The sequence below is a fragment of the Serratia sp. 14-2641 genome (genome assembly GCF_001692375.1).
Taxonomy (GTDB): domain Bacteria; phylum Pseudomonadota; class Gammaproteobacteria; order Enterobacterales; family Enterobacteriaceae; genus Chania; species Chania fonticola_C.
In genome coordinates this window covers 57,672-114,536 of the sequence record NZ_LXKR01000008.1, presented here as the reverse complement: position 1 = coordinate 114,536, position 56,865 = coordinate 57,672, and the positions used below count along the sequence as shown (strand labels likewise).

General features: G+C 53.3%; 58 protein-coding genes (2 of these 58 running past the window's edge). 35 read left to right on the top strand and 23 right to left on the bottom strand.

From position 1 onward, the window contains the following. The 5 genes from rhaB to rhaM all read left to right on the top strand — a co-directional run. Positions 1-1,284, top strand: partial view of a rhamnulokinase gene (gene rhaB / locus A6U95_RS05395; RefSeq protein WP_065683754.1) — the 3' portion only. The gene continues 186 nt to the left of window position 1, outside the view; 1,284 of the gene's 1,470 nt are visible here — the last part of the coding sequence; its start codon lies beyond the left edge, outside the window; its stop codon occupies positions 1,282-1,284. Next, entirely contained in the window at positions 1,281-2,537 is a 1,257-nt protein-coding gene (locus A6U95_RS05390; protein ID WP_065683753.1) for an L-rhamnose isomerase, read from the top strand. The genes rhaB and A6U95_RS05390 overlap by 4 nt, the downstream gene beginning before the upstream one ends. A gap of 10 nt (positions 2,538-2,547) precedes the next feature. After that, complete coding sequence (gene rhaD / locus A6U95_RS05385) at positions 2,548-3,372, top strand: rhamnulose-1-phosphate aldolase (protein ID WP_065683752.1); 825 nt, start codon at positions 2,548-2,550, stop codon at positions 3,370-3,372. Between the two features lie 67 nt (positions 3,373-3,439). Next, on the top strand, positions 3,440-4,588 hold the full coding sequence (gene fucO / locus A6U95_RS05380) for a lactaldehyde reductase (RefSeq protein WP_065683751.1): 1,149 nt from the start codon (positions 3,440-3,442) through the stop codon (positions 4,586-4,588). 16 nt (positions 4,589-4,604) lie between these two features. Then, positions 4,605-4,919: an L-rhamnose mutarotase gene (rhaM, locus tag A6U95_RS05375; RefSeq protein ID WP_024527890.1), complete on the top strand. Its 315-nt coding sequence runs from the start codon at positions 4,605-4,607 to the stop codon at positions 4,917-4,919. A 46-nt stretch (positions 4,920-4,965) separates the two neighbouring features. On the opposite strand, the gene A6U95_RS05370 is transcribed toward rhaM, so the two are convergent. The 7 genes from A6U95_RS05370 to A6U95_RS05340 form a co-directional block, all read right to left on the bottom strand. Next, a complete protein-coding gene (locus A6U95_RS05370; protein WP_024527889.1) occupies positions 4,966-5,421 on the bottom strand; it encodes a GNAT family N-acetyltransferase in 456 nt (151 codons plus the stop codon). A gap of 99 nt (positions 5,422-5,520) precedes the next feature. After that, positions 5,521-7,026, bottom strand: coding sequence for a PLP-dependent aminotransferase family protein (locus A6U95_RS05365; RefSeq protein WP_158006198.1), 1,506 nt, complete (start codon positions 7,024-7,026; stop codon positions 5,521-5,523). Between the two features lie 113 nt (positions 7,027-7,139). After that, complete coding sequence (cysE, locus tag A6U95_RS05360; protein WP_021181867.1) at positions 7,140-7,961, bottom strand: serine O-acetyltransferase; 822 nt, start codon at positions 7,959-7,961, stop codon at positions 7,140-7,142. A 98-nt stretch (positions 7,962-8,059) separates the two neighbouring features. Then, positions 8,060-9,079 carry an NAD(P)H-dependent glycerol-3-phosphate dehydrogenase gene (gene gpsA / locus A6U95_RS05355; RefSeq protein WP_024482901.1) on the bottom strand — a complete coding sequence of 340 codons (1,020 nt, stop codon included), beginning with the start codon at positions 9,077-9,079 and terminating at the stop codon, positions 8,060-8,062. Continuing rightward, entirely contained in the window at positions 9,079-9,549 is a 471-nt protein-coding gene (gene secB / locus A6U95_RS05350) for a protein-export chaperone SecB (protein ID WP_021181865.1), read from the bottom strand. The genes gpsA and secB overlap by 1 nt, the downstream gene beginning before the upstream one ends. 83 nt (positions 9,550-9,632) lie before the next feature. Continuing rightward, on the bottom strand, positions 9,633-9,881 hold the full coding sequence (grxC, locus tag A6U95_RS05345) for a glutaredoxin 3 (protein WP_024482902.1): 249 nt from the start codon (positions 9,879-9,881) through the stop codon (positions 9,633-9,635). A gap of 26 nt (positions 9,882-9,907) precedes the next feature. Continuing rightward, positions 9,908-10,342, bottom strand: coding sequence for a rhodanese-like domain-containing protein (locus A6U95_RS05340; RefSeq protein ID WP_021807259.1), 435 nt, complete (start codon positions 10,340-10,342; stop codon positions 9,908-9,910). Between the two features lie 303 nt (positions 10,343-10,645). Here A6U95_RS05340 and gpmM point away from each other — a divergent pair, with 303 nt between their 5' ends. From gpmM to A6U95_RS05325, 3 genes are read left to right on the top strand one after another with little or no spacing between them, the layout of a single operon-like run. Further along, entirely contained in the window at positions 10,646-12,190 is a 1,545-nt protein-coding gene (gene gpmM / locus A6U95_RS05335; RefSeq protein WP_065683750.1) for a 2,3-bisphosphoglycerate-independent phosphoglycerate mutase, read from the top strand. A 9-nt stretch (positions 12,191-12,199) separates the two neighbouring features. Then, positions 12,200-13,534, top strand: a complete 1,335-nt coding sequence (envC, locus tag A6U95_RS05330) for a murein hydrolase activator EnvC (RefSeq protein ID WP_024527886.1) — start codon at positions 12,200-12,202, stop codon at positions 13,532-13,534. Positions 13,535-13,536: 2 nt separating this feature from the next. After that, positions 13,537-14,487 carry a divergent polysaccharide deacetylase family protein gene (locus A6U95_RS05325; RefSeq protein WP_065683749.1) on the top strand — a complete coding sequence of 317 codons (951 nt, stop codon included), beginning with the start codon at positions 13,537-13,539 and terminating at the stop codon, positions 14,485-14,487. Positions 14,488-14,571: 84 nt separating this feature from the next. Here the strand turns inward: A6U95_RS05325 and tdh are convergent, their stop codons facing one another. Continuing rightward, the gene (tdh, locus tag A6U95_RS05320; protein ID WP_021181859.1) at positions 14,572-15,597 is read right to left on the bottom strand and encodes an L-threonine 3-dehydrogenase; all 1,026 of its coding nucleotides are present in this window, start codon (positions 15,595-15,597) and stop codon (positions 14,572-14,574) included. A 9-nt stretch (positions 15,598-15,606) separates the two neighbouring features. Beyond that, complete coding sequence (kbl, locus tag A6U95_RS05315; protein WP_024527884.1) at positions 15,607-16,803, bottom strand: glycine C-acetyltransferase; 1,197 nt, start codon at positions 16,801-16,803, stop codon at positions 15,607-15,609. A 240-nt stretch (positions 16,804-17,043) separates the two neighbouring features. Here kbl and rfaD point away from each other — a divergent pair, with 240 nt between their 5' ends. From rfaD to A6U95_RS05285, 6 genes are read left to right on the top strand one after another with little or no spacing between them, the layout of a single operon-like run. Further along, on the top strand, positions 17,044-17,976 hold the full coding sequence (gene rfaD, locus A6U95_RS05310; RefSeq protein ID WP_021807264.1) for an ADP-glyceromanno-heptose 6-epimerase: 933 nt from the start codon (positions 17,044-17,046) through the stop codon (positions 17,974-17,976). A gap of 24 nt (positions 17,977-18,000) precedes the next feature. Beyond that, on the top strand, positions 18,001-19,047 hold the full coding sequence (gene rfaF, locus A6U95_RS05305; RefSeq protein ID WP_024482909.1) for an ADP-heptose--LPS heptosyltransferase RfaF: 1,047 nt from the start codon (positions 18,001-18,003) through the stop codon (positions 19,045-19,047). Positions 19,048-19,049: 2 nt separating this feature from the next. Further along, positions 19,050-20,015, top strand: coding sequence for a lipopolysaccharide heptosyltransferase RfaC (rfaC, locus tag A6U95_RS05300; protein WP_065683748.1), 966 nt, complete (start codon positions 19,050-19,052; stop codon positions 20,013-20,015). Continuing rightward, complete coding sequence (locus tag A6U95_RS05295) at positions 20,012-21,175, top strand: glycosyltransferase (protein ID WP_065683747.1); 1,164 nt, start codon at positions 20,012-20,014, stop codon at positions 21,173-21,175. Before rfaC ends, A6U95_RS05295 begins: the two co-directional genes overlap by 4 nt. Positions 21,176-21,203: 28 nt before the next feature. Continuing rightward, entirely contained in the window at positions 21,204-22,436 is a 1,233-nt protein-coding gene (locus A6U95_RS05290) for an O-antigen ligase family protein (RefSeq protein WP_065683746.1), read from the top strand. Beyond that, complete coding sequence (locus tag A6U95_RS05285) at positions 22,433-23,422, top strand: glycosyltransferase (RefSeq protein ID WP_065683745.1); 990 nt, start codon at positions 22,433-22,435, stop codon at positions 23,420-23,422. Before A6U95_RS05290 ends, A6U95_RS05285 begins: the two co-directional genes overlap by 4 nt. A 16-nt stretch (positions 23,423-23,438) precedes the next feature. Here A6U95_RS05285 and A6U95_RS05280 read toward each other — a convergent pair whose 3' ends face one another. Then, positions 23,439-24,533: a glycosyltransferase family 9 protein gene (locus tag A6U95_RS05280; RefSeq protein ID WP_065683744.1), complete on the bottom strand. Its 1,095-nt coding sequence runs from the start codon at positions 24,531-24,533 to the stop codon at positions 23,439-23,441. Between the two features lies 1 nt (position 24,534). Further along, a complete protein-coding gene (locus A6U95_RS05275) occupies positions 24,535-25,491 on the bottom strand; it encodes a polysaccharide deacetylase family protein (protein ID WP_065683743.1) in 957 nt (318 codons plus the stop codon). Between the two features lie 215 nt (positions 25,492-25,706). On the opposite strand from A6U95_RS05275, the gene rfaQ reads away from it, so the two are divergent. From rfaQ to A6U95_RS05260, 3 genes are read left to right on the top strand one after another with little or no spacing between them, the layout of a single operon-like run. Further along, positions 25,707-26,786, top strand: a complete 1,080-nt coding sequence (rfaQ, locus tag A6U95_RS05270; protein ID WP_065683742.1) for a putative lipopolysaccharide heptosyltransferase III — start codon at positions 25,707-25,709, stop codon at positions 26,784-26,786. Then, complete coding sequence (locus A6U95_RS05265; protein WP_065683741.1) at positions 26,783-27,910, top strand: glycosyltransferase family 4 protein; 1,128 nt, start codon at positions 26,783-26,785, stop codon at positions 27,908-27,910. Before rfaQ ends, A6U95_RS05265 begins: the two co-directional genes overlap by 4 nt. A 3-nt stretch (positions 27,911-27,913) precedes the next feature. Then, positions 27,914-29,011 (top strand): glycosyltransferase, encoded by a 1,098-nt coding sequence (locus tag A6U95_RS05260; RefSeq protein WP_065683740.1) that lies wholly within the window; start codon positions 27,914-27,916, stop codon positions 29,009-29,011. Between the two features lie 32 nt (positions 29,012-29,043). Here the strand turns inward: A6U95_RS05260 and A6U95_RS05255 are convergent, their stop codons facing one another. After that, a complete protein-coding gene (locus tag A6U95_RS05255; protein WP_065683739.1) occupies positions 29,044-30,057 on the bottom strand; it encodes a glycosyltransferase family 9 protein in 1,014 nt (337 codons plus the stop codon). 123 nt (positions 30,058-30,180) lie between these two features. Here A6U95_RS05255 and waaA point away from each other — a divergent pair, with 123 nt between their 5' ends. The 3 genes from waaA to coaD are packed head-to-tail and all read left to right on the top strand — an operon-like array spanning position 30,181 to position 32,721. Beyond that, positions 30,181-31,458, top strand: a complete 1,278-nt coding sequence (gene waaA / locus A6U95_RS05250; RefSeq protein WP_024527873.1) for a lipid IV(A) 3-deoxy-D-manno-octulosonic acid transferase — start codon at positions 30,181-30,183, stop codon at positions 31,456-31,458. Beyond that, a complete protein-coding gene (locus tag A6U95_RS05245) occupies positions 31,459-32,232 on the top strand; it encodes a glycosyltransferase family 2 protein (RefSeq protein ID WP_065683738.1) in 774 nt (257 codons plus the stop codon). 3 nt (positions 32,233-32,235) lie between these two features. Beyond that, positions 32,236-32,721, top strand: a complete 486-nt coding sequence (coaD, locus tag A6U95_RS05240; RefSeq protein ID WP_065683737.1) for a pantetheine-phosphate adenylyltransferase — start codon at positions 32,236-32,238, stop codon at positions 32,719-32,721. Here the strand turns inward: coaD and mutM are convergent, their stop codons facing one another. From mutM to radC, 4 genes are all read right to left on the bottom strand, one after another. Beyond that, the gene (gene mutM / locus A6U95_RS05235; RefSeq protein WP_065683736.1) at positions 32,722-33,531 is read right to left on the bottom strand and encodes a bifunctional DNA-formamidopyrimidine glycosylase/DNA-(apurinic or apyrimidinic site) lyase; all 810 of its coding nucleotides are present in this window, start codon (positions 33,529-33,531) and stop codon (positions 32,722-32,724) included. A gap of 79 nt (positions 33,532-33,610) precedes the next feature. After that, positions 33,611-33,778, bottom strand: a complete 168-nt coding sequence (gene rpmG / locus A6U95_RS05230) for a 50S ribosomal protein L33 (protein ID WP_004392084.1) — start codon at positions 33,776-33,778, stop codon at positions 33,611-33,613. Between the two features lie 11 nt (positions 33,779-33,789). Next, positions 33,790-34,026 (bottom strand): 50S ribosomal protein L28, encoded by a 237-nt coding sequence (gene rpmB / locus A6U95_RS05225; protein ID WP_004931195.1) that lies wholly within the window; start codon positions 34,024-34,026, stop codon positions 33,790-33,792. Positions 34,027-34,291: 265 nt separating this feature from the next. Next, entirely contained in the window at positions 34,292-34,975 is a 684-nt protein-coding gene (radC, locus tag A6U95_RS05220) for a DNA repair protein RadC (protein WP_024527869.1), read from the bottom strand. A 183-nt stretch (positions 34,976-35,158) separates the two neighbouring features. On the opposite strand from radC, the gene coaBC reads away from it, so the two are divergent. From coaBC to slmA, 3 genes are all read left to right on the top strand, one after another. Continuing rightward, positions 35,159-36,376 (top strand): bifunctional phosphopantothenoylcysteine decarboxylase/phosphopantothenate--cysteine ligase CoaBC, encoded by a 1,218-nt coding sequence (gene coaBC, locus A6U95_RS05215; protein ID WP_065683735.1) that lies wholly within the window; start codon positions 35,159-35,161, stop codon positions 36,374-36,376. Then, a complete protein-coding gene (gene dut, locus A6U95_RS05210; RefSeq protein ID WP_039996197.1) occupies positions 36,354-36,812 on the top strand; it encodes a dUTP diphosphatase in 459 nt (152 codons plus the stop codon). Before coaBC ends, dut begins: the two co-directional genes overlap by 23 nt. 257 nt (positions 36,813-37,069) lie before the next feature. Next, positions 37,070-37,666: a nucleoid occlusion factor SlmA gene (gene slmA, locus A6U95_RS05205; protein WP_021181838.1), complete on the top strand. Its 597-nt coding sequence runs from the start codon at positions 37,070-37,072 to the stop codon at positions 37,664-37,666. 34 nt (positions 37,667-37,700) lie between these two features. Here slmA and pyrE read toward each other — a convergent pair whose 3' ends face one another. After that, positions 37,701-38,342, bottom strand: coding sequence for an orotate phosphoribosyltransferase (gene pyrE, locus A6U95_RS05200; RefSeq protein ID WP_024482926.1), 642 nt, complete (start codon positions 38,340-38,342; stop codon positions 37,701-37,703). Between the two features lie 92 nt (positions 38,343-38,434). Continuing rightward, positions 38,435-39,151 (bottom strand): ribonuclease PH, encoded by a 717-nt coding sequence (gene rph, locus A6U95_RS05195; protein WP_037376445.1) that lies wholly within the window; start codon positions 39,149-39,151, stop codon positions 38,435-38,437. Between the two features lie 126 nt (positions 39,152-39,277). On the opposite strand from rph, the gene A6U95_RS05190 reads away from it, so the two are divergent. Then, a complete protein-coding gene (locus A6U95_RS05190; RefSeq protein WP_021181835.1) occupies positions 39,278-40,141 on the top strand; it encodes a YicC/YloC family endoribonuclease in 864 nt (287 codons plus the stop codon). A 74-nt stretch (positions 40,142-40,215) separates the two neighbouring features. After that, the gene (locus tag A6U95_RS05185; RefSeq protein ID WP_065683734.1) at positions 40,216-40,599 is read left to right on the top strand and encodes a hypothetical protein; all 384 of its coding nucleotides are present in this window, start codon (positions 40,216-40,218) and stop codon (positions 40,597-40,599) included. A 54-nt stretch (positions 40,600-40,653) separates the two neighbouring features. Here A6U95_RS05185 and A6U95_RS05180 read toward each other — a convergent pair whose 3' ends face one another. Then, positions 40,654-41,115, bottom strand: coding sequence for a hypothetical protein (locus A6U95_RS05180; protein ID WP_139102328.1), 462 nt, complete (start codon positions 41,113-41,115; stop codon positions 40,654-40,656). A 137-nt stretch (positions 41,116-41,252) separates the two neighbouring features. Between A6U95_RS05180 and A6U95_RS05175 the strand changes: the two genes are divergently transcribed. Next, complete coding sequence (locus A6U95_RS05175) at positions 41,253-41,636, top strand: hypothetical protein (protein ID WP_065683732.1); 384 nt, start codon at positions 41,253-41,255, stop codon at positions 41,634-41,636. Positions 41,637-41,678: 42 nt separating this feature from the next. On the opposite strand, the gene A6U95_RS05170 is transcribed toward A6U95_RS05175, so the two are convergent. Continuing rightward, complete coding sequence (locus A6U95_RS05170; RefSeq protein ID WP_065683814.1) at positions 41,679-42,068, bottom strand: hypothetical protein; 390 nt, start codon at positions 42,066-42,068, stop codon at positions 41,679-41,681. Positions 42,069-42,535: 467 nt separating this feature from the next. Between A6U95_RS05170 and fdnG the strand changes: the two genes are divergently transcribed. From fdnG to fdnI, 3 genes are read left to right on the top strand one after another with little or no spacing between them, the layout of a single operon-like run. Next, positions 42,536-45,583 (top strand): formate dehydrogenase-N subunit alpha, encoded by a 3,048-nt coding sequence (fdnG, locus tag A6U95_RS05160; RefSeq protein WP_139102327.1) that lies wholly within the window; start codon positions 42,536-42,538, stop codon positions 45,581-45,583. 12 nt (positions 45,584-45,595) lie between these two features. Continuing rightward, on the top strand, positions 45,596-46,489 hold the full coding sequence (gene fdxH, locus A6U95_RS05155; protein WP_024527856.1) for a formate dehydrogenase subunit beta: 894 nt from the start codon (positions 45,596-45,598) through the stop codon (positions 46,487-46,489). Continuing rightward, positions 46,476-47,117 (top strand): formate dehydrogenase-N subunit gamma, encoded by a 642-nt coding sequence (gene fdnI / locus A6U95_RS05150; RefSeq protein ID WP_024527855.1) that lies wholly within the window; start codon positions 46,476-46,478, stop codon positions 47,115-47,117. Before fdxH ends, fdnI begins: the two co-directional genes overlap by 14 nt. Before the next feature lie 43 nt (positions 47,118-47,160). Here the strand turns inward: fdnI and A6U95_RS05145 are convergent, their stop codons facing one another. After that, positions 47,161-48,048, bottom strand: coding sequence for a LysR family transcriptional regulator (locus A6U95_RS05145; protein WP_065683730.1), 888 nt, complete (start codon positions 48,046-48,048; stop codon positions 47,161-47,163). 109 nt (positions 48,049-48,157) lie between these two features. Here A6U95_RS05145 and A6U95_RS05140 point away from each other — a divergent pair, with 109 nt between their 5' ends. Further along, a complete protein-coding gene (locus A6U95_RS05140; protein WP_065683729.1) occupies positions 48,158-49,237 on the top strand; it encodes a linear amide C-N hydrolase in 1,080 nt (359 codons plus the stop codon). Between the two features lie 261 nt (positions 49,238-49,498). On the opposite strand, the gene A6U95_RS05135 is transcribed toward A6U95_RS05140, so the two are convergent. Together A6U95_RS05135 and A6U95_RS05130 are read right to left on the bottom strand one after the other, a co-directional pair. After that, entirely contained in the window at positions 49,499-49,981 is a 483-nt protein-coding gene (locus A6U95_RS05135; RefSeq protein ID WP_065683728.1) for a hypothetical protein, read from the bottom strand. After that, positions 49,978-50,928: a hypothetical protein gene (locus tag A6U95_RS05130; RefSeq protein WP_065683727.1), complete on the bottom strand. Its 951-nt coding sequence runs from the start codon at positions 50,926-50,928 to the stop codon at positions 49,978-49,980. The genes A6U95_RS05135 and A6U95_RS05130 overlap by 4 nt, the downstream gene beginning before the upstream one ends. A 740-nt stretch (positions 50,929-51,668) precedes the next feature. Here A6U95_RS05130 and A6U95_RS29615 point away from each other — a divergent pair. The 5 genes from A6U95_RS29615 to A6U95_RS05110 all read left to right on the top strand — a co-directional run. After that, positions 51,669-52,346, top strand: a complete 678-nt coding sequence (locus A6U95_RS29615; RefSeq protein WP_081375779.1) for a LuxR C-terminal-related transcriptional regulator — start codon at positions 51,669-51,671, stop codon at positions 52,344-52,346. A gap of 734 nt (positions 52,347-53,080) precedes the next feature. Beyond that, on the top strand, positions 53,081-53,611 hold the full coding sequence (locus A6U95_RS05125; protein WP_065683726.1) for a fimbrial protein: 531 nt from the start codon (positions 53,081-53,083) through the stop codon (positions 53,609-53,611). A 75-nt stretch (positions 53,612-53,686) separates the two neighbouring features. Beyond that, entirely contained in the window at positions 53,687-54,217 is a 531-nt protein-coding gene (locus A6U95_RS05120; protein WP_139102326.1) for a fimbrial protein, read from the top strand. Between the two features lie 15 nt (positions 54,218-54,232). After that, complete coding sequence (locus A6U95_RS05115) at positions 54,233-56,755, top strand: outer membrane usher protein (RefSeq protein ID WP_241810622.1); 2,523 nt, start codon at positions 54,233-54,235, stop codon at positions 56,753-56,755. Between the two features lie 19 nt (positions 56,756-56,774). Then, positions 56,775-56,865, top strand: partial view of a fimbria/pilus periplasmic chaperone gene (locus A6U95_RS05110; protein ID WP_065683723.1) — the 5' portion only. 656 nt of this gene lie beyond the right edge of the window; 91 of the gene's 747 nt are visible here — the first part of the coding sequence; it begins with the start codon at positions 56,775-56,777; its stop codon lies beyond the right edge, outside the window.

The following is a 56,865-nucleotide window of genomic DNA, read 5'->3' as shown; positions in this document are numbered from 1 at the left end:
GCACTCGCACAGCTTGATGCCGAAGGCATTCACCTTGATAGCATCGGCATAGATACCTGGGGTGTCGATTTTGTACTGTTGGATGCGCAAGGTGAGCGGGTCGGCCAGGCCGTATCCTACCGTGATGCCCGCACTCAGGGGCTGATGGCAACAGCCCAGCAGGATCTGGGCCGCAGTAATATTTATCAACGCACCGGCATTCAATTCCTGCCTTTCAATACGCTGTACCAGCTGCGTGCCCTGCGCGAACAGCAGCCAGAACTGTTAGATCGCGTGGCTCACCTGCTGCTGATCCCGGATTATCTGCACTTTCGCCTGACAGGGGAACTGAACTGGGAATACACCAATGCCAGCACCACCCAGCTCCTGAATATTGAAAGCGATCAATGGGATGAGGAACTGTTGGCCTGGGCCGGGGTACCTGCCAGCTGGTTTGGCAAACCAACGCCACCAGGCAACCGCGTGGGCTATTGGACCAGCCCCAGCGGCCAGCAGATCCCGGTGATTGCCGTGGCAACGCACGACACCGCCAGCGCGGTACTTGCAACGCCATTGCAAGATGCCAATGCCGCCTATCTCAGCTCCGGCACCTGGTCGCTGATGGGCATCGAAAGCCCAATCCCGGTGGTTCACCCGGCATCATTGGCGGCCAATATCACCAATGAGGGCGGCGCAACGGGCTATCGCGTGCTGAAAAACATCATGGGCCTTTGGCTGCTGCAACGCGCCACGCAGGAATTGAACATCAGCGATCTGCCAGCCCTGATCGCTCAGGCGGCCCAACAGCCAGCCTGTCGTTCATTAGTTAACCCCAATGACGATCGTTTTATCAACCCGGCCAACATGTGCCAAACCATTCAGGACAGCTGCCGCGAGCGCGGGATGCCGGTGCCGGAAACCGCAGCCCAACTGGTGCGCTGCATCTTCGACAGCCTCGCCATGCTCTACCGCCAGGTCGCACAGGAGTTGGCGACGATGCACGGCCGCCCACTCAGCCATCTGCATATCGTCGGCGGCGGCAGCCAGAACCATTTTCTTAATCAGCTGTGTGCCGATGCCTGCGGGCTGGCCATCAGCGCCGGGCCAATCGAAGCCTCCACCCTGGGCAACGTCGGCTGCCAGTTGATGGCCTTGGACGCCGTCAGCGACATTGGGCAATTCCGCCGCATCGTGGCACAGAACTTCCCACTACAACACTTTACCCCTCGCGACAATCCAGACTTTGCCGCCCACTGGTCGCAATTTCAGTCGTTGAGTCAATTACCTAAGGAACTTTGCATATGAAAAGCTCGATCGATCAAGCTTGGGAACTGGCAAAACAGCGCTTTGCTGCCGTTGGCGTGGACGTTGAAGCCGCTATCAGCGCTATGGAGAGCCTGCCAGTGTCAATGCACTGCTGGCAAGGAGATGACGTGGCCGGGTTCGAAAATCCGGAAGGCTCCCTGACCGGCGGCATTCAGGCCACCGGCAACTACCCGGGCAAAGCGCGCAACGCCAAAGAGTTGCGGGCCGATCTGGAACAGGCGCTGGCGCTAATCCCTGGCCCAAAACGCTTGAACCTGCACGCGATCTATCTGGAGTCTGATACCCCGGTAGCCCGTAACAAAATTGAACCACGCCATTTTAAAAACTGGGTGGAGTGGGCCAAACAGCACCAGTTGGGGCTGGATTTCAACCCGTCATGCTTCTCGCACCCGCTGAGCGCCGACGGTTTTACGCTGTCACATGCCAACCCGGAAATTCGTCAGTTCTGGATTGAACATTGCCAGGCTAGCCGCCGCGTCTCGGCCTATTTTGGCGAACAGCTCGGTACGCCTTCGGTGATGAACATCTGGATCCCGGACGGTATGAAAGATACGCCGATCGATCGCCTGGCACCGCGCCAACGTCTGATGAGCGCGCTGGACGAAGTGATTAGCGAAAAACTCGACCCGGCACACCATATCGACGCGGTGGAAAGCAAGCTGTTCGGCATTGGCGCAGAGAGCTACACCGTGGGTTCCAACGAGTTTTATCTCGGCTATGCCACCAGCCGCCAGACCGCACTCTGTCTGGATGCGGGCCACTTCCATCCAACCGAAGTGATCTCCGACAAGATCTCCAGCGCCATGCTGTATGTACCACGCCTGCTGCTGCACGTGAGCCGCCCGGTACGCTGGGACAGTGACCACGTGGTGCTGCTGGACGACGAAACGCAGGCGATTGCCGGTGAGATCGTGCGCAACAACCTGTTCAACCGCGTCCACATCGGCCTGGACTTCTTCGACGCCTCCATCAACCGCATCGCCGCCTGGGTGATCGGTACCCGCAACATGAAGAAAGCCCTGCTGCGTGCGCTGCTGGAGCCGACCGAGATGCTGCGCAAGATCGAAGAGAGCGGCGATTACACCGCCCGCCTGGCCTTGCTGGAAGAGCAGAAATGCCTGCCATGGCAAGCCGTGTGGGAAACCTACTGCCAGCGTAACGATGTCCCGGCGGATGCCAGCTGGCTCAACAACGTACGCAACTACGAACAACAGATCCTCAGCCAACGTTAAGGGTAGCGCAATGCAACAGATAGTTTCTTCCTGGTTCGTCCAGGGCATGATCAAAGCCACCAGCGACATGTGGCTCAAAGGCTGGGATGAACGCAACGGCGGCAACGTCAGCCTGCGGCTTTTGGCGGAAGATGTTGAGCCTTTCCGTAGCGATTTTGTGGCCGATCCGCGTTGCGTAGAGCTAACGCAACCGGCAACCGAACTGGCCAACTGCTGGTTCCTGGTCACCGGTTCAGGCAAGTTCTTCCGCAACGTGCAGTTGGCGCCGCAAGAGAATCTGGTGCTGTTGCAACTGAACCACAACGGCACCGCATACCACATCCACTGGGGGCTTTCTCAGGGAGGTTTTCCTACCTCGGAACTGGCGGCGCATTTCCAGTCGCACATCGTGCGCATGAACGTCACCTCTGGCCGTGATCGCGTCATCATGCACTGCCATGCCACCAACCTGATCGCCCTAAGCTTTGTGCAGGAATTGGACAACGCCAGCTTCACCCGCCTGTTGTGGGAAGGCAGCACCGAGTGCCTGGTGGTGTTCCCAGACGGCATAGGCATCGTTCCCTGGATGGTGCCAGGAACCGACGGCATCGGCACCCAGACCGCCGAACAGATGCAGGAACACAGCCTGGTACTGTGGCCGTTCCATGGCATTTTCGGCTCTGGCCCAACGCTGGACGACGCTTTCGGCCTGATCGACACCGCAGAAAAATCGGCCGAGATCATGGTGAAAGTGCTGTCGATGGGTGGCAAGAAGCAAACCATTTCCGGCAGCCAACTGACGGCGCTGGCCAAGCGTTTCGGCGTAACGCCACTGGCCGCCGCGCTCAAGGATTGAGACATCGGTGCCCTGCGTCCGCTACGGCGGGCGCATCACAACGGTTTCTCATTTCAGGAGCACTATCATGAGTTTCATGCTGGCATTACCGAAAATCAGTTTGCACGGCTGCGGCGCCATTGAAGATATGGTCAAGCTGCTGGCACAGAAGCAATGGGGTAAGGCGCTGATCGTCACCGACGGTCAGTTGGTTGAGCTCGGCCTGCTGGAAGGGCTATTCAGCGCCATGCAGCAGCATGCTCTGCCTTATGCCATGTTCAATGAGGTATTTCCCAACCCTACCGAAGGACTGGTGCAGCAAGGCTGGCAAGCGTTCAAACAGCAGCAGTGCGACTATCTGATTGCCTTCGGCGGCGGCAGCCCAATCGATACCGCCAAGGCGATCAAAATCCTCACCGGCAACCCTGGCCCCTCTACCGCCTATTCCGGCGTTGGCAAAGTCAAACATCCGGGCGTAGCTTTGGTGGCGATCAATACCACTGCAGGCACCGCAGCCGAGATGACCAGCAACGCGGTGATCATCGACACCCTGCGCCACGTTAAAGAAGTGATCATCGACACCAACATCATCCCTGACATCGCCGTGGACGACCCGCAGGTGATGTTGGATATTCCCGCCAGCGTGACTGCCGCCACCGGTATGGATGCGCTGACCCACGCGGTGGAAGCCTATGTTTCCGTGGGCGCTCACCCGCTGACCGATCACTCGGCGCTGGAAGCCATCCGCCTGATTAGCACCTGGCTACCTGCCGCGGTAGATGACGGCAAAAACCTGCAAGCGCGGGAAATGATGGCCTATGGGCAATACCTGGCGGGGATGGCGTTCAACAGCGCCGGGCTTGGCCTGGTGCACGCATTGGCTCACCAGCCAGGCGCGACCCACAATCTGCCGCACGGCGTTTGCAATGCCATCCTGCTGCCGGTAATCGAAGAGTTTAACCGCCCGAATGCCGTGGCTCGCTTTGCCCGTATTGCGCAGGCAATGGGGGCAGACACGCAAGGCATGAACGAAGAACAGGCCAGCCATCTGGCGATAGCCGCCATTCGCGCGCTTTCGCTGCGCGTGGGCATCCCGACAGGCTTCTCGGCCCTGGGTATCAAGGAAGCCGATATCGAAGGCTGGTTGGATAAAGCGCTGGCTGACCCATGTGCCCCTTGCAACCCACGCACGGCAGATCGCGAACAGGTTCGTGCACTGTATTTAGCCGCGCTGTGATCCTTAAGGAAACCCTATGATCCGTAAAGCTTTTGTGATGCAGGTAAACCCAGATGCACACGCCGAATACCAGCGACGTCACAGTCCGATCTGGCCAGAGCTGGAACAGGTGCTGAAGGAGCACGGCGCACACCACTATTCCATCTTCCTGGACGAAGCACGCCACCTGCTGTTTGGCTATGTGGAGATTGAGTCAGAAGAACGTTGGGATGCAGTGGCCAACACCGCCGTCTGCCAGCGCTGGTGGCAGCATATGGGCGACGTGATGCCGAGCAATCCTGATCATAGCCCGGTCAGTTCACCGCTGCGTGAAGTGTTTTATCTGGAATAATCAACAGGCGACGGTTAAACCCCGTCGCCTTATTATTAACGCCGTACTATTTTTTACTATAAATAATAAACGAGGTTCTTTGGCCGATTTTATCGTACAGCGAACGGGCAGAGGAGTTGAACTCCTGGGTCATCCAGTAAACGCGGCTTGACTCTCTCACTTCCGCCTGTTGATAAGCTTCAGTAAATAAGCTCTCCGCCACGTTTTGTCCCCGCGCGCTTTTATCAACGAACAGATCCTCAATATAGCAATAGTTTTTATCGCTCCACGTCGAGGCGTGATAAACCAAATGCATAAAGCCGAGGATCTGCCCCTGATCGTTAACGGCGACCAGGCCGACCAAATCCTGTTTTTGGCACAGGCGGATAAAGGTTTTTTCGGTAATTTCGGCGCTGACATCGGCACGATAAAAGTGCAGATATTGCTGCCACAGATGTTCCCAACCCGCTCTATCTGAAGCGATTATGTCCCTAATGGTAACGCCATTTTTAGTCATCAACATAGTCCTACCCCTGCATGTTCAAAGTGGCGCAAGTATAGGCGATGCCATAGGGCGGGGTTAATGGACCAATCCGCTATAGACACCGGACCATTTCAGCGGCTAAGTATCCATCTCATTTAAACAGCGCGTTAGCAACTGGGAAAAATGCTCAACGTTATAGGCTATCTCAATAGGATCCAGAGCCGCGAAACCCAGCAGCCAACCAGATAAGGGAATATCTGCAGTACAAAACTCGGAAAGGCTTTTCAGGGTTAAATTATACTGGGCAGCGCGATGGGCAACCTCTTGCTCAAGTTGTTTACTTTCCGCCAGGCAGAGTATTTGCAAGCCGCAGTTAGGTACAATAACCTTCACCTTTAAGCCGCAGTGCTTGTTGATCTCATTAATAAACAGCGCCGCACGGGATGAATATATTTTCTTCATCGTCAGGACATGTTCTCGGTAATGTCCCTGCATAATAAATTTTGCCAGCGTTCGCTGAGCGATCCCCGAAACCTGGCTGTCCGTATTCGCCCGCGCGGTGGTCATGGGTTTTACCAGCGCTTCTGGCAGTACCATATAAGCCACATGCAGATCCGGGAACAGGGTTTTACTGAAGGTGCCCATATAAATGGTGCGCTGATGGGGGTCTAACCCCTGCAAACAGGCCGTCGCAATGCCTTGGTAGTGGAACTCGCTGTCGTAGTCATCTTCAATGATCCACATATCCCGAAATTTTGCCGCCTCAATCAATGCCAACCGCCTGGCCAGCGAAAGCGCTCGACCGGTCGGATATTGGTTGGAAGGGGTGACATAGACAAATCTGGCATTAGCCTGCGAGCGAATGATTTCATCGGTGCAAATCCCCTGTTCATCAACGGCAATCGGGATCGGCTTGAGCTGCGCTGCCTGGAAGGCTTTAATCGCACCGGTATACCCCGGATTTTCGATAAAGACGCTATCGCCAGCATCTGCCAGGACCTGCGCACATAAAGACAGCGACTGCTGCGTACTGCTCACAATCAGAATTCGATCGGCCTGCGCCTTCACGCCCCGCTCGGCCAGCAGGAAATCGCAAATGGCCTCCCGCAGGTGAATATTGCCCTGCAAGTTGCTGCCTGCCGAGATAGACAACCCCTCTTCTTTGACGGTTTGCTGATATAACCTGAGCCAGGTATGGATCGGAAAATTGCGGGTTTCAGGCATGCCGGGGCCAAATGCCCGCTGCTGGGGCAGGTTGCCTGATTCAGGCCTGCCATTCCGTGACGATCTCCGGCTCAATGTGACCTGGCCGCCAGAGGGTGCAGCTGAATGCTCGCTAATCAGGCCCAGCAAAGGTTGCTGCCTTTGCGCAACAAAGCTTCCCCGCCCCACCTCTCTGCAGACGTATCCCTCGGTTTCCAGCGCCGTATAACAGTTCTCAATGGTTCCTCGGGATAACTGCAGTGAGGTTGCCAACGCACGGCTGGCCGGTAAACGTTGCCCCGTGATGAACTCACCCTGCTGGATCATCGTCTTGAAAGCAGCGGCCAGCGCCGTAGTTAATGAAACTTCGGGGACTGTTTGCTTGGCGAGGTTTTTTTGCAGCAAGAGAGTCTGGAGCTGCTTTTCGGTCAGGCGGTTCAAGGCGCAGCTCCACTGAGAGAAAAACATAAGGTGCAAGCGACAAACCGCCGTGTGATATTGCCATCACACGGCGTTTTACATGGGATTTGGGGATATTACGACTGAGGAGTTACTCAGATACCGTCGCCATACTCAAACCCGTGATTGGCACCGTTGAAGTACTGGTCCATATCCATCGATGGCGTATCGCTTTCCGGGCGGCCAACAATACGTGCGGGCACGCCTGCGGCGGTAGTATGTGGTGGCACGGGCTGTAGCACCACGGAACCGGCACCAATCTTGGCCCCTTTCCCTACTTCGATATTGCCGAGGATCTTAGCCCCCGCGCCAATCATCACACCTTCGCGGATTTTAGGGTGGCGATCGCCGCTGGTTTTGCCCGTCCCGCCCAGGGTTACCGACTGCAGGATAGAGACGTTATTCTCCACCACGGCGGTTTCACCGATCACAATGCCGGTGGCGTGGTCGAGCATGATGCCGCAGCCGATGGTGGCCGCCGGGTGGATATCCACCCCAAAGGCGACCGAGATTTGATTTTGCAGATAGATCGCCAATGCCTGGCGGCCCTGCATCCACAACCAATGGCCGATGCGGTACGCCTGCAAGGCATGGAAACCTTTCAGGTATAGCAACGGCGTTGAATATTTATCTACTGCGGGGTCGCGCAACCGCACCGCCAGAATATCGCGGGCCGCTGAGACGATCATTTGTGCGTCGGAACGATAGGCATCTTCCACTACCTCACGCACGGCAATCGCCGGCATGATCGGATTGGCCAGTTTGTTCGCCAGAATGTAGCTGAGCGCGCTGCCCAGATTTTCATGCTTGAGCAAGGTCGCGTGGAAAAAGCTAGCCAGCATCGGTTCACAATCTGCCAGTGCTCTCGCCTCTGATTTAATGCTGCTCCAGACCTGTTCTAACTCTTCTGACGACATCGCTTCCTCTCTGCCAAAACAGACTACCCCGCCTGATCCCGGCAGGGTAACCTAATCAAATTGTCGCGGCGCGATACATTGCTGTACCGCAGCCAAGGTCAAGCACTGTGCTTTTCGTCTTTCTTGGTGCGCCCAAGCAGAGTCAACGCTGCCTCACGGGCATTTTTATCACAGTACAGCACCTGATAGATCTGTTCGGTGATCGGCATTTCTACGCCAAAGCGCTGCGCCAGTGCCAATACCTCTTTGGTATTGCGATAGCCTTCAACCACCTGGCCGATGCTATCCTGCGCTTCCTGTACACCCTTGCCTTGCCCCAGCATAATACCGAAACGACGGTTGCGCGATTGATTATCCGTGCAGGTCAACACCAGATCGCCCAACCCAGCCATGCCCATAAAGGTGGAAGGATCGGCTCCCAATGCCGAGCCGAGACGGCTCATTTCCGCCAGGCCACGAGTGATCAATGCGGTACGCGCGTTGGCACCAAAACCGATACCGTCAGACATACCGGCACCGATGGCAATCACGTTTTTCACCGCGCCGCCCAGCTGTACCCCAATGAAATCCGGGTTGCTGTAGACGCGGAAGCTTTTGCCACAGTGCAGCAGCTGCTGTAAATCTTCGGCAAACTGCTCGTCGGTGGCTGCCAAAGCGATCGCCGTTGGCAATCCGGCCGCCAGCTCTTTGGCAAACGTTGGCCCAGAAACGACCGCCAGTGGGATGGTATCCCCCAGCGCTTCGCGAGCCACGTCTTGCAATAGCCGCCCCGTTTCTGCTTCCAGACCTTTGGTCGCCCATACGATGCGGGCATCTGGGCGCAGATGAGGTTTCAACTGACGCAATACGTCACCAAACACGTGGCTAGGCACCACCACCAGCACATCACGGCTGGCCGCTAATGCACGAGCAAGATCGGTTTCAAGCAACAGGGTATCGGGGAAAGGGACGCCGGGAAGGAACGCCTGATTGCAACGATCGCGCTGCATAATCTGGATCTGCTCGGGGTTATGCCCCCACAGCACTACCGGGTGGCCATTACGCGCCAGCGTAATGGCTAAAGCGGTGCCGTACGAGCCGGCACCGATTACAGTCATTGAAGCATTGACGGTATTCATCAGGCATCCTGATGAGGTTCAGCGCTTTCGCCTTCCGCCTGCTGCTGCAAATAGCTCATGAACAGCGCGTCAAAGTTTACCGGTGCCAGGTTCAACTGCGGGAAGGTACCGCGAGAAACCAGGCTGGTGATGCACTCACGCGCGTACGGGAACAGGATGTTCGGGCAGTATGCACCCAGGCAATGTGCCAGTTGCGTGCCTTCGATACCGGAGATGGAGAAGATACCTGCCTGCTGAACTTCACACAGGAATGCGGTTTCTTCACCCAGAGAGGCGGTAACGGTGACGCGCAGTACCACTTCGTAGACGTCGTCTGCCAGGTGGCTGGAAGCCGTATCCAGATCGAGCTTAACTTCTGGCTGCCATTCTTGCTGGAATACCTGCGGAGCGTTTGGCGCTTCGAATGAGATATCCTTGGTGTAAATGCGTTGGATCTGGAAAGCCATCTCTGTGCTGTTTTGTTCTGACATGTGTGTAATACCCTTGGTTAACTATCCTTAGAGACACTCAGTGGTTGCAATACCCACATCTTGGCAGTGGGACCGCCGCTGGTTTACAGCAGCGGATCCAGCCCACCGCGAGCATCAAGTGCATGTAAATCATCACAGCCGCCAATATGTTGGCCATCGATGAAAATCTGAGGCACGGTGGTTCGCCCACTGCGCGCAATCATTGCTTCGCGCTTGACGTTATCACCATCGATGGCAATCTCGCTAAACGCAGCTCCCTTGCTGTTCAGCAGCGCCTTGGCGCGATGACAGAACGGGCAGGTTGCCTTGGTGTAGATCTCAATGTTAGCCATGGAAACCCCTTCAATCACACTAAAATTTACTTGCCACGTGCCAACGGCAGGTTTTCCCCACTCCAGCCGGCAATGCCGTCTTTCAGGGTATAGACCTGTTCAAACCCGGCTTTGCTCAGGTTTTCTGCAGGTTCGCGTGAGGTGGTGCCATTGGCACAGACCACGATGACCGGCTGGGCCTTGTGTTTATCCAGTTCGCCGAAGCTGCCGGTTTTGATCTCGCTCGCCGTCAGGTTGATCGCGTTGGCGATATGGCCTCTGCGGAAATCATCACGGGTACGGGTATCTACTACTACCGCATCTTCTTTATTGATCAAGCGAGTAGCTTCACCGCGGGCGATCTCTTTAACCTTGGAAAAACGGCTCTTGAAGGTCATGACGATCACGGCAGCCAGCAGACCGACCCAGGCCAGACTAAGTATGGGGTGCCGGCTAACAAATTGCATAATTTCTTGCAGCATGGGGTGTAACAACTCCCGTCAGTTAAGGGAAAAATAAGTCAAGGTTTCAGAGTATACCTGCCGAATGCGTCAAATACAGCCAATAAGCAAACGGGAATGCAGAAACTGCGGAGTACACTGGAAAATTACCGTCATGACGTTGAGAAAGTCGAGGCTGTTCACCGCATCTTTGATCTCTTTGGGCTCTTTTTAGTCGGCCACATTGTAGTATCATCAGGTTCCAGAGGGTGAATAGCCATCATTCCAGTGCCAATGGGCTGATGGCTATTCACAACTTAAAACGATCATAAAGAGGTTACTGCAATGTCGAGCAAGAAAAAGCCCATGGTACTGGTGATCCTGGACGGCTACGGCCACCGGGAAGAGCAACAGGACAACGCGATCCTGAACGCCAAAACGCCGGTCATGGACCGTCTGTGGCAACAACAGCCACATACCCTGATTGCCGCTTCCGGTCTAGATGTCGGCCTGCCTGATGGCCAGATGGGTAACTCGGAAGTCGGTCACGTGAACCTCGGCGCAGGCCGCATCGTGTATCAGGACCTGACCCGCCTGGATAAAGAGATCAAAGACGGTGACTTCTTCACCAACGCAACGCTGACCAGCGCCGTCGACAAGGCCGTGAAGGCAGGTAAAGCGGTACATATCATGGGCCTGATGTCTCCTGGTGGCGTCCACAGCCATGAAGAACATATCCTGGCGATGATCAAACTGGCCGCACAACGCGGAGCCAAAACCGTTTACCTGCATGCCTTCCTGGATGGACGCGACACTCCACCGCGCAGTGCTGAAAATTCACTGAAACGTTTCAGTGACGAATTTGCCACGCTGGGTGCCGGACGTATCGCCACGGTGATCGGCCGTTACTATGCGATGGATCGTGATAATCGTTGGGACCGCGTACAGCTGGCCTACGATCTGATGACCCAGGCCAAAGGCGAATTCACCGCCGACAACGCCGTGGCCGCGCTGCAGGCTGCCTATGCCCGTGGCGAAAACGACGAGTTCGTTAAACCGACCGTGATCCAGGCAGCGGGCGAAGCCAGCGCCGAAATGAACGACGGCGACGCGTTAATCTTCATGAACTTCCGTGCCGACCGTGCGCGCCAGATCACCCGCGCCTTCGTCAATGCCGATTTCGACGGCTTCCCACGTAGCAAAGTGGTCAAGTTTGGTGATTTTGTCATGCTGACCGAATACGCCGCCGACATCAAAACCGCCTGTGCCTATCCGCCAGCCTCACTGGCCAACACCTTCGGTGAGTGGCTGATGAAGCATGACAAAACCCAACTGCGCATTTCGGAAACCGAAAAATACGCTCACGTTACCTTCTTCTATAACGGCGGCGTCGAAGAACCGTTCAAAGGTGAAGACCGTATTCTGATCAACTCGCCAAAAGTGGCCACCTACGATTTACAGCCAGAGATGAGCTCCGCCGAGCTGACCGAAAAGCTGCTGGCAGCCATCCACAGCGGTAAATATGACGCCATCATCTGTAACTACCCGAACGGCGACATGGTTGGCCACACCGGTGTCTATGATGCAGCCGTCAAAGCGGTAGAAACCCTGGATAACTGTATTGAGCAGGTAGTAGAAGCGGTGAAAGCCGTTGACGGCCAACTGCTGGTCACCGCCGATCACGGTAACGCCGAGCAAATGCGCGATCCGGCTACCGGCCAGGCGCACACCGCCCATACCAGCTTGCCAGTGCCGTTGATCTACATCGGTAAACCCGCCAAAGCGGTAGAAGGTGGCAAACTGTCCGACATCGCTCCAACCATGCTGTCACTGATGGGAATGGAAATCCCGCAAGAGATGACTGGTAAGCCGCTGTTCATCGTGGAATAATCCTTTCCCATGAGGGAGAAGGCGAATTTTGCACTATCAAGGGTAACCCGAAGCGCAAACTCAGGCAGCCAACCGCTGCCTGAACGCTCCGCGCCACGGAAGTTAACCACTATCTGCGCCAGCGTGTTTTTCGCTGGCGCATTGCTGTTGCCATTCACCGGCAACGCCGCGGAAGATAACAAATCCCAGCTCAAAGACATTCAGCAGAGCATCGCTGAAAAAGAAAAAGCGGTTAAACAACAGCAACAACAGCGCAGTTCGCTGCAAAATCAGCTCAAACTCCAGGAAAAGACCATCGCGCAAGCCAGCCGTTCGCTGCGTGATACCCAAGGTACGCTCGACATACTGAGCAAAGACATTTCCGGGCTGAACACCTCCATCGCCAAGCTTCAAAAACAGCAGTCCACCCAGCAGGAAATCCTCGCCAAACAGCTCGATGCCGCCTTCCGTCAGGGGCAACACAGCGCCTTGCAACTGGTGCTCAGCGGTGAAGAAACCCAGCGCAGTGAACGCATGCTGGCCTATTTTGGTTATCTGAACGAAGCGCGCCAGCAGTCCATTGAACAGCTCAAGCAGACCCGCAAGCAATTGGCAGAGCAAAAGAGCTCGCTGGTGGCTAAACAGGGTCAGCAGAAATCCTTGCTTGGCGAGCAGCAAACCCAGCAGCAAAAACTGGAGCAGGCGCGCATCGCCCGCAAAAAAACCCTGACCGCGTTAGAAGCCTCGTTGGAAAAAGATCAGCAGCGGCTGGTGGAACTGCGCCAGAACGAAACCCGTCTGCGCGATCAGATCGCCCGTGCCGAACGTGAAGCCCGCGCCCGAGCCGAACGCGAAGCGCGTGAAGCGGCCAAGGTGCGTGAGCAGGTCAAAGTCAAAGAACAGCAGGCGAAGAAAACCGGCACCAGCTATAAACCAAGCGAAGGTGAGCGTTCACTGATGGCGCGAACCGGCGGTTTAGGCCAGCCTGCGGGGCAAGCCGTATGGCCGGTGCGTGGCCGCATAGAGCATCGCTTTGGCGAGCAACTGCAAGGTGAGTTACGCTGGAAAGGCATGGTGATTTCCGCGGCCGAAGGCAGCGAAGTGAAAGCCATTGCCGATGGCCGCGTGCTGCTGGCCGACTGGCTGCAAGGCTATGGCCTGGTGGTCGTGGTCGAACACGGTAAGGGCGATATGAGCCTGTATGGTTACAACCAGAGCGCTTTGGTTAGCGTCGGGGCGCAGGTGCGTGCCGGTCAGCCTATTGCCCTGGTCGGTACCAGCGGTGGTCAGGGAACGCCATCGCTCTATTTCGAAATCCGTCGCCAGGGTCAGGCCGTTAACCCACAGCCGTGGTTGGGAAGATAGATTTGTACTATAGCAAAACGCGTACTGCCCTGTTGTTGAGTGCGCTGCTGTGCGTTAGCGCAGCACAGGCAGGCAAGCTCTCTATCGTGATTGATGACGTGGGTTATCGCCCACATGAAGAAAATGCCGTACTGCAAATGCCGACGGCGATCTCCGTTGCCGTGCTGCCCAATGCGCCTCACGCCCATCTGATGGCCACCAAAGCCCATAGCCAGGGGCGCGAAGTGCTGATCCACATGCCCATGGCTCCGCTCAGCAAACAGCCGCTGGAGCGCGATACCTTACAACCCGCCATGAGCAGTGAAGAAGTGCAACGTATCATCCGTAATGCGGTGAATAACGTGCCTTTTGCGGTGGGTATGAATAACCATATGGGCAGCGCCATGACCTCCAGCCTACCGGGCATGCAAAAGGTCATGCAGGCGCTGGAAAGCTACCATCTCTATTTTCTCGACAGCATGACCATCGGCAACAGCCAGGCCACGCATGCGGCAGCGGGCACCGGCGTGAAGGTGATCAAACGCAAGGTGTTCCTCGACGATACGGCCAACCCGGACGATATCCGCCGCCAGTTTAATCGTGCCGTCGAATTGGCGCGCCGCAACGGATCGGCCATCGCCATCGGCCATCCGCGCCCGGCAACGGTAAAAGTGCTGCAACAGATGCTGGCTACGCTGCCCTCCGACATCGTACTGGTGAAACCCAGCTCGCTGCTCAATGAACCGCAGCAGAGCGCAAGCGGCTATGTGCCGCCATCCAAGCCACACAAACCGCAGCCGAAAAATCCGTTCATCGGAGGCATCAAGCAGTGCAAAGTTAAATTGCCGAAGGAAGGCATGAATGCCAGCCATGCGCTGGGCATCATTGCAGAAAGCGTGGCGCAGTCACCGGTCGTGGTGGTGATCAAACGCCATTGGCAGCACTGGATGGGGTCAGAGCCAACCAAGCCATAAGATAAAAGGCGGGGCTTACGCTCCGCCTTTCATTAATGATGTAGCCAAGGGGCACCGTATGCCGTGCCCGCTTAGCCAATCACATCAATCCCAGCTCAGCACCACTTTCCCCGACTGCCCGGAACGCATGGCGTCAAAGCCCTGCTGGAACTCGTCAATCGAGAAACGGTGGGTGATAATCGGCGTCAGATCCAGACCGGATTGGATTAGGGCCGCCATCTTGTACCAGGTTTCGAACATTTCGCGGCCGTAGATCCCTTTGATAAACAGCCCCTTGAAGATCACCTGGGTCCAGTCAATCGACATATCCGAAGGTGGGATCCCCAGCATCGCAATACGGCCGCCGTGGTTCATGGCATTGAGCAACGAACGGAACGCCGGTGGCGCGCCGGACATTTCCAGGCCCACGTCAAACCCTTCGGTCATGCCCAACTCGGCCATCACGTCCGTCAGGTTTTCTTTGCTGACGTTTACCGCACGGGTCACGCCCATCTTGCGCGCCAGCTCCAGGCGATATTCGTTCACGTCGGTGATCACCACGTGGCGTGCACCAACGTGTTTACATACCGCAGCGGCCATAATGCCGATCGGGCCTGCACCAGACACCAGCACGTCTTCCCCAACCAGATCGAAGGAAAGCGCGGTATGCACGGCGTTGCCAAACGGGTCAAAGATCGAGGCCAGTTCGTCCGAGATATTGTCCGGGATTTTGAAAGCGTTAAACGCCGGGATCACCAGATATTCGGCAAATGATCCTGGGCGGTTTACGCCCACGCCGGTGGTGTTGCGGCACAGATGCGTACGGCCACCGCGGCAGTTACGGCAGTGGCCACAGGTGATGTGCCCTTCGCCAGAAACGCGATCGCCGATGCTGAAACCTTTGACTTCCTGGCCGATGGCGACCACTTCGCCCACATATTCGTGGCCCACGACCATCGGTACCGGAATGGTTTTCTGCGACCATTCGTCCCAGTTATAGATATGCACATCAGTACCGCAGATAGCGGTTTTGCGGATCTTAATCATGACATCGTTGTGGCCCAGCTCAGGCTGAGGCACATCGGTCATCCAAATACCTTCTTCCGCTTTCAGTTTTGCTAATGCTTTCATCGAATTACCTTATGCAATAACGCCAAGCGTCTTACCGATGCGGATAAACGCCTCAACGGCACGTTCAATCTGCTCCGGTGAGTGATCGGCTGACATCTGGGTGCGGATACGTGCCTGACCTTTTGGCACCACCGGGTAGAAGAAACCAGTAACGTAGATGCCTTCCTTAAGCAGTGCGTTGGCGAAATCCTGCGCCAGTTTTGCTTCACCCAACATCACCGGGATGATGGCGTGATCGGCCCCGGCAAGCGTAAAGCCCGCTGCGGTCATTTTTTCGCGGAACAGGCTGGCATTGGCCCACAGGCGATCGCGCAGGGCGTCCCCATCTTCGAGCAGTTCCAACACTTTGATCGAGGCTGCCACAATGGCCGGAGCCAGCGAGTTGGAGAACAGATAAGGGCGTGAACGCTGACGCAACCACTCCACCACCTCTTTTTTGCCAGCGGTATAGCCGCCGGAAGCGCCGCCCAACGCCTTACCCAAAGTGCCGGTGATGATATCGACGCGGTCCATCACTTCGCAGTATTCGTGCGTCCCGCGCCCGTTAGCGCCGACAAACCCCACCGCGTGGGAATCATCGACCATCACCAGCGCATCGTATTGGTCCGCCAGATCGCACACGCCCTTCAGGTTGGCGATCACGCCGTCCATGGAGAACACCCCGTCGGTAGCGATCATGATGTGGCGGGCACCGTCTGCCTTGGCCTGCTGCAGTTGCTCGGCCAGTTGGCCCATATCGTTGTTGGCATAGCGGTAGCGCTTGGCCTTGCACAGGCGCACGCCGTCAATGATTGAGGCATGGTTCAGCGCGTCTGAAATAATGGCGTCTTCCGGGCCCAACAGGGTTTCAAACAGGCCACCGTTGGCGTCAAAACAAGAGGAGTAGAGGATCGCATCTTCCATTCCCAGGAAATCGGCCAACTTTTGTTCCAGTTGCTTATGGTTATCCTGTGTACCACAGATAAAACGCACCGACGCCATGCCGAAGCCGTGGCTGTCCATCCCGGCCTTTGCCGCCGCGATCAGCTCCGGGTGGTTAGCTAGCCCGAGATAGTTATTGGCGCAGAAGTTGATCACCTGGCGACCATCGGCCACCGAGATATCGGCCTGCTGGGCAGAAGTGATAATGCGCTCTTGTTTAAACAGCCCTTCGGCGCGAGTGGTAGCAAGCTGCTGTTCCAGCTGCTGGTAAAAAGACGCAGACATTCGGTCATCTCCAGGATAGGGGCATTTTCGGCATATTTTACTGCTTTGCCAGCAAACTGACGACATTCCACCGCAGAGAATCTGAAAATTGCAGCAGATATCACGGCAAACCGGCGCATCATGTAACGGCACGGGATATTAAGAGCCGTACCGATGTTCCCAATGGCATGAAATGCTATTATAGGCAGCATATAGGGTGGGGCATTGTGCACCACCGGGAAGAACACAGGGGTAAACCCAATGATTATCGTCACTGGCGGCGCTGGCATGATTGGCAGCAACATCATCAAGGCACTGAATGAAAACGGATATCGCGATATCCTGGTGGTGGATAACCTGAAAGATGGCACCAAATTCGTTAACCTGGTCGACCTTGATATCGCTGACTATGTCGATAAAGAAGACTTTATCGCCAGCATCATGGCCGGTGACGATCTGGGTGACATCGACGCCATTTTCCACGAGGGTGCCTGCTCCTCCACCACCGAGTGGGATGGCAAATACATGATGGATAACAACTATCAGTATTCCAAAGACATCCTGCATTACTGCCTGGATCGTCAGATCCCGTTCCTGTATGCCTCTTCTGCCGCCACCTACGGCGGCCGCACCGATAACTTTATCGAAGAGCGTCAGTTTGAGCAGCCGCTGAACGTTTACGGTTACTCCAAATTCCTGTTCGACCAATACGTGCGCGAGATCCTGCCAGAAGCAGATTCGCAGGTGTGTGGCTTCCGTTATTTCAACGTTTACGGCCCGCGTGAAGGCCATAAAGGCAGCATGGCCAGCGTTGCATTCCACCTGAACAACCAGATCAACCGCGGCGAAAATCCAAAACTGTTCGCCGGCAGCGAGAACTTCAAGCGCGATTTCATCTACGTCGGCGACGTGGCGGCGGTCAACCTGTGGTTCTGGAAGAACGGCGTATCCGGCATCTTCAACTGCGGTACCGGCCGTGCGGAAACCTTCCAAGCCGTGGCCGATGCGGTAGTGGAATACCATCAGTCCGGTGCCGTGGAATACATCGAGTTCCCGGAAAAGCTGAAAGGCCGCTACCAGGCTTACACTCAGGCCGATCAAACCAAGCTGCGCGCGGCCGGTTATGACGCACCGTTCAAAACCGTGGCCGAAGGCGTGAAAGAATACATGGCCTGGTTGAATCGTCCCGCTTAAGCGCTGAAGGAAGTTACTCACGGTATGAAAATACTGGTCATTGGCCCTTCGTGGGTTGGCGATATGATGATGTCGCAAAGTCTCTACCGCACCCTGAAGGCCGAGTACCCGTCGGCAGAAATCGATGTGATGGCACCTGCCTGGTGCCGTCCCCTGCTGGCGCGGATGCCCGAAGTCAACCAGGCGTTGGCAATGCCGCTGGGCCATGGTGCCCTGGCATTGGGCGAACGCCGCCGTCTTGGCCATGCGCTACGCGCCAATGGCTATGACCGTGCCTATGTGCTGCCCAACTCATTCAAGTCTGCCCTGGTGCCCTTCTTTGCCAACGTGCCACAGCGTACCGGCTGGCGCGGCGAGATGCGCTACGGCCTGCTCAACGATCTCCGCGTACTGGATAAAGCGGCATTCCCGTTGATGGTGCAGCGCTACGTCGCGCTGGCCTACGACAAGCAGCGGATACAGCGCGCTGAAGATCTGCCGCAGCCGATACTCTGGCCGCAGTTGCAGGTCAGTGACGAAGAGATTGCCGAAACCACTTCGGCGTTTAATCTCACCGACCACCGGCCCATTATCGGTTTTTGCCCAGGCGCCGAATTCGGCCCGGCCAAACGCTGGCCGCATTACCATTACGCCACGCTGGCACAGATGCTGATCGATGCAGGCTATCAAATCGCCCTGTTTGGTTCGGCCAAAGACCACGAGGCCGGTGAGCAGATCCGTGCCGCATTGGCAGAAAAATCTCGCGATTTCTGCTTCAACCTGGCCGGAGAAACCCAGCTCGAACAGGCAGTGATCCTGTTGGCCTCCTGCCGGGCCGTAGTCAGTAACGATTCCGGCTTGATGCACGTTGCAGCGGCGTTGAACAAACCGCTGATAGCCTTGTACGGCCCGAGCAGCCCGGATTTCACCCCACCGCTGTCTCATCAGGCCAAGGTGATCCGCCTGATCAGTGGCTATCACAAGGTACGCAAAGGCGATGCCGACCAGGGTTATCACCAGAGCCTGATCGACATCCAGCCACAGCAGGTGTTAGACGCGCTGACGCCGTTACTAGCCGCCAGCGAGGAATAATCATGCAGGTGCTGATCGTAAAGACCTCTTCGATGGGGGATGTGCTCCATACGCTGCCAGCCTTGACCGACGCGATGCAGGCCATCCCCGGTATCCGCTTCGATTGGGTGGTGGAAGAGGGGTTTAGCCAGATCCCTACCTGGCATCCGGCGGTGGATCGCGTGATCCCGGTGGCCATTCGCCGCTGGCGTAAAAACTGGTTCGGCAGTGAAGCGCGCCAGCAGCGCTGCGATTTCAAGCGCCAGGTCCAGGAGCGCAACTATGATCTTGTGATCGACGCCCAGGGCCTGATCAAGAGCGCGGCGTTGGTGACTCGTATCGCGCACGGCAGCAAACACGGCCTGGACTGCAAAAGCGTCCGTGAGCCTTTTGCCAGCTGGTTCTATAATCATCGCCATGAGGTCGACAAGCAGCAACATGCGGTGGAACGCATTCGCGAGCTGTTCGCCAAGAGCCTAGGGTATGCAAAGCCGCAGAGCACGGGTGATTACGCCATTGCCGCTCGGTTTCTCAGCTCCCCTCCTGCCGATGCCGGGCAATATCTGGTTTTCCTGCACGCCACTACGCGGGATGAAAAACACTGGCCGGAGGCAAACTGGCGCGAACTGATCGCGCTGATCGCTCCGAGCGGAATAAACATCAAGCTACCTTGGGGGGCTGAGCACGAACGCCAACGCGCTTTACGGCTGGCAGAAGGGTTTGAACACGTTGAAGTGTTGCCCAAGCTCAGTCTGCAACAGGTTGCCGAAGTGCTGGCTGGGGCCAAAGCCGTGGTGTCGGTAGATACCGGGCTCAGCCACCTGACCGCCGCGCTGGATCGCCCGAATATCACCCTGTTCGGCCCGACCGATCCGGGGCTGATTGGGGGTTACGGGCAGAATCAGCACTCACTGATTTCGCCGGAAAAAAGCATGGACACCCTCACCGCCGACGCCGTTTGGACAGAACTGCAAAAGGTTATTGAATGAAAAAGCTGCATATTATCAATTTAGGCAAGATGGGCGGGGTTGAGCGCCTGTTCCTGCAGTATATCAATGATACCCACGACGGTAGTAATCAGGTGATTTGTGTCAGCAGCGAAGTTGGCGAAGAGATCCGTCAACAAATGTCGAACCAGCAAGTCACCTTTGCCAACCGGCTGTTCAATGCGCTCCCTCTGCGTTGCCCACAGTTTCTGCGCAAATACCTGCTGCAAAGAAAAATCGAGCGCGCAAACGCCGACGTAATTATCGTGTGGGATCTGATCCCAGGGCTGGCGGCCAAGCCTAAACGTGGCAAGTTGGTTTACTACGATCATGGCTGCTCATGGCGCTACGCCAAAAACCACAAAACCTTGCGCTTCTTCGCCATGCTGGACGGCGTGATTTCTGCCTCCCATGCCTCAAAACGGGTGATGGAGCTGCGTTTTAATCTGCCTTGCCCGAACCCGGTGGTGATTAACCGTATCAAAACGCCCACCGGGATCAGTGAGACGCCAAAATCATTGGCACAGCCGATCAGGATTGGGACCGCCTCGCGCCTGGTGAGCCTGAAAGGCATCAGCGTTTCTTTGCTGATGATGCAGGAGCTGCTGCGCCGTGGGCACGACGTTTATCTGGAAATTGCGGGCAAAGGCCCGGATCGGGCAGCGTTTGAAGCCCTGGCAGCCAAGCTGCAGCTCGGTGAGCGGGTGGTCTTCAGCGGCTTTCAGGATAACGTGGCGGATTTTTTCAACCGTACACAAATCTATATGAGCACACCGATCACCGAACCTTTCGGCTTATCCTGCATGGAGTCGCTCTATTTTGGCGTACCGGTGATCTTCCCCATGGTCGACGGCCAGCCGGAAGCGGTGAAAGACGGCTACTGCGGCATCGGCCTGACACCGACGGTGTCCATTGAAGAACACCTGCGGTTAACCGGCATCAAGGTCGATTTCCCGCACGAGGTTTACGATCCCCTCTCCGACAGCCTGGTCACGCCGAAGCTGTTGTCGCATATCGATTGCGCGGATGCGGTAGAGAAACTGCTGGTGACGGAAACCTATCACCAGATGAGCCAGAATGCCCGGCACTACCCCGCTCAACATTTCAGCTATGCTCTGTTCAAAACAGAATTCGACGACACGCTGCAATCCTTTATTGCCTAACCGTAATGTGAGCCGGAAACCTTACTCCATGTTTAAAGAAACAGCCCCGCACCCCATTTTCAGCTACCTGATCTATCTGGGATGCGCCATTGCCTTTTGTACCATCCCTTTCGGCTTCGACACGGGGCGTAACCTGTTTTATGTCTCCAGCTATATCTCCTTTATTGCCGTTTGCCTGCACTTGAGGTACTTCCTGAAAAACAAAAGAAACCTGATCCTGCCGCTGCTGTTTTTCTGCGTGGGCATGGGGACGATTTTCTGGATGAACCATTTCAAGCAGCCCGGCGAATACATCAACATTTACCGCTCGTATATGTCGACCGGTAAGCTGCAGATTGCTACAGCGTTTATTTTGCTGATCGCGCTGAACGAGCGCCTTTGCATGCAGCGCGCCTTTATTGTCGTGGCGCTGGCTTGCGGCTTGGCCGTCAATGGTTATGCGCTTTATCAGGGCCTGCGGTTAGATATCGCGCGCGTGGAGCTTAACTTCGACCGGGCCACCGTCGTTGCCTACCTGATGACCGCCATCAGCCTGGTCATGATGAAGGCGATACTGATGCTGCGGACCAAGTATCGCATCCCGCTGTATGTTGTTGGCTTCTTGCTCACCTTCTCCACCCTGATCCTCACCGGAACGCGGGCGGCCATACTGGTGTACCCCGTTGCCATCTGCCTGTCCCTGTTGGCAACCAAAGATCTGGTGACCCGTAAGCATAAACTCCAGCTAGTTGCCTCAGTACCTGTATTGCTATTAGTCTGCGGCTTCGCCTTTAAGTCACAGATCGAACAGCGCGTTGCCGATTTCAAAACCAATCTGCAAATGATCGACCAGCCCGAAGTGGATAACTCGATTATTTCTCGCCTGACGATGCAGGTCATCGCCATACGCACTGGCTCGCTTGCACCATTGGGGCAATCTGCCGAACAGCGTGGGGAAGAGATCCGCGCCATCGTTGCGCAGGAGCCACGGCTGTACGGGGTAACGCCTTACATCAACGTGCATCTGCATAACGAACTGCTGGAAACCTATTCGCTCAAAGGCCTCTGGGGAAGCTTGTTTTTACTGGCGCTCTACATCGGCCTATTCATCTCCTCATTTAAGCCATATCGCAATGCGCTGTTGTTGGGGGTGACCTTCAGCCTGTTTGTCTACGGGCTTAGCGACGTGATTTTCTTCAGTACCGAAGGCACGGCAGTCTTCTGCCTGGCCATCATCGCCAGCGTGCTGTCGGTGAAAAAGCGTCAGGAACCGTCAGTATGAGTTCGTCACCGCTGCTGCTCAGCTTTATTGTACCGATTTACAACAATGAAGACTTTGTCATCGCCAGCCTGAGCTCGTTATACGATCAGATCGACGATGATATTGAAGTGGTGATTATCGATGACGGCTCAAGCGATGCGTCTGCGGCCCTGGTGAGCCAGTTCCTGGCTGCCAGACAACATCCGCATAGCAAATTCATTACTCAGGCAAACGGCGGCGTTGCCCACGCCCGTAACGTCGGTTTGCAACACGTCAGCGGACGCTATGTCGCGTTCCTGGACGGCGATGACCTGCTGAGCAGCGACTATCTGGCGCTCCTGCGCCCACTGTTACTCACGGGCAGAGATGACCTGATTGATTTCAACTATCAGAAATTCTCTGGCAGCCCGCCAGCAGTGCCCGCCAATAGCGAGGTACGCTACCGCATCTACGATTTCGAACAGCACGGCTTGGCCAGTCTGAAGCCGCTGTTTGCCCACTCAATGTGGCACGTCTGGAGCCGGATTTACCGGCGTACGCTGCTGGCTGGGGATACGTTCGAAAACGGCCGCCGTTATGAAGACGTTATCTTCACACCGTTCCAATATTTCAAAACTCGCCAAATCGCTCATCTCGACCACCCGCTCTACTTATATCGGGATAATGACCGGGGGATCACCCGCAATATTCGGGCGAAAGATAGTGAAGATATGCTGTTTGCCATGCAGAAAATGCTGCGCTTCGTGGACGCTCATCGCGGTGATGAACCACTGCGGCAGTTAGCCGCCCTGATGCTCGCCAACGCTTTCTCAGAGTTAAAGGCCATGTCGAAGGCGGTTTACGGCTATTATCGCTACCCGCCGGAAACCCTGGCGATCCTGCGCCAAACGGCGGTCCTGTGTAGCAACAGCGACGTTCCGCACAAGAAAGTCCGCCAGATGCGTTTCGCGCGCGTGGATAGCTGCCTGTCTAAAATCCGTCGATGGCTGAAGAAACGCACCGGGTGACCGATGCGTTTTTTTCTCAAGGGTTCAGCGGCACGTGGGCCACGATTTCATCAAAAACTCGCTGCGGTTGTATAACACCCACCGGGCCTTCCGCTTCCAATGGCATGGTGTAGCCCGTGCGTGACTGATGAATGATACGGTGCAACTGCTGATCCTGGATAGGCCCGGTTGAGCGCGGATCGGCGGTGACAAACAGGCTGATGGTTTTGGTTTTCAAGGCCACCGCCAGATGGAGCGGCCCGGTATCGCCGGTCACCAGCACATCGAGGCTGCTAATCAGCGTCAGCGCCCCTTGCAGCCCGGTTTTGCCGATCTGGTTATCAACGCAGGCCTGGGTATTGGCATTGATCAGCCGCTGGAACTGTTGGGCTTTTCCTTCCTCCATCGGCGCGCCGATCAGCACGAAGCGCATGTTGTCATAGCGAGCAACCAGCATATCCGCCAGCTTGGCAAAGTGCCCCACCGGCCAGCAACGTGATTCTGTTGATGCACCTAGCTGGAAACCAATGGTACAGAAATCAGGGTTTTTAATGCCTGGCGTATAAGGGGCCGGTATTTCCATGGTCGGATCGTCGCTGCGGCAGCCCAGAATAGAAACCAACTCCAGCTTACGGCGGATAAAGTGGCCGTAATAATGGAATACGTAGTTGGTCAACCAAGGCTCCAGCCCGCAGATCCCCGAACTGTAGTTATCCCGGATGACATATTTAGCCCCGGCCATAATGGCGCTGATAATGTCATAGGGCAGATGTGAATGCATGATCAGCGCCAAATCAGGCTGATGCTCACGCAACGATTTCAACAGCGGCCTCAGGGTCTTTATTTTGCTGTTCCAGTAAACTACGCGATCGTAATAGCGGCCGTTTTCTACCAGTTCCCTATTCTTTTCATGTACCACCAGCGTGATATGCGCCGCCGGATAGCGTTCGCGCATCGCTCTTAACACCGGGGTATTGAACATGAAATCCCCCAGCGCCGTCGTAGAATAAATCACGATATTCTCGAACTGGAGACGGCTGTCGAAAGTCGCTGGCGGCTGGAAACGGCCGTGCTTTGCCGTATAGCGCCGCAAGAACCAGTCAGCGGCCTTGATTTTCCATTTTTTTGACATGTTAATTCACTTTCAGTTGATAGTATTCAGCCAAGGTCATGCCAACCGTGCGCTGTTGCAACCAGGCAAACAGCTGCTCCAAATCGCGATATAACGCGTCAATATCCTGCTCGGTCTTGAACGTTGGGCTACCTCCCGGCATAAACTCGGAGGAGTGCAGCATAAATTCGACGTAATCGTGCCCCTGCGCCAGAGAGCGTTCGACCACCAGCTTCATCTTGTCCAGATTATTACCGGAAGGCCGTAGCCAATGTACCGACGGCGAACGCTTTTTACCCCGCAGGCGGTCATAGCCCTGCTTCACCGCATTCATCAACGCCGAATGTTTATACTGAATGCTCATTGGCACTTCCAACAGCGTGGAATTACCGGGTTTGGCGATATTGGCCGGATCGATAAAATAGGCCTGCGAGGGAAAATGGCGATAGTCGGTCCCGCCGTTGCCCTGCGGATTGCCGGGCGAATACTGCCAGTTCACTCGCGGGGTGACGGAACAATCGACCTGATAGCCATATTCCAGCAGCAATGAGGCATAAAACTCATTAAACGCCCAGCGCCCGGCACGGTGGCTGAGCATCTTGGTCTGGAAAGTATCTTCCAGCAGCTTGGTCATATGATCGACCTTAGCGCGAATTTGGTCGGCCGGGTATTCGATCAGATAGGGTTTATGCCGCCAGTCATCATCGGTGAGCGGCGTCAGCGGTGGGCTGTTCCAGGCGTGCAGGTGCATGCCCACTTCGCCGGTGCCGCGTGCTATCACGTCGCGGGCAAATTCAACGTACTGTGTATCCACCGCCATTTCATAGTTGGTCAGATAAACCGGCTTGCAGGCATATTTTTCACACAGCGCCTGAAAGCGCGGCAAAAAACGCGTGTTCTCGGTCGAAATGCGGTCGTGGTTTTGCCACAGATTATCGCCTTCGGTATCAATCGTGATAAGAAACGCCGGTTTAGTCATACATTGGGAACCTGATAGTCACAGATTGACATTATGTTACGCAGCCCGATCCCTCAGGGCAAACGACTTTATTGCCTCGTTTGGACAACATTGAGCCGTAATTGTCACCCTACGCCACTATTTTTTTCTGCGCAGGCAAGAAAACCTAGCAACAGTAGCCACATGCAATCGGGTCATTTAGAATCAAAGATTGGTTTCCCTGAAAGCGACTGACTATGAACGACGCGCCAGCCCCTGTTTCTGCCACGCCCATACAGCGTATTCTGATCGTCAAGCTGCGCCATCATGGCGATATGCTGCTGACCACTCCGGTCATCAATACGCTGCGGCAGAACTATCCCGATGCTCAGATCGACATCCTGCTGTACAAAGAAACGCAGGAGATATTGGCGAGCAACCCGGCGCTGTCGCAAATCTTTGTCATCGATCGCCAGTGGAAAAAACAGGGCACCAAGGCACACTTGGGCCACGAACTGCATCTGATCCGTCAGTTGCAGGCACAACGCTACGATCTGGTGGTCAACCTGGCCGACCAGTGGCGCAGCGCGGTGATTACTCGCCTCACCGGTGCGCGCATTCGTCTGGGGTTCGATTTCCCCAAGCGCCGTGGTTTTCTGTGGCGCTATTGCCACACTCAGTTGGTGCCGGTAGCCGGGCACGAGCATCTGCACACCGTTGAACAAAACCTCTCTCTGCTGCAACCTCTGGGTTTACCTGAGCAAAATCAGCAGGTCACCATGAGCTACAGCCCACAAGATTGGCAGGCTAGCCACCAGCTTTTGCAACAAAATGGCGTCACCGGAAGCTATATCGTGGTACAACCCACTTCGCGCTGGTTCTTTAAATGCTGGAGCGAAGAAAAAATGGCGGCCACCATCAGCGCATTGCAGGCCGAAGGGCACCAGTTGGTGATCACCTCGGGTCCAGATGCCAAAGAGCAGGACATGGTGGCGCAAATACTGAAACAGTGCCCACAGCAAGGGGTGGTTTCTCTGGCAGGGCAGTTGACCCTGCGTCAGCTGGCGGCGTTGATCGACCATGCCAAACTGTTTATCGGGGTGGACTCTGTCCCCATGCATATGGCGGCGGCATTACAGACGCCCTGCGTAGCGCTGTTCGGGCCATCCAAGCTGGTATTCTGGCGCCCCTGGCAAGTTATCGGTCAGGTCATTTGGGCCGGGGACTACGGCAGCCTGCCGGACCCGGATGCCATCAATACCGGCACCGATGAGCGCTACCTGGACCTTATTCCTACAGACGTGGTGATTGCAGCCGCGCGGAGCACGCTTGCATGAAAGCATTTCGCCTGGCGATTGTCCGCCAAAAATACCGCCCGGACGGCGGGGCAGAACGTTTCGTTTCCCGTGCCCTGGAGGCGCTGGAACAACAAGATCTGGATCTGAACGTCATCACCCGCGAGTGGCAGGGGGACATCAATCCGAACTGGCACATCCACCTGTGCAACCCGATGAAGTTCGGGCGCATCAGCCGCGAACGCGGCTTTGCCGAAGCAGCTCGGGCCCTGTGGCAGAAAGAGAGCTTCGATCTGGTGCAAAGCCATGAACGCATCCCTGGCTGTGATATCTATCGCGCCGGTGACGGCGTCCATCGCCGCTGGCTGCTGCAACGGGCACGCCTGTTGCCGGAGTGGCGGCGCAAATGGCTGTTCTCCAACCGCTATCACCGCTATGTGATGTGTGCCGAACGCGCCATGTATGCCGCGCCAGAGCTGAAAGCGGTGATTTGCAATGCCGAGATGATCAAACGGGAAATCATCGCCGATTTCGGCGTGCCTGCCGATAAAATCACGGTGATCTACAATGCCATCGACAATCAGAAGTTTTTACCGGCGAATGAGCAACAGCGGCAGCAGTTGCGGGCGCAATATCAGCTGCCACAGCAGGCACACTGCCTGATCTTTGTCGGTTCAGGCTTTGAACGTAAAGGATTGGCAGCCGCAATTCGCGCCGTAGCCGCCACCGACAGCTACCTACTGGTGGTAGGCAAGGATAAAGCTGAAAAGCGTTACCGTTCACTGGCACAAAAGCTGGGTTGTGATGACCGGGTGCGCTTCATGGGCGTGCAGAAACAGACGTTGCCGTTCTATCAGGCCGCCGACGCCCTGTTGCTACCAACGTTGTACGACCCGTTCCCTAACGTGATATTGGAAGCCATGTCATGCGGGCTGCCGGTGATCACCAGCACCACCTGCGGTGGCGCTGAGTTCATCACTCCAGGGCAAAACGGCTTCGTCTGCGATGCATTGGACGTCAGCGCCCTCACCGAGGCTATCGTTGCACTGCCACGGCAAGCCTTGGGTTCGAGCATGGGAGAGGCGGCGCGGCTGCGTATCATGTCTGCCACGCCCGCACACCTCTCAGAACAGCTCATCTCGTTGTATAACCGACTGCTGGACTAACTTATGCGTATTCTGATGATTATCGACGGCCTGCCGGGCGGCGGAGCAGAAAAGGTGGTACTGACCCTGTGCCAGGGCATGCAGCAGTTGGGGCATGATGTCAGCCTGATCTCATTACGGGACGTCTGCAACTACCCGATCCCCACCGGCATTGATTATCAGGTGCTCAGCGACAACTGTCGATCGCCTTGGCGTAAGCTGACCGAGCTGGCACGCCGCGCCGCGATGTTGGATCGCGCGGTTACCGCCAACGAGCAGCAGCACGGCCGTTACGACCTGGTGTTCTCCAACCTGCATAAGACCGATCGTATCGTCAGTCATAGCAAAGTGCTGGACAGCACTCGGCTGTGGTTCTGCATTCACGGCATTCTGTCCACCTCCTACCTCGGCCACCGTACCGGCCTCGATCGCTGGCTGAAACGCCGCAAGGTCGCGGGCGTCTACCAGCGGCAGAATATCGTTGCCGTCTCGCAGGCGGTAGGCAACGATCTCCAGCAAAATCTGGGGATTACTCCTAACCAGTTGGCGGTGATCAACAACCCGTTCGATATCGCCGCCATCGAACAGCAGGCGGCAGAGCCTTGTGAACTGGCAGGCAAAGACTATCTGGTGCACGTGGGCCGTTTTCATCCACATAAACGCCACGACCGCTTGCTGAAAGCCTACGCACTGTCTGGTATCCAGGCACCTTTGGCACTGGTGGGTGCTGGCAATGAAGCGCAAATCAACGAGACCAAACGCCTTGCCACAGAGTTAAACATTAGCGATCGCGTGCTGTTCCTCGGTTTTCAGGCCAATCCCTATCCCCTGATCAAACACGCCGCGATGCTGGTGCTCAGTTCAGACAGTGAAGGGTTCGGTAACGTGCTGGTTGAAGCCTTGCTGTGCGACACGCCGGTCGTCAGCACCCGCTGCCCTGGCGGGCCTGAGGAAATTCTGGAAAAGGCGGGGTTGACCCGTGCTCTGGCGGAATTAAATGAAGCCTCACTGGCGGAGAAAATGGCAGAGATTTATGCTCAGCCGCCGGTCATTAATCACCAGCAACTGCTGAGTTATGGCCTGGAGCCTATTTGCCGACAGTATCTGGCGTTAAAGAAATAAGTCCAGGCAGGTTTACCCTGCCTGGTTGTTAATTAATTCAAGGCCTGTATTTCTTGCCACACCTCGTCGACGGTAACATCGATGCAATCACCCGATTCGGTTTGCAGGATCCGATATTGCCCGCTCCACGGATGCCAAGACTCTTTATCCGTATCGCCAAAGAAGACCACCATGCTTTTATTCAATGCCGCGGCCAGATGCATCTGGCCACCGTCGCTGCACAGCACCCTGTCGCATAACTCGAAACCGGCCAACAGCTCGCGTACCGAGGCCGTTGGGTAAAGTGCTACCCTTTCATTCTGGCAACCAGCCAACAGTTGTTCCGCCCGCTTTTGATCGCCGATATCATCAGGCGTCAGCGTCCCCTGCGGGGACCAGAAGATCAGCACGCCGGTGGTAGGATCGGCAACCAGGCGGTTGATGATTTCTGCATAGCGCTCAATGGGCCACCGCCGTTTCGGGCTGCGGCTGCTGATATGCACGGCAAACACCCGCTCAACCGGGGGCAGCAGGCTGTGTAAACGTTGCTGCGCTTGCTGCTGTTCTTCCGCAGTGAGGAAGACCTTCACTGGAGGAATGGCAATGGAGCGGTCGGTGATGGCAGACAGGTAGCTGAACGTGTGTTCCACCTGATGCTTGCCGTGAAAATCCGCCGCGCGGAAAGGGTGATGAATTTCACTGGTACCAAGATCTGCGCCGATAATATTTTTGACCCCGGCCATTTTTGCCAGACGCAGACTATATTTGCACGGCACCGGGTTAGCCAGAATAGCTGCATCAAACTTAATTTTTCTCAGCTGTAAAAATATCATCAGCCGTTCAAAATATACCCCAAGAGTGGTCTCATTCTTGGCCTTGTGTTTGGCCTTCTTATAAACAAACACCTTGGTGAGATGCGGGTTATTTTTCACCACATCCTGGCTGACTTTATTGATAAGCAGATAGAGGTTGGCGTCAGGGTAAGCGGTTTTCACCCCTTCAATCAGCGGGGTAGTGCACACGAGATCGCCAATATTGTCGCGGCGGATAATTAAAATATTCTTCATTACAAACCTATCGGCGACATCTCTCGCCTGTTGTCCCAACCTGACACCGAGCCACCAAGTTAGCGCCTTTCCCTTCCGGTTATGGTACTATTCTGGATAACCCATATAAATGAAATTGATAGAATGCTGCTCCGTTTATATCAGGTACTACTCTACCTTATCCAACCCCTGATCTGGCTCCGCTTACTGCTGCGCAGCCGCAAAGCACCAGCCTACCGTAAACGCTGGGCGGAACGCTATGGTTTCTGCGCCGGGAAAGTAGTATCGGGCGGCATTATGCTGCATTCCGTTTCTGTTGGCGAAACCCTGGCGGCGATCCCTCTGGTTCGCGCCCTGCGCCATCGTTACCCTTACTTGCCGATTACTGTGACCACAATGACGCCAACGGGTTCCGAACGGGTGCAGTCCGCTTTCGGTAAAGATGTGCATCATGTCTACCTGCCTTACGATCTGCCAGGTTCGATGCGCCGTTTCCTCGACCAGGTGGATCCCAAGTTGGTGATCATCATGGAAACCGAGCTGTGGCCCAACCTGATTAACGCCCTGCATCAGCGCCAAATCCCGCTGGTGATTGCCAACGCGCGCCTTTCCGCCCGCTCAGCGGCTGGCTACAAGAAAATCGGCGGTTTTATCCGTGATATCCTGCGCCGCATTACCCTGATCGCTGCGCAAAATCAGGAAGACGGCGAGCGCTTTATCGAACTGGGCCTGAAGCGTTCTCAGCTGACCGTCACCGGCAGCCTGAAGTTCGATATCTCCGTAACGCCAGAGCTGGCGGCCAGAGCCGTTACGCTACGCCGCCAATGGGCACCACGCCGCCCGGTATGGATCGCCACCAGCACTCACGAAGGTGAAGAAACCATTCTGCTGGAAGCCCACCGCCGGTTGCTGGAAAAACACCCCGACCTATTACTTATCCTGGTACCGCGCCACCCAGAACGCTTCCCAACCGCCAAAGAACTGACGCAAAAAGCGGGTTTCAGCTACACCACCCGCAGCAGCGGCGAAATCCCTTCCAGCAGCACGCAGGTCGTGATTGGCGATACCATGGGTGAACTGATGCTGCTGTACGGCATTGCCGATCTGGCCTTCGTCGGTGGCAGCCTGGTTGAGCGCGGGGGGCATAACCCCCTGGAAGCAGCCGCCCATGCCATTCCGGTGCTGATGGGCCCACATACGTTCAACTTCAAAGATATCTGCGCCAAACTCTCCGAAGCGGGCGGGATGATCACCATCAGCGATGTCGATTCCTTGGTGAAAGAGATAGAAACGCTGCTGACCGATGAAGATTATCGCCGCTATTACGGCCGCCACGCGGTTGAAGTGTTGTATCAGAACCAGGGTGCGTTGCAACGCCTGCTGCAGCTGTTGGAGCCACACCTGCCGCCACGGAGCCACTGAATGAGCCACCGTAACAGCCTGTCGGTAGTGATGATCGCCAAAAACGAAGCCGAGTTGCTGAGCGAATGCCTGCAATCGGTCGCCTGGGCTGATGAAATCATCGTGCTCGACTCCGGCAGTAGCGACGGCTCTGTCGCTTTGGCGGAAAGTCTGGGTGCCAAGGTGTTTACCCATACCGACTGGCAAGGCTTCGGCAAGCAGCGGCAGAAGGCACAAAGCTACGCCACTCAGGATTACGTGCTGATGATCGACGCCGACGAGCGCGTCACGCCAGAATTGCGCCACTCCATCGAGCAGGTTTTAACCAACGCCGACGATAACGTCGTCTACAGCCTGGGGCGCCGTAACCTGTTTCTTGGCCGCTTTATGCGCCACAGCGGCTGGTATCCCGATCGGGTCAACCGGCTGTATGCCAATCAGCGCTATCGCTATAACGACGATCTGGTCCATGAATCCCTCAACACCGGCGGCGCAAAAGTCGTACCGCTGCAAGGCGATCTGCTACACCTGACCTGCCGTGACTTTTTTGCCTTCCAGCGCAAACAGCTGCATTACGCCGAGCAGTGGGCAATCCAACGCCACCAGGCCGGTAAGCGCTGCGGTTATCTGTCGATCCTCACCCACACGCTAGGGGCGTTCTGCAAAACCTGGCTGCTGCGGGCCGGTTTCCTCGACGGCAAACAGGGCTTGCTGTTAGCCGTGGTCAACGCGCAATATACCTTCAATAAATATGCCGCACTGTGGGCATTGGGCCGCAACTATTCAGAGAAGTGAACCATGAGCAACAAAGCCATCTACCCAGGTACCTTCGATCCACTGACCAACGGCCATCTGGATCTGGTCACCCGAGCCTCACTGATGTTTGATCACGTGATCCTGGCCATTGCCGCCAGCTCAAGCAAAAAACCGCTGTTTTCGCTGGAAGAACGCGTTGCCCTGGCCACGCAGGTGACCTCTCATCTGGATAACGTCGAGGTGTTGGGGTTCAGCGAGTTGATGGCGCACTTCGCCGCCCATCAGAACGCCAATATTCTGATACGCGGCCTGCGGGCGGTGTCCGACTTTGAATATGAATTGCAGCTGGCGAACATGAACCGCCATCTGATGCCAACGTTGGAAAGCGTGTTTCTGATGCCTTCCGAGCAGTGGTCATTTATCTCTTCTTCCTTGGTAAAGGAAGTGGCACGTCATGGCGGCGACATCGCACCGTTCTTGCCGGATGTCGTCACCAAAGCGCTGATGGAAAAGCTCGCCGCGCAGTAATCAGTGCTGGCAGCGGCGGCAGAAGAAGGTGCTGCGCTGCCCGTGTTTGGCGCTCTCGATCGGTGTGCCACAGGCGCGGCAGGGTTCACCTGCCCGGCCATAGACCTGCAGTTCCTGCGCAAAATACCCCGGCTTACCATCCGACTGCAGGAAGTCACGCAGCGTTGTTCCCCCTTGTTCAATTGAACGCAGCAGCACCGCCTTGATGGTTTCGGCCAGCAGATCCGCCTGAGCCTTGGTCAAGGATCCCGCCTGACGATCCGGCAGGATCCCGGCGGTAAACAGCGATTCGCTGGCATAGATATTCCCCACGCCAACCACCAGCTTGTTATCCATCAACCAAGGCTTGATCAGCGTGCGCTTGTTACGGGATTTTTCGTACAGGTAGGTGCCATTGAACTCTTCACCCAGCGGTTCCGGGCCAAGATGAGCCAATACGTTGCTGGCGGCCAGATCGTCACACCACAGCCAGGCACCAAAGCGGCGCGGGTCGGTGTAGCGCAGGATAAAACCGTTGCTCATCACCAGATCGACGTGGTCATGCTTACCTGGCTCGGTTTCCTCTGCCAGCATACGTAAGCTGCCAGACATCCCCAGATGTACGATAATCCAGCCATGGTCCAACTCGATCAGCAAATACTTGGCACGGCGCTGTACGCTGCGTACCGGCCGATCGCTCAGCGCCAGGATCTGCTCGGAGACCGGCCAACGCAGGCGAGCGTTACGCACCACTGCGTACTGGATGTTGTGGCCAACAAGATAAGGCTCAATACCGCGGCGGCTGGTTTCGACTTCTGGTAATTCAGGCATGACTGGCTCCCTCTCCGTTTGCTACCCCTATAAAATGAAAAAACCCGGCCTAGGCCGGGTTTTCATTAATCCACTAAAATTATTTAATTTTAGCTTCTTTGTAGATCACGTGTTGACGGACAACTGGATCGAATTTCTTCAGTTCCAATTTTTCCGGCTTAGTACGCTTGTTCTTCGTGGTGGTATAGAAGTGACCAGTACCAGCAGAAGAAACCAGCTTGATCTTCTCGCGAACACCTTTAGCCATGATGCAGTTCCTTAATACTTCTCACCACGGGCACGCAGATCGGCCAAGACCGTCTCAATACCCTTCTTATCGATAACACGCATACCTTTAGCAGATACACGCAGAGTTACAAAGCGCTTCTCAGCCTCAACCCAAAAACGGTGTGAGTGCAGGTTAGGCAGAAAACGGCGTTTGGTCGCGTTCATTGCGTGGGAACGGTTGTTACCGCTCACCGGGCGCTTGCCAGTAACTTGGCAGACTCGTGACATGTCTTATTCTCCAAAAATCAAATCAGCTCGAGCTTCGTATAGGGTATGGCCGCCTCGTCAGGCTTTTAGAGCCCATCTCAGCAAACTTCATACTGAGGAGACTCTCGTCATCAGGTCAGAAACCTCACATCAGGTTGGAAACCTGCTGAGATAGGCTCTTAACGCCAAACCCAAGATTCTCAAAGGTGGCGTAGTATACGCTCTGAAGCGTAAGTGCTCAAGTCCCGAACAGCTAAAGATCCCTCAAGGATCGCGAAAAAGTTGCTTATAGCCATCCGCGCTCGGCAAAAGAGACGCATTCACCCCGGCCTATCACCAAATGATCGAGCACTCGGATCTCCAATAATCGGCAAGCATTAACCACTTGCTCGGTTATCAAACGGTCGGCGTGACTGGGTTCAGCCTTACCCGAAGGGTGATTATGCGCCAGAATGAGGGCTGCTGCATTAGCCTTCAACGCCGCACGCACAATTTCTCTTGGGTGGACAACGACGCTGTTGATGGTACCAGCAAACATCTCCTGATGGCGAATAACCCGGTGCTGATTGTCTAAAAACAACACTAAAAACACCTCTCGCTCATGGTGAGCCAGCAAACTGTGCAGGTAATGCTGGGTAATTTTCGGGTTCAGCAGCGCGTTTTCCAACAAATGGGGGCCGGAAAACAGCCGGAAGGCTAATTCGGAAATTGCCTGCAGCTGCGCATAGGTGGCAATCCCCAACCCTTTCTGACTATGAAATTGTTCGTAGTCCGCCGAAACCAGGTGATACAGCGAACCAAAGTGCGTCAGCAACTGTTCGGCCCGCTGTGAGACGTGAACCCCAGGTAGCCCGGTTCGCAAGAAAATTGCCAACAGCTCCCTATCGGAGAGCGCCGCTGCGCCATCACGCATCAATTTTTCCCTGGGTGCCAAAGCCCCAGGCCATAACGACATATCCTGATTGCTCATTGCCACCTCCCTGCCTGCTACAGCAGCATGTCACGGGGAATTTCATCGTGCGACAGGTGATTGATAATATTGCGAAGTGTTACGAAAACCCGCATGTAACTGGCTGCATACACAGCAGAATCGCTCCACCTGGCGGCGGTTATGCTAAAATGTTCGCCTCTTTCGGATTTCAATCGGACAATCATGATGACGGGACTTTCCGGCAAACATATTGTGCTTGGCATCAGTGGCGGTATTGCCGCTTACAAATGCCCTGAGCTGGTGCGCCGCCTGCGCGACAGAGGCGCCGAGGTAAGAGTGGTGATGACCAGCGCTGCCAAAGCCTTCATTACCCCACTGACGCTGCAGGCCGTTTCCGGCTATCCGGTTTTCGACGATCTGCTGGATCCCGCAGCAGAAGCCGCCATGGGCCATATTGAATTGGGCAAATGGGCCGATCTGGTGATCCTGGCCCCGGCCACCGCCGATCTGCTGGCCCGCGTTGCCGCCGGCATGGCCAACGATTTGCTGACCACGGTCTGCCTGGCTACCGATGCCCCGATCGCGGCAGCACCGGCCATGAACCAACAGATGTACCGCGCTGCCGCTACTCAGGCCAATCTACAGACCCTACAAGGGCGTGGTGTGCTGCTGTGGGGGCCAGACAGCGGGAGCCAGGCCTGTGGTGATATCGGGCCTGGCCGCATGCTGGATCCGTTGGCGATAGTGGAACGGGCTAACGCTCATTTCTCTGCGCCGCAGGATCTGCAACATTTAAAGATTATGATCACCGCGGGCCCCACCCGTGAGGCACTGGATCCGGTGCGTTTCGTCAGCAACCACAGCTCCGGCAAGATGGGTTTTGCTATCGCCAAGGCCGCCGCCGCTCGCGGTGCGCAAGTCACGTTGGTCGCCGGGCCGGTCAGCCTGCCTACACCGTCTTGGGTAACCCGTGTGGATGTCGTCAGCGCGCTGGAAATGGAGCAAGCGGTACAACAGTACGCCGCGCAGCAGAACATCTTTATCTCCTGCGCCGCCGTGGCGGATTACCGGGCAGAACAGATTGCCGATGAGAAAATCAAAAAGCAGGGTGATGAAATCATCCTCAAGATGATCAAGAATCCGGATATTGTCGCGGGCGTTGCCGCAATGAGCAAAAATCGTCCCTTTGTCGTCGGGTTTGCGGCTGAAACCCAGAATGTGGAAGAATATGCGCGACAAAAACTACTGCGTAAAAAACTGGATTTAATCTGCGCTAACGATGTATCGCTTGCAGAGCACGGTTTTAACAGTGATACCAATGCCCTGCATCTTTTTTGGCAGGATGGAGACAAGCGCCTGCCGCATAGCGACAAGGCACTCCTTGGCCAACGTTTACTAGACGAGATAGTCAGCCGTTATGATGAAAAAAATCGACGTTAAGATCCTTGACCCACGTATCGGTCAAGATTTCCCATTGCCAACCTATGCCACCCCAGGCTCTGCCGGGCTTGATCTGCGCGCCTGTCTGGACAGCGCGGTTGAGTTGGCACCAGGCGAAACCACCCTGCTGCCTACCGGCCTGGCCATCCACATCGCCGATACCGGTCTTGCTGCAGTGATCCTGCCGCGCTCCGGTCTGGGCCATAAACACGGCGTAGTGCTGGGTAACCTGGTTGGCCTGATCGATTCCGATTATCAGGGCCAGCTGATGGTGTCCGTATGGAACCGTGGCCAGAAATCCTTCACTATCGAGCCGGGTGAACGCATCGCGCAGATGGTATTTGTGCCGGTAGTGCAAGCCGAGTTTAATCTGGTGGAAGAGTTCGATAGCAGCGAACGGGGTACCGGTGGTTTTGGCCATTCTGGTCGCCAATAGAACCTGACCGTAACCGAATGATTTACAGGGATGGCGCCTGCAACCGCGCCGCTTGCAATGTGGCACGGTTGGTCTGGCAATTGAGAGTAACGCACGGAGAATAAGGGTCTGAAAGACCTGTTAGCCATTACACCGTACAACAGCGATCTTATAAGCCGCACAGAGTTTACTCTGCAACGGCCGGTGCGCGGGTTTTCGCAAATCTATACCCGAAGAGATTGAGGGGATAAGCCGTTTTAGCAAGGGTCTAATCAAACATGGCAGAAAAAGAAAATACCAAAAGGAATCGGCGTGAGGAGATATTGCAGGCGTTAGCCCAGATGCTGGAATCCAGCGACGGCAGCCAGCGCATTACCACAGCCAAGCTTGCCGCAAACGTTGGTGTCTCTGAGGCTGCCCTTTATCGGCATTTCCCCAGCAAGACGCGGATGTTTGATAGCCTGATCGAGTTTATTGAAGATAGCCTGATAACGCGCATCAACCTGATCTTGCAGGATGAAAAAGAGACGTTCAACCGCCTACGCCTGATTGTGCTGTTGGTTCTGGGGTTTGCAGAGCGCAACCCAGGCCTGACCAGGATCATGACCGGCCACGCGCTGATGTTTGAGCAAGATCGCCTTCAGGGCAGGATCAACCAGTTGTTCGAGCGTATTGAAGCGCAACTGCGTCAGGTGTTGAAGGAACGTAAGCTCCGGGAAGGAAAGGGCTTTATCGTCGATGAGACCTTGCTGGCCAGCCAGATCCTGGCCTTCTGTGAAGGGATGCTGTCGCGCTATATTCGCTCTGAATTCCGCTACCGCCCAACGCAGGATTTCGATGCCCGCTGGCCGCTATTAGCGGCACAACTACAGTAACAAATATCGCCGGGTTGAACCCGGCGCTATTATTTTAAACCCCGTACTGCTCGCGATAGGCTCGCACTGCCACCAGGCTTTCGGCCATTTCCGGCTGCTCTTCCAGATAAGCAATCAGCTCCTTGAGCGTAATAATCGAGATCACTTTGCAGTGATAATCACGCTCCACTTCCTGGATCGCAGAAATGTCGGCACGGCCACGCTCCTGACGATCGAGAGAAATCAGCACACCAGCCAGGCTGGCGTTATGGGCACTGATAATTTCCATCGATTCGCGGATGGCCGTCCCGGCGGTGATCACATCATCCACCAGCATCACGCGGCCCTGCAACGGGCTGCCTACCAGCGTGCCGCCTTCGCCATGTTCCTTGGCTTCCTTACGGTTGAAGCAATAAGGCACATCGAGATTGTGATGTTCTGCCAATGCCACTGCGGTGGTGGTCGCGATCGGGATACCTTTGTAGGCTGGGCCAAACAGCAGATCGAACTCGATGCCGGAATCCACCAGCGCTTCGGCATAAAAACGCCCTAACAGCGCCAGATCACGCCCGGTATTAAACAGGCCGGCATTGAAGAAATAGGGGCTGGTACGGCCGGATTTCAGGGTGAACTCGCCGAATTTCAATACCTGCTTGCGGAGCGCAAACTCGATAAACTGGCGCTGGTAGGCTTTCATTACTGCTTCTCCTAATTTGGTCGGTAACTTTAGTTCTATTGCAGCCCGATTTCCGGGCATAAAAAAGGCGACTGCTTGGTCGCCTTTAAAAATCAGTCTGCCAGCGCCGCTTTCTGCGCCTGGAAGATGGTTTCGATGCCCCCTCGGGCCAGCGCCAGTAGCGCCAGTAGCTCATCGTGGCTGAACGGCTCACCCTCGGCGGTGCCTTGCACCTCGATCATGCGGCCATCCTCCATCATCACCACGTTCATATCGGTTTCTGCGGCGGAATCTTCCACATACTCCAGATCGCACAGCGCTTCGCCGCCAACGATGCCGACAGAAACCGCCGCCACCAGCCCCTTCATCGGGTTGGCTTTCAGTTTACCGGCGGCAACCAGCGCATTCAGCGCATCGGCCAGTGCCACACAGGCTCCGGAGATAGAAGCGGTACGGGTACCGCCATCGGCTTGCAGCACATCGCAGTCCAGAGTGATGGTGAACTCACCGAGCTTTTTCAGATCCACCGCGGCACGCAGTGAACGAGCGATCAGGCGCTGGATCTCCAACGTACGGCCACCCTGCTTGCCTTTGGCCGCTTCGCGGGCATTACGGCTGTGGGTCGAACGCGGCAACATGCCGTATTCTGCGGTGATCCACCCTTGCCCCTGGCCTTTCAAAAAGCGCGGAACGCCCTCTTCTACCGTGGCGGTGCACAAAACTTTGGTATCGCCAAACTCAACCAGCACTGAACCTTCAGCGTGTTTCGTGTAGTGACGGGTCAGTGTCAGGGGGCGAACTTGTTGTGGTGCTCTGCCTGCAGGACGCATGGGCTCTCTCCGGCTTCTTATTAACGTTTGGCTGCGCATTATACGGGCTTCGTGACGTTATGCCTATCCTGCCCGCAGGTGCAACGCTATAATCGTTCCATCTTTTCCTATTTACGGGTACGCACAATGATCCGCAGCATGACCGCCTACGCCCGGCGTGAAATCAAGGGTGAATGGGGCAGCGCAGCTTGGGAGCTGCGTTCCGTTAACCAACGCTACTTAGAAACCTACATCCGCCTGCCTGAGCAGTTCCGCAGCCTCGAGCCAGTGATCCGCGAGCGTATCCGTGGCCGCCTGACACGTGGCAAAGTGGAGTGCAACCTGCGCTTTGAGCTCGACCCAAGCGCGCAAAGCTCGATGATCCTGAACGAAAAACTGGCCAAGCAGCTGGTTGAAGCCGCCAACTGGGTCAAAATGCAGAGCGACGAAGGGGAAATCGATCCAATCGACGTCCTGCGCTGGCCGGGCGTGATGTCCGCTCAGGAACAGGATCTGGACCTCATCAGCAATGAGCTGATGCAGGCGCTGGAAGGCGCATTGGATGATTTCATCGTGGCACGCGAAAGCGAAGGCACCGCGCTGAAAGCCCTGATCGAGCAACGCCTCGACGGCGTGAGCGCCGAAGTGATCAAAGTACGCGCCCAGATGCCTAATATCCTGCAATGGCAGCGCGAACGTTTGGTCAGCAAGCTGGAAGAAGCCCAAGTGCAGTTGGAAAACACTCGCCTGGAGCAGGAGCTGGTGCTGATGGCACAGCGTATCGACGTCGCCGAAGAGCTGGACCGCCTGGAAGCGCACGTCAAAGAGACGCACAACATCCTGAAGAAGAAGGAAGCCGTTGGCCGTCGCCTCGACTTTATGATGCAGGAATTCAACCGCGAATCGAATACGCTGGCGTCCAAGTCGATCAATGCCGAAGTGACTACCTCAGCCATTGAGTTGAAGGTGTTGATTGAGCAGATGCGCGAGCAAATTCAGAATATCGAGTAAGTTTTAAGCGTCATCATTGAACAGAGAGCCCGCATAACCGCGGGCTTTTTAATATCACCAATCGAGGTGTTCCTATGTCCAAATATGCGCAGGCAGCCGTTGATACGGTAAGAAAAAACCAAGGAAAATCATCACTCGATATGCGTCAAGAATGGGATAAAACGATGATGGAGTATTACCCCATTCAAAAACCGTCCAGAGTGAAGGGGTGTCCACGTAACGCATTTCTTGGGCTCAGCGAGGAAGGGCTGATTATCGGCATTCCTGCTGGCGATTATGGCGTTAGAAAGGGAAATGTTAATAAAAGATATGCAGTTGATGCAGCAGCACTTCTTCAAGCTGGCGGTGAACCTGATAAAAAACAGTTGTGGGCAGTGGTCGCCGACGCCAAAAAGGCCCCGAATCATCAAATGGATATTGTCTTGGCTCTGCTGCGGGAAGGTATGCTCAATATCTAGCGGTTATCGAGCCCACATGTTGAAAAGCGGCGATATTGGTATGCCGGAATAACGTTAAGGTACACACTGCGTTAGATCTTGTGGGCGGGTGGAGAGATAAGCATATCCATTTTCATCAAGCGCATTGAAGATTTCCATCACGCCCCGATCGGTTTCAATGATGAGGCGCGAGTCCAAGGGAGTTTTTTGCTCTTCTACTTCCAGGTAACCCTGTCCAAGAGAAACCGATAAGATAACGCCACCGAGCAACGGGTTAACATCTTCAATCGCGTTTTCAACCCAGCGAACCTGACTATCATAGATATCGAAGGGTAACGATAGATCATTTGAAGGCCACAGATCATCGAACTTGGACCAAGCGACAGCTATTATCTGTCCGTTATCAAACACCAGCCTGATAGGTAAATCATTCCATGGCTCCCACTGGTCAAAAAAGATCTCTGCGGTAGAGTAACCAACCAATGTGGCTCCCATAGATTCCCCAAATACCTTTTTTATTGCTGCAACTTTGTTCACTTTACCCCCGGCATCACAAGTTCTGTTTTTCCGGCTCATCATTACCACTACAATAGTCGTTCCGGCAAGATAGGTGAGAGCGGTTTGCTAATAGACGACGGCAAAAATGAACATCCCCCCCTCAGGAAAGCATACAAATGCCAAAAATAAAAAGCCAGGAAACTCTGGTACGCGAGCGTAAGCGCTGGGCAGCGCTGGCGATCCTGGTGGCGGCCATTGTTGGCAGCTACCTGTGGTGGAAACAAGGGACACTGCGATACGAAGAGTGGAGCCCTAACCAGCAGTATGTAGTGCGCAATTATAAAACCTTCGAGTTTATTCCGCGCTTCACCATGCCTGGCGATGGCGGGCATTACTCGGGCTACATGCGGGTTTATGACAAAAACGGCAAGCAGCTCTACGAAGAGTATTCCGGCCTGCTCGACTTTGTCGAAGGCCCCTTCTGGGCAAAAGAAGGCGTCTATTGGATGGGTAACGACAATCAGGACATCGTTCGCCTACCCACCTCGCCGGTAGATTGAAGCTAGCGGACAAGTGGCCTCCAGAAGGGAGGCTTAACCCGGTCAGTTATAAGCGGCGGCCTGCTCTTCGGTGATCAGCTCCATCTTTTCAAGCTGAACCGCAATGCCGCGCAGTGAACGCCCAAGCTCCACGCTTAACGCCTCTATCGTTTTGCCACCGCTGTAGCCTTCCTCCAATAGCTTCCTGTCGTCTTCCGACCAGGGGAAATTGAAGTTAGCGGGCCTACCCTCGGCAATATTTTTCTGCCGCCGCTCCTCGGGCGATAACTTTGCCTTTTTCACCCGTTCTCGCTCGGCGTAAAACTCATCCGCCAGGGCAAACAGCATCCGGATCGTCTCTGGGGAATGAACCAGCGAGGTGTGATTCAAAAACTCCCCCGTTTCTGGGTTAATCCCCCTCGCCAACGCACGCAACGTCAGGTAGGTCTGCATCATGATTTCCGTCCTTAAAAAATCTATCCGTCATTCTCGCGGCTAGTTCCCCACCTATTGTTGCTTGCAAAACGAACTATTCAACGATTCGATCGGATCGCGTATTAACTTTGCGAAGCAAATTCCAAATTAACTCTATTTCTTTCAAGAAAATAACCACTTAAAAACCATACCCATTCGGAAATGGATAAGTAAATGCCGTCGATAATTCTCCCGGCAATCAGTGAAACAGGTTTATCTACAATATTCACAGATAGTTTTCACTTGAAATTAATAATTTAAATTAACCACTTACCGAATTTGAGCTGATGGCGGTAAATTAAGGATTACTCCCCGCACCGCTGGCTACTTATTAAGGAGTATTTTCCCGCTAACTCTCCCTTATGTTGATTTCCCTCAATAACGCTTGGGTTATTACTGTTAGTTTGCCATGACTAAAAAACCACTGATAAGCATTAGGGAAAGCAATGGACGTCAATCGCAGACAGTTTTTTAAAATCTGCGCTGGCGGGATGGCTGGGACCACGGTGGCAGCATTAGGCTTCGCGCCAAAGGCTGCGTTAGCGGAAACGCGCAACTACAAATTATTGCGCGCCAAAGAAACCCGCAACACCTGTACCTACTGTTCCGTAGGCTGCGGTTTATTGATGTATAGCCTGGGCGATGGGGCAAAAAACGCCAAATCGACGATTTTCCATATCGAAGGCGACGCGGATCACCCGGTAAACCGCGGGGCACTGTGCCCGAAAGGCGCCGGCCTGCTGGACTATATCCACAGCGATAGCCGCCTGCGTTACCCTGAGTATCGCGCGCCGGGTTCAGATAAATGGCAGCGTATCAGCTGGAATGAGGCCTTTGACCGCATTGCCAGGCTGATGAAAAATGACCGGGATGCCAACTTCGAAGCCACCAACGCCGCTGGCGTGACGGTAAACCGTTGGCTCTCCACCGGGATGTTATGCGCCTCTGCGGCCAGTAACGAAACCGGCATGCTGACACAAAAGTTTGTCCGATCGCTGGGCATGCTGGCAGTTGATAACCAAGCGCGTGTCTGACACGGACCAACGGTAGCAAGTCTTGCTCCAACATTTGGTCGCGGTGCGATGACCAACCACTGGGTTGATATCAAAAACGCCAACGTTGTGATGGTGATGGGCGGCAACGCCGCTGAAGCGCATCCGGTGGGATTCCGCTGGGCGATGGAAGCCAAAAACAACAACGACGCCACGTTAATCGTCGTCGATCCCCGCTTTACCCGTACCGCTTCGGTCGCCGATATCTACGCGCCGATCCGCTCCGGCACCGACATTACCTTCCTGTCGGGCGTGTTGCTGTACCTGATTTCCAACAACAAGATCAACGCTGAATACGTCAAGCATTACACCAACGCCAACCTGTTGGTCCGGGATGACTTTACGTTTGAAGACGGGTTGTTCAGCGGTTATGACGAAAACAAACGTCAGTACGACAAAACCACCTGGAACTACCAGTTTGGTGAAGATGGCTATGCCTTGCGTGATGATACGCTCCAGCATCCGCGTTGCGTCTGGAACCTGCTGAAAGCACACGTTAGCCGCTACACGCCAGAAGTGGTGGAAAACATCTGCGGCACCCCGAAGGAAGATTTCCTGAAAGTGTGTGAAGTCCTGGCTTCCACCAGCGCAGCAGACCGAACCACCACCTTCCTGTACGCCCTGGGCTGGACCCAGCACACGGTCGGCGCGCAGAACATCCGCACCATGGCGATGATCCAGTTGTTGCTCGGCAACATGGGCATGGCGGGTGGTGGCATCAACGCCCTGCGCGGTCACTCCAACATTCAGGGATTGACCGACATTGGCCTGCTGTCCACCAGCCTGCCGGGTTACCTGACGCTACCTTCGGATAAACAGACCGATCTGGCTTCCTATATGGCCGCCAATACGCCAAAGGCCACCCTACCTGGCCAAGTTAACTATTGGAGCAATTACCCCAAATTCTTCGTCAGCCTGATGAAAAGCTTCTATGGCGACGCTGCTCAGAAAGAGAATAACTGGGGCTTTGATTGGTTGCCGAAGTGGGATCAGTCCTACGACGTCATGAAGTACTTCCAGATGATGGATCAGAATAAGGTCAACGGCTATATCTGCCAGGGCTTTAACCCGGTCGCCTCCTTCCCGGACAAGAATCAGGTGGTCGCCTCACTGGCCAAACTGAAGTATCTGGTGATCATTGACCCGCTGGTCACGGAAACTTCCAATTTCTGGCAAAACCACGGCGAGAAGAACGATGTCGATACCGCGTCGATCCAAACCGAAGTGTTCCGGCTGCCCTCCACCTGCTTTGCCGAAGAAGACGGCTCGATCGCCAACTCCGGCCGCTGGCTGCAATGGCACTGGAAAGGCGGCGATGCCCCAGGTGAAGCGATTACCGACGGCGAGATCCTGGCCGGTCTGTACCATCGCCTGCGCCAGATGTATGGCAGCGAGGGCGGTAAAGGTGTCGAACCGTTACTGAAGATGGGTTGGCACTATGAACGGCCAGATCACCCTGAATCCGAGGAAGTGGCCAAAGACAGCAACGGCTACGCGCTGGAAGATCTGTATGACGCCAACGGCAATCTGCTGGCGAAAAAAGGCCAGTTGCTGGATTCCTTCGCGATGCTGCGCGATGACGGTAGCACGGCTTCAGCCTGCTGGATCTATACCGGCAGTTGGACCAGCAAGGGCAACCAGATGGCCAACCGTGATAACAGCGATCCGTCCGGTTTGGGCAACACGCTGGGCTGGGCCTGGGCATGGCCGCTAAACCGCCGCATTATCTACAACCGCGCCTCCGCCGATCCAATGGGTAAACCTTGGGATCCGCAGCGCATGCTGATTGAATGGAACGGCAGCAAGTGGGTCGGGAATGATATTCCAGACTACAACACCGCCGCCCCGGGCAGCGGCGTTGGGCCGTTCATCATGCAACCGGAAGGGCTTGGCAGGCTGTTTGCGCTCGACAAAATGGCCGAAGGGCCATTCCCGGAACACTACGAGCCGTTTGAAACGCCGTTGGGCACCAACCCACTGCATCCAAACGTGATCTCCAACCCGGCGGCCCGTCTCTATCCGTCCGACGCCAAGCGCATGGGTGACAAATCCGAGTTCCCTTACGTCGGTACCACCTATCGTCTGACCGAGCATTTCCACACCTGGACCAAGCACGCGCGCCTTAACGCGATCATGCAGCCGGAACAGTTCGTGGAAATCAGTGAACGTCTGGCGAAGGAAAAAGGGATTGAGCAAGGCGATACCGTCAAGGTCAGCAGCAAACGCGGCTTTATCAAGGCAAAAGCCGTGGTGACCCGACGTCTGCAAACCCTGAAGGTTAACGGGCAGGATGTCGACACCATCGGTATTCCACTGCATTGGGGCTTTGAAGGGGCAGCCCGCAAAGGCTATCTGGCCAACACCCTGACGCCGTTTGTCGGCGATGCCAACTCGCAAACGCCGGAATACAAGGCGTTTCTGGTTAACGTGGAAAAGGTGTAAGGAGCCGAATTTATGTCCATGCAATCCCAAGACATTATCAAACGTTCGGCCACCAACACCCTGACACCGCCTCCGCAAGCGCGTGATTACAAGGTTGAGGTCGCCAAGCTGATTGACGTTTCCACCTGCATTGGTTGCAAGGCCTGTCAGGTGGCCTGTTCCGAATGGAACGACATTCGCGATGAAGTGGGCCACTGCGTCGGGGTTTATGACAATCCCGCCGATCTGAGTGCCAAATCCTGGACGCTGATGCGTTTCTCGGAAGTGGAGCAGAACGGCAAGCTGGAATGGCTGATCCGCAAGGATGGCTGCATGCACTGCGCAGATCCAGGTTGCCTGAAGGCCTGCCCGTCTGCTGGCGCGATTATCCAATATGCCAACGGCATCGTGGATTTTCAGTCCGAGCACTGCATCGGCTGTGGTTACTGCATCAGCGGCTGCCCGTTCAACATTCCACGACTGAACCCGCAAGACAACCGGGCGTACAAATGTACCCTGTGCGTTGACCGCGTCAGCGTGGGCCAGGAACCGGCCTGTGTGAAGACTTGCCCGACAGGTGCTATCCACTTTGGCACCAAGGCAGAAATGCTGGACGTGGCACAAGAGCGGGTCGAAAAGCTGAAGAAACGCGGCTTTGAGCATGCGGGCGTGTATAACCCGCAAGGTGTTGGCGGCACCCACGTGATGTACGTACTGCACCATGCCGATAACCCCGAGCTGTACCACAATCTGCCAAAAGACCCGCATATCGATCTGTCGATCGGGCTGTGGAAAAGCGTGCTCAAACCCTTATCCGTGGCAGGCTTTATCGCCACCTTTGCCGGTTTGATTTACCACTACATCGGCATTGGCCCGAACAAGGAAGTGGATGATGAAGACGAGGAGGACCATCATGAGCAAAAGTAAAATGATCGTTCGCACCAAGTTTATCGACCGGGCCTGTCACTGGACGGTAGTCATCTGCTTCTTCCTGGTGTCGCTGTCGGGCATTGCGCTGTTCTTCCCAACGCTACAATGGCTGACCGAGACCTTTGGTACGCCGCAGATGGGCCGTATCCTGCATCCTTTCTTTGGCGTGCTGATCTTTATCGCGCTGATGTTTATGTTCTTCCGCTTTGTGAAGCATAACATCCCCGAGAAAGAGGACTTGCCGTGGGTCAAAGGCATCGTGGAAGTGTTGAAGGGCAATGAGCATAAGGTTGCTGACGTCGGCAAATACAATGCCGGCCAGAAGATGATGTTCTGGAGCATCATGAGCATGATTTTCGTGCTGTTGATCACCGGTATTATCATTTGGCGCCCTTATTTCGCCCACAACTTCCCGATCCCGGTGATCCGCTATGCGCTGTTGATCCACGCCGCGTCGGCGATCGTCCTGATCCACGCCATTCTGATCCATATGTATATGGCATTCTGGGTGAAAGGCTCGATCAAAGGCATGATTGAAGGCAAGGTCAGCCGCCGCTGGGCGAAGAAGCATCACCCCCGCTGGTACCGTAAGGTCGAGGCTGAAGAGCAGAAAGACGAGCGGTAACCCGTTGAAATTCGCCCCTTCGAATGAGGGGGCGATTATCTCCTCAAGCTACCACTGAACCATCAAAGATCTGCTGCATGCTTTCGATCAGGCTCAGCAATTCACTATTGGCCCCAGGCTTCCACAGTGCCACCATGGGGTGCATCAACCCCTGTTTCCCCAATTCCGTATCGAGCCGCTCTACCTGCGGCAAGTGCTGCATGTTCAGATGCGTTGGCAGGAATGCCCATCCCAGCCCGGCGGTTAACAATGTTTGCAGCAAAGCCGGTTCATTGACGACCTGGATGCGATCGGCGATTTGCAGGCGTTTCGCCATCGGCTCAGGCAGGTCATTAAAGGGAATAAGTTGGGTACTTGATGCCAACGACAGCAAGGTGACAGGGCTGCCAGCGGGGAAAAAACCCTCACGAGCATAGACGGCCAACTCAATGGCCCCCAAGGCTCGCCACTTAAATTTTTCGCCAATCGAACGGTTGATCGCCTGATAAACGCCAATATCCGCCACATCGTCTGCCAACGCCTGCTCACCCTCGCCACGCTCCATCATCAGCAAATCAAGCTGAATGCCACGCTGGCCCAGAAACATCGCCAGTTCGGTTAAAAAAGCGCGCGGAGTAAATGGGTCATAGCACAGCGTCAGTTTCTGCCGCACCTGCTGTGGAATATGCTGAGCTAGCAGGCTAAGCGCCTCTGCCTCCTGCAAAAATAGCCGCGCTTGCCGGTAAAGGCGTTGGCCCGCCTCGGTCAGTTGCAGCGGACGGGTACGCCGATCGCACAGTGAATAGCCCAGATCCAATTCCAGATTTTCGATCAGTTCACTGACGGTGGTGCGATCCTTCCCCAATCGCTTGGCGGCCTGAGTCAGATTGCCAGTTTCACAAACGCTGGCAAAAGCTTCAATCTGCGCCAAGGAAAAGCCTATCTTCCCCATCTCTCCTCCACGAAGTTGCGGGGGATTTCCCCCCGTTCATCCACTCTACGATATGTGTTAGCAGGCTTACCATTATTTTGTTCACCTCATTCAGGTAAGGAAAATAACCATGAAGAAGCTCACACATAGCGTATCAGCCCTACTGGTGGGTGCTGCACTCAGCGCCAGCCTGGCAACCGGGGCGCAAGCCTGCACCCGCGCCTTTATGAATATGTACCCGGGTTATATGGTCAGCGCCCGTAATCTGGATTTCTTCGGGCCGGTAGATCCCTCACTGGTGATCACGCCACGCGGGATTGCGCATAACGGTGGGAATGCGAAGAACGCCGCCCAGTGGCAAACCCAATACGGCAGCGTCGTGGTTTACGCCGATGGCGTGTTCCCCATGGACGGTATGAATGAAAAGGGGCTAGCGGGCCATACGCTGTTTTATATGAACGGCAACCAGGTGCAGCAGGACAATCAGGACAAGCCGGTGATCGAAAGCCGCGCCTGGTTGAGCTATATCCTGGATAATTACGCCACCGTTGAGGAAGCGGTTAAAGCCATCCGTAGCGATGTGCGCCTGGCCGCCGCCCATATGCCTATCGATTACGCTTCGGATACCAAACACATCGCGATCGAAGACGTTAGTGGTGACTCGGCCATCATCGAGATCGATAACGGCAAAGTGAACATCTATCACGACAAAAATTATCGGGTGATGACCAATCCCCCTTCTTACGACCAACAACTCAAAAACCTGGCCAAGTACCAGAATGCCAAGCGCAGCGAGATCCCTGGTGGCTTGGAAGCGGATGAGCGCCTGGTGCGCGCCAGCTATGATTTGAAAAATCTGCCGCAGCCGGACAATAAAAACCAGGCACAGGGCTTCATCTTATCGGTGCTTAATAATGTGGCTTACCCGATCGGCTCACCAGCAGAGCCAAGCGAACAAAAGGTCACCGACATGTATGCCAAATACAGCAAGCGCCCGGACCAAAACAAAGGCATCGGGACTTACTGGACGGCGATTTCAGATCTGAGCCATGCGGAGTATCACTTCAAGTCGGCCTTTGCGGCCTCGCAGATCTGGGTTCCGCTGCATGACATCAACTTCAGCCAAGGGCAGCCGGTGCGTAAGATCGCCCATCTTAACGACTATGCCCAGCAGGGTTGGGAAGGTAACGTGTTAACCCAGGCGAAATAGCGCTCAATCCCACATTTTCAATATGGGTAATTTCACGATCAAACGCTGCTGGCCGCCGATGGCCAGCAATAATCTGAACGCATAACTCTCGCCCAAAGTATTTTGTTCTAATCGTCATGCGGGTAATGAAAGGCACCACAGCCTGTGGCTAAATAGCGCTTTCCTAGCCTGTATGTCGTTCGGATTGTTTATGTCGCAAATTTTGTAATTTATTTTTGTCTTAGTGCTTATTGCAACTCTCGATTTTTAGCCTCACGATATTTATGTTCTTTTGCAATAAAATGAAGGGACATATCCTGTGGAAAACAGGTAACCATTCCATCCCTGTCGATCAACAGCTATCTCCATTCTCATGTCTTTTTCTAAATAAAAGACAGGCAAAATATCCTTTAAATCAGGCATTAAGGCGTCATCGGCTGGTGTTTTGACAGTTAATGTTGATTTTACATGCAATAAATGCCCCGTTTTGTGCATAATAAAATAGGTTTTGCGGCTCACATTGTATTGACGTTTCTCTTTCTCTAGCTGGCCTTTGATTACCACAAAACCATTATCCCCGATTAAAAAATATGTCATTACCAGCGAAATTGCACTATCTTCTTTCTTGACAATGAGCGTTGTATCGCACGAAAAGTGCGCATCACGCCAATAACCAACACCTGTAAACAACCATTTTCCTAGCATTATGCATGTAATAGCAATGGCTGATGCATATATAAATAAAAAAAACGTTTTTTTAATCACGATTGATTCTCTATATAGTAATTGGAGATACAATCATTTCGGCTTAGATACGAAAATTCATCCCGACACTTTATAACGGAAACCCTGGGTATGAACTGAAAAGTTGAGAAATAGACTACTTCGTCACCTTGACAACTGACCGGATTTTTAGCATTAAACTTATAAAAGTCATCTTCTGTGCTTCTATTTTCATTAATATTAACCCGACAGCCATTTATATTTCCAATATTATGAAACATTGATGAATAGCTCTCCGAAAGAAATATCCCCCCTCCGGCGAACAACGATATGAATGCAAGTATGCCAAAGGCAAAATGCATTATTCGCTTACTTCTTAATGATTCTGGATGATGCGTTAAAACTTGGGTTTGTGCTGGTATCTCTTCAACTGGGGGAGCAGGTATTTGATCTTGTGATGAAATAGTTGAGATGTTGGCCTGAACGCCTTGAACGCCTTCTACGCCTTCTACGCCTTCTACGTCTTGTACGTCTTGTACGCCTTGGACCACTTGGGCTTCTTGGGCTTCTTGGGCTTCTTGGGCTTCTTGGGCTTCTTGAACAACCTGAACGCCACTAGATAACGGTATAATTTTAATAGAGCTCGGTATCAATAAACCTTTTCTGGGGACTGTTTTGATCACTTCGCAATCAATACCACATTGCCTGAGCCCTTTACGCAGAGTGAGGATATTCTGATAGTACGTATTGTCACTGACATGAAGCCCATATTGCTCCCACCCTATTTGCATGAGAGTGCCCTTAGTGATGAGGACTCCATGATTTTTTATCAGGTGGAGAAAACATTCAGAAGCTGAGACAAGGATAGGGAACTCAACTCCATTACTAATTGATTTAAAGATATTTTCCATGGGACAAAAGATAACAGCATCCGCGATCACAAAGCATGATGATGTCTCCTGGTCGCTGGTCTTAATGACGTTATCCATTACATTACCTCCATTAAATAATGTGAATATTATGACATTAAGCTACGGCTCTCGCTTTGATCTGTGTCTAAGAATTTTCTGTAAGACCAATAAATGAGCAGGCCACCGCCTTAAATTAACACTGTACTTAGTAAGGTAATTTCGCGATGAATTATTATTTACTTATTAGTATCAATTGGTTATGGTTTCTTTGGTGATCAGTGGTTTCAACTATGACGAAGATTGGCCATTTTCACAGAACTAATACCTCAGTCGCATTAATTACTTGATGCCATGGTGTTATTTTAACATTTTCATTATCAACATGGGGAGGAAAGTCATTTAAGTCGCATTAACCCCTTGATATTTTGTTATAATTTTAACATTGTGGCTATCGACATTAATATCAGAATTTTCGAGTCGGTAGCGTCTTCAAGGATGGTATTCTCAGTACGCCCATAAAGAAACAATTTAGCTTAACACAATCTTTATCCTTAAATATCATATTGTTAGAGTCGTAAATTAAGAACCTCTATGTTGGTACGCAGGGGTTGAATCATTAACATCATTACCCACCAGAACCCAAAAAAAGCTTATTAATTTTTATTGAGTTTACTTTATTCTTAGAATAGCTAACATTGAAGTCAGATAATTCTTACCAACAACGCAAAGAGACACAACTTCTCATTTGCTAGTTTATCTTAGCCTTATTTTCTATACATATAGAACTTAAGAATTATAAGAGAGATGAGATTAATATCATGAGTGAATTTAACTGCCTGCCTGAGGTAGATGGGCTACATGGAACCATTATGGATAATGGAGCAATCAAATTATCTTATGATTCCCCTGTCAAAAATATTAACTATTATATAGTCACAGACAATATGTACTTTAGTCTAGGTGTCGTAAAGTATATTGAAAACACCATCAGTAAGATAGCACCAGGAAAACTAAACGCGGGTATTTCCATCCAGTGCTATCTCTCTGGAAAAGTACTCTCTGTTTATGAAGATATTCATAGAAACGCTTACTTAAGAAAAACCTCACACGTCATTATTGCAGACAAAGACTTTTTACATATGCTAGGGCTTGGGGTAAATGAAGAGATTTCACGATCTGTCTCTTTCATATCAAGCGAGGATTGTAATTTAAGCTATTTTGACAAAATGCTAAACTCACATAACTCTGATCATTCTCAACAATTCCGGGTACGTGAACACTCCTCATTCTGGAGTCTAAACCAGAGAGAGAAGCGTATATGCTTTTATCTATATAATGGTTTTACTCCATCTTTTATAGGCTCATTGCTGGGGATTCACTCTAAAACTGTCAGCTACTATCGCATGAGAATAATGAAAAAAATAGGATGTGAACGAAAAGGAGATTTTAATAAAGCGTTGATTAATTATTATAGGTATAGATTATGCCGACTCTAGTTTATTATACTTAGGATTTATTTAACCAGAAAACATTGAGAATAATTTCAGATGTAACTAATTAGAGAACATATTTTATTACTCAACCGATACATTCCTAAAACTATAACTAACTCTCAGTTATATGCACGCCAGGTGTTTTTTAATTCTTGCTAAAAACCTGATGATTGCCAGTTAATCTTTTGAAGGAGGCCGTAACGGATAACGTAGCGGTCTCTTTTTTTACCTCTTCCGGATAATTCTTCCCTGACTATCCGCTAGCACGAAGTCTGAAGGCCCCTCCAGAATATCTTCCATTACCCGTCCAGGGTTATCCCAACAGTATCTGCTCAGCTGGCTTCTCAGATCAGTGCAGACAGTACGCCATTTGTACGGTTTTTCCTTTGTCCCTGTGAGATACAGAGTATTCCGCACAAAAGGTTCTCATCCTGCCTCACCTGTTTACAGTCTCTAAGACATAACTTTTTAAAACCACCCTGAAAAAGTATTAAATCAATTGAGTGACGCATTATCCTTAACAAAAAATAAAATCATAACCATATGTTTTAATTGGATAAATGTTATTTGAGCTTGTTTTGGGTGAACGCGATATTAATTCCCCCTATAGTCCTTCTGCCCAATCAGGTTAAGTGGATTTGTGGTGAAGTGAGTGTAGTCACCTATAAAGGCCAGGAACATTAGGGCAGGAAAATACTTTTTTATATGAAAGTATAAAATCACAAAGGAGAAATTAGGTGAAATTAAATATTTTAGCACTGGTCGTTGCTGCCGGTTTTATGTCTAGCTCATTTGCTGCTGCTCCTGAAGCAGGTAAAGGTCAGATTAAGTTCACAGGTTCAATCATTGAAGGGCCTTGTTCAATTACCCCAGGTACCTCTAACCAGACTATTCAGTTGGGTCAGGTTTCTGCAACTGCTTTGAAAGATGGTGGGAAATCAACACCTGTTACTTTCCAAATCGACCTTGAGAAATGTGATACAGCTACTCTTAAAAATGGCGTAACCGCAACCTTTACTGGTCCTGAATCATCAACTAGCGTAGATCTGCTGGGTATTACTGGTTCTGCGAAAGGTGCAAGTATCGTTCTGACCGATGGCGCGGGTACTCCAATTAAGTTTGGTACTGCTACTTCTCCTCAACTGATTATGGACGGAAGCAATACCTTAGTCTTCTCTGCTTATCTTCAGGGTGATGCAACTGAAGGTGCTGTTATTACCCCAGGTGAATTCACCTCTATCGCTAACTACGCGCTTGCTTACGAATAATAATTCAGATAAGTAACTTTAATACAGGCACGTTAAGTATTTACTTTTCGTGTCTGCTTAAAGCGAGAATAAATCGTGAAAAAAACAATATTCTTTCTACTTTTATGTCTCGACCTTATTTTTATTAATCCTGTTGTTGGCAAAGATGCTGGCCATGGAAGACTGAATATGCGTGGCAGCATTATCGAAAGCGCCTGCACTATTGATATGAACAGCTTAAATCAAACTGTAGATTTAGGTGTGATCACAGTCGGCGAATTAGAGAGAAATGGGCGTGGTACGAGCGTTCCATTTAGCATCAATTTGATTAACTGCACGTTGGAAAAGTTAAACCCAAACGCAAGCAATTGGCGGTATTTTGAAATTACATTTGATGGAGAAAATCACAATGGTCTCTTCATTAATAAAGGCTCAAGTCAGGGCGTAGGTGTCGCCCTTTCTGATGAAAAATTCAAACCTTCCTTACCCGGGATTCCATTATCTCAACACTTACTAAGCGAGGGTGGAATCAGTATCAAGTACTATTTAGCCTTGACGCACGATGCTGGAAAAATAAAAGCAGGCGATTTTAATACGTCTATAAAATACAAGATAGATTATTTTTAATTGATGGTGGCAAGGATGTCAAAAAAAATACTGAAATTATCAAAAAGTGGAATCGCATGCATAGTTGTGCTTGCCTTTTTGGGGCAGATTAACGTGTATGCGGCTGAAGAAACTCAGTTTAACACTGACATCCTTGATACGAATGATAAAAAAAATCTTGATCTTTCGGTATTCGCTGTCGCTGGTTATATCATGCCGGGCGTCTATCGCATGGCTGTTATTCTGAATCAGAAGAAAATCACAGACTTTGATACGCTTTATTATTCGACTCCTGAAGATGAAAAATCCAGCTTTCCTTGCTTAACGAAAGAGCTTGTCGCACAACTTGGTTTAAAGGAAGGATATCTTAGTAATCTCAAGTGGCAACCAGGGAGCAACAAAGATGAGGTTTGTCTTGTTATTCCTGCTGATGATGGCTGGAAAATAACCTCTGAACTGCCAACTTCAACATTAAACCTGAGCATCCCTCAGGCTTTCTTAGAATACACGGCACCGAACTGGGATCCACCTTCACGCTGGGATAATGGCGTATTTGGTGCATTGTTTGATTATAATACAAATTTCACTACTATACGTCCACGCCATAGTGGTCAGAATAACAGCATGAGTGGAAACGGGACTGCAGGTGTCAACTTTGGCCCTTGGCGCGCTCGGGCAGACTGGCAGGCTCAGCTAGATAATAAATCTGCTGGAAGTAGCCATAGCAACCGTTTTGACTGGACAAGATATTATATTTATCGCCCGATAAAAAGTTTGAAGGCACGTTTATCTCTTGGTGAAAACTTCGTGAACTCCGATATTTTTGATAGTTTTCGGTTTACCGGAGTCTCATTGCGCAGTGACGATAGTATGTTGCCACCTAATCTGCGCGGGTATGCGCCTGAAATTACCGGTGTTGCCAAGACAAACGCTAAGGTCACCGTCAGGCAACAAGGGGCGGTACTCTATCAGACTCAGGTCGCGCCTGGTCCATTTAAGATCCAAGATCTTAACGATGCCGTAAACGGTCAGCTTGACGTTGAAGTAGAAGAGCAAGATGGCTCAAACCAGAAGTTCAGCGTACAAACATCAGATATTCCTTATCTGACGCGGCCGGGAACATTGCGTTATATGGTATCGGCCGGGCGTCCTACTGATTTTCGTCATCGCAGCCAGGGGCCTTTATTCTCAATGGGAGAGTTTTCGTGGGGTGTGGCTAATGGCTGGTCACTTTACGGAGGAAACACGGTTAATAACGATTATCAGGCTTTAGCGGTCGGTATCGGTCGCGATCTGATGTTATTTGGTGCTTTATCTTTGGATGCAACGCATTCTCGTGCAAAGCTTCCGCAAACTGAGACTTTGCAGGGTAACTCCTATCGGTTGAGTTATTCAAAGCGTTTTGATGAGTTTAATAGTCAGGTAACTTTTGCCGGATATCGCTTCTCAGAGCGAGACTATTTAAGTATGGCCGATTATCTGGATGCAAGACAGTCCGATTATCGTCGTGCAGGCACAAAAGAAATGTATACTGTGAGCTTTAATCAGCAATTTACAGGTATTGGCGCCAGCCTATTTGTAGATTACAACCACCGTACCTATTGGAATAGCTCAGTGGATGATCGCTATAATATTGCATTGGCGAAATATCTTGATATTGCTAACGTGAAAAACATTAATATTTCCGTCAACGCATATCGCAGTAAATTTAATAATTCAAATGATGATGGTGTTTATTTATCCCTGTCAGTTCCCTGGGGAGATCATGGTTCAATCGGCTTAAACAGCTCCCGTTACAAAGGGGGGAGTAGCAATCAAGTGAGCTATTTCTCAACGCTTAATGATTTCGATAGCTACCAGATCAGCGTTGGTAAAAATGGCGCTCAAAACGCCGCCAGCGGTTTTTATAGTCATGCGGGCGATAATGTACAAGTGAATGCCAATGCCAGCTATCAGGAGTTAGGATTTACTTCTGCGGGGATCGGGTTACAAGGTGGACTGACGGCTACGATGAAAGGTGGTGCACTACACCGTATTAACACTCCTGGCTCTGCACGAGTCATGGTTGATACCGATGGGGTGAGTGATGTTCCGGTGCGCGGTTTTGGTGCCGTGGCGCGCTCAAATATATTTGGCAAAGCCGTCGTGTCGGATGTAAACAACTATTATAGAAATCAACTGAGTATCGACGTTAATAAGCTGAGTGATAATGCTGAAGCCATAAATACCGTAGAGCAGATAACGTTAACGGAAGGTGCTATAGGTTATCGTCATTTTAGTATTGTTCAGGGTGAAAAAGCGCTTATATACATTAGGTTGCCTGATGGGTCTTCCCCACCCTTTGGTGCAACAGTGCTGAATAAAGATAACAGAGAAGTAGGAATTGTGAATGATGATGGCAGCGTTTACTTAAGTGGCATCCAGGCTTCAGCCATTATGCAATTGCGTTGGAATGGTGCTGAACAATGTCAGATTTCATTCCCAACAAATCTCGTTAATGAGAAATTGCAAAACATTCTTTTACCCTGTATTTTTTTGAATGAAAAAAAATCAAATTAATTTATTACGGAGTTCTTTAATGAAATTTTTAAAAAACGGACTTTTTGCCACCGTGACTATTTTGGGCGTTTTCACCGCACATACGGTAAGTGCCGCGATCGCATTAGACC

What these genes read in the sequence shown, in the direction of transcription:
- gpmM (WP_065683750.1), top strand. Translation starts at nt 10,646, where the DNA reads ATGTCGAGCAAGAAAAAGCCCATGGTACTGGTGATCCTGGACGGCTAC.
- A6U95_RS05255 (WP_065683739.1), bottom strand. Translation starts at nt 30,057, where the DNA reads ATGAAGAATATTTTAATTATCCGCCGCGACAATATTGGCGATCTCGTG.
- kbl (WP_024527884.1), bottom strand. Translation starts at nt 16,803, where the DNA reads ATGTCTGCGTCTTTTTACCAGCAGCTGGAACAGCAGCTTGCTACCACT.
- rfaD (WP_021807264.1), top strand. Translation starts at nt 17,044, where the DNA reads ATGATTATCGTCACTGGCGGCGCTGGCATGATTGGCAGCAACATCATC.
- A6U95_RS05285 (WP_065683745.1), top strand. Translation starts at nt 22,433, where the DNA reads ATGAGTTCGTCACCGCTGCTGCTCAGCTTTATTGTACCGATTTACAAC.
- gpsA (WP_024482901.1), bottom strand. Translation starts at nt 9,079, where the DNA reads ATGAATACCGTCAATGCTTCAATGACTGTAATCGGTGCCGGCTCGTAC.
- A6U95_RS05245 (WP_065683738.1), top strand. Translation starts at nt 31,459, where the DNA reads ATGAGCCACCGTAACAGCCTGTCGGTAGTGATGATCGCCAAAAACGAA.
- A6U95_RS05185 (WP_065683734.1), top strand. Translation starts at nt 40,216, where the DNA reads ATGTCCAAATATGCGCAGGCAGCCGTTGATACGGTAAGAAAAAACCAA.
- grxC (WP_024482902.1), bottom strand. Translation starts at nt 9,881, where the DNA reads ATGGCTAACATTGAGATCTACACCAAGGCAACCTGCCCGTTCTGTCAT.
- A6U95_RS05275 (WP_065683743.1), bottom strand. Translation starts at nt 25,491, where the DNA reads ATGACTAAACCGGCGTTTCTTATCACGATTGATACCGAAGGCGATAAT.
- slmA (WP_021181838.1), top strand. Translation starts at nt 37,070, where the DNA reads ATGGCAGAAAAAGAAAATACCAAAAGGAATCGGCGTGAGGAGATATTG.
- waaA (WP_024527873.1), top strand. Translation starts at nt 30,181, where the DNA reads ATGCTGCTCCGTTTATATCAGGTACTACTCTACCTTATCCAACCCCTG.
- coaBC (WP_065683735.1), top strand. Translation starts at nt 35,159, where the DNA reads ATGATGACGGGACTTTCCGGCAAACATATTGTGCTTGGCATCAGTGGC.
- A6U95_RS05175 (WP_065683732.1), top strand. Translation starts at nt 41,253, where the DNA reads ATGCCAAAAATAAAAAGCCAGGAAACTCTGGTACGCGAGCGTAAGCGC.
- envC (WP_024527886.1), top strand. Translation starts at nt 12,200, where the DNA reads ATGAGGGAGAAGGCGAATTTTGCACTATCAAGGGTAACCCGAAGCGCA.
- A6U95_RS05170 (WP_065683814.1), bottom strand. Translation starts at nt 42,068, where the DNA reads ATGCAGACCTACCTGACGTTGCGTGCGTTGGCGAGGGGGATTAACCCA.
- A6U95_RS29615 (WP_081375779.1), top strand. Translation starts at nt 51,669, where the DNA reads ATGAGTGAATTTAACTGCCTGCCTGAGGTAGATGGGCTACATGGAACC.
- A6U95_RS05190 (WP_021181835.1), top strand. Translation starts at nt 39,278, where the DNA reads ATGATCCGCAGCATGACCGCCTACGCCCGGCGTGAAATCAAGGGTGAA.
- fucO (WP_065683751.1), top strand. Translation starts at nt 3,440, where the DNA reads ATGAGTTTCATGCTGGCATTACCGAAAATCAGTTTGCACGGCTGCGGC.
- A6U95_RS05115 (WP_241810622.1), top strand. Translation starts at nt 54,233, where the DNA reads ATGTCAAAAAAAATACTGAAATTATCAAAAAGTGGAATCGCATGCATA.
- fdxH (WP_024527856.1), top strand. Translation starts at nt 45,596, where the DNA reads ATGTCCATGCAATCCCAAGACATTATCAAACGTTCGGCCACCAACACC.
- rfaC (WP_065683748.1), top strand. Translation starts at nt 19,050, where the DNA reads ATGCAGGTGCTGATCGTAAAGACCTCTTCGATGGGGGATGTGCTCCAT.
- A6U95_RS05140 (WP_065683729.1), top strand. Translation starts at nt 48,158, where the DNA reads ATGAAGAAGCTCACACATAGCGTATCAGCCCTACTGGTGGGTGCTGCA.
- rpmG (WP_004392084.1), bottom strand. Translation starts at nt 33,778, where the DNA reads ATGGCTAAAGGTGTTCGCGAGAAGATCAAGCTGGTTTCTTCTGCTGGT.
- rph (WP_037376445.1), bottom strand. Translation starts at nt 39,151, where the DNA reads ATGCGTCCTGCAGGCAGAGCACCACAACAAGTTCGCCCCCTGACACTG.
- cysE (WP_021181867.1), bottom strand. Translation starts at nt 7,961, where the DNA reads ATGTCGTCAGAAGAGTTAGAACAGGTCTGGAGCAGCATTAAATCAGAG.
- A6U95_RS05340 (WP_021807259.1), bottom strand. Translation starts at nt 10,342, where the DNA reads ATGCTGCAAGAAATTATGCAATTTGTTAGCCGGCACCCCATACTTAGT.
- A6U95_RS05260 (WP_065683740.1), top strand. Translation starts at nt 27,914, where the DNA reads ATGCGTATTCTGATGATTATCGACGGCCTGCCGGGCGGCGGAGCAGAA.
- rhaM (WP_024527890.1), top strand. Translation starts at nt 4,605, where the DNA reads ATGATCCGTAAAGCTTTTGTGATGCAGGTAAACCCAGATGCACACGCC.
- A6U95_RS05370 (WP_024527889.1), bottom strand. Translation starts at nt 5,421, where the DNA reads ATGTTGATGACTAAAAATGGCGTTACCATTAGGGACATAATCGCTTCA.
- A6U95_RS05130 (WP_065683727.1), bottom strand. Translation starts at nt 50,928, where the DNA reads ATGGATAACGTCATTAAGACCAGCGACCAGGAGACATCATCATGCTTT.
- rfaF (WP_024482909.1), top strand. Translation starts at nt 18,001, where the DNA reads ATGAAAATACTGGTCATTGGCCCTTCGTGGGTTGGCGATATGATGATG.
- secB (WP_021181865.1), bottom strand. Translation starts at nt 9,549, where the DNA reads ATGTCAGAACAAAACAGCACAGAGATGGCTTTCCAGATCCAACGCATT.
- tdh (WP_021181859.1), bottom strand. Translation starts at nt 15,597, where the DNA reads ATGAAAGCATTAGCAAAACTGAAAGCGGAAGAAGGTATTTGGATGACC.
- dut (WP_039996197.1), top strand. Translation starts at nt 36,354, where the DNA reads ATGATGAAAAAAATCGACGTTAAGATCCTTGACCCACGTATCGGTCAA.
- A6U95_RS05295 (WP_065683747.1), top strand. Translation starts at nt 20,012, where the DNA reads ATGAAAAAGCTGCATATTATCAATTTAGGCAAGATGGGCGGGGTTGAG.
- rfaQ (WP_065683742.1), top strand. Translation starts at nt 25,707, where the DNA reads ATGAACGACGCGCCAGCCCCTGTTTCTGCCACGCCCATACAGCGTATT.
- rhaD (WP_065683752.1), top strand. Translation starts at nt 2,548, where the DNA reads ATGCAACAGATAGTTTCTTCCTGGTTCGTCCAGGGCATGATCAAAGCC.
- mutM (WP_065683736.1), bottom strand. Translation starts at nt 33,531, where the DNA reads ATGCCTGAATTACCAGAAGTCGAAACCAGCCGCCGCGGTATTGAGCCT.
- A6U95_RS05290 (WP_065683746.1), top strand. Translation starts at nt 21,204, where the DNA reads ATGTTTAAAGAAACAGCCCCGCACCCCATTTTCAGCTACCTGATCTAT.
- pyrE (WP_024482926.1), bottom strand. Translation starts at nt 38,342, where the DNA reads ATGAAAGCCTACCAGCGCCAGTTTATCGAGTTTGCGCTCCGCAAGCAG.
- coaD (WP_065683737.1), top strand. Translation starts at nt 32,236, where the DNA reads ATGAGCAACAAAGCCATCTACCCAGGTACCTTCGATCCACTGACCAAC.
- A6U95_RS05390 (WP_065683753.1), top strand. Translation starts at nt 1,281, where the DNA reads ATGAAAAGCTCGATCGATCAAGCTTGGGAACTGGCAAAACAGCGCTTT.
- fdnI (WP_024527855.1), top strand. Translation starts at nt 46,476, where the DNA reads ATGAGCAAAAGTAAAATGATCGTTCGCACCAAGTTTATCGACCGGGCC.
- A6U95_RS05145 (WP_065683730.1), bottom strand. Translation starts at nt 48,048, where the DNA reads ATGGGGAAGATAGGCTTTTCCTTGGCGCAGATTGAAGCTTTTGCCAGC.
- A6U95_RS05280 (WP_065683744.1), bottom strand. Translation starts at nt 24,533, where the DNA reads ATGTCAAAAAAATGGAAAATCAAGGCCGCTGACTGGTTCTTGCGGCGC.
- rpmB (WP_004931195.1), bottom strand. Translation starts at nt 34,026, where the DNA reads ATGTCACGAGTCTGCCAAGTTACTGGCAAGCGCCCGGTGAGCGGTAAC.
- A6U95_RS05265 (WP_065683741.1), top strand. Translation starts at nt 26,783, where the DNA reads ATGAAAGCATTTCGCCTGGCGATTGTCCGCCAAAAATACCGCCCGGAC.
- radC (WP_024527869.1), bottom strand. Translation starts at nt 34,975, where the DNA reads ATGAGCAATCAGGATATGTCGTTATGGCCTGGGGCTTTGGCACCCAGG.